We start from the raw sequence: 54,925 nt of genomic DNA, 5'->3' as shown, positions 1-54,925 counted from the left end.
AGCGCTCGGGCGTGACCAAGCTGGGCATCATGGGTTCGGAGCAGTTCATCCCATGAGCCGCGCCAACGACTTCGACCCCAAGTCCCGCTTCGGCCCCGTGGGCATCGGCGTGATGATTCTGTTCCACCTGCTGGTCGGCTACGCGCTGGTGTCGGGCCTGGCCCGCAAGGCGGTCGAGATGATCAAGAAGCCGATGGACGCGACGATCATCGCGGAGATCAAGGTGCCTCCGCCGCCCCCACCTCCACCGCCGCCACCGCCCAAGAAGATCGTCAAGCTGGAGACGCCGAAGGCCCCGCCACCGCCGCGCCCGGCCTACGTGCCGCCACCGGCCGTGACGCCACCCGTGAGCACCGCACCGGCGATCACGGCGGTGCAGAGCGTCGAGCCGGTGGCACCGCCGCCCGCCGCGCCACCTGCGCCGCCTGCGCCACCGGCGCCGCCGAAGGCCGTCTCTTCAGACATCGCAGTGGCGTGTCCGAAGCAGGTCAAGCCGGAGATGCCGCGCAAGGCGCTGGACGAAGGTACCAGCGGTGTTGTGAAGGCGGAGGTGCGCATCAAGGGCAGCCATGTGACCGACGTGCGCTTCCTGTCGGGGCCGCGCGTGTACTACGGTGCCGTGCGCTCGGCCATGATGCGCTACGAGTGCCAGACCACGGGCGATGCGGAGATCCTGGCCACGCAGGAGTTCGTCTTCAAGATCGAGTGAGGCGAGGGGCAGAGGAGGCAGGCCCCGACGACCTCATTCAGTGCGGATGCGCGTGGTGCGCATCCGGCACATGCGGATGCGTGTGACGCAGCGGCGTGTGCCGATGCGCGTGGCTGTGCTCGCCAACAGGCATCGGCGTGTGCACATGGTCATGGTGCCCGTCGTCGTGCCGGTGTGCATGTTCATGATCAAGCGGCTCGTGGTCATGCGCATGCCCGTGCGATTCCGCCAGGTGCAGGACGACGCCCGCGAGCATCAGCACGCCGCCGGTGGCCGTGCCCCAGCTCAGGGTCCGGTCGCCCAGCGCAATGGCGACCAGCGCGCCGATGAAAGGCGCGAACGCGAACACCGAGCCGGTGCGGGCCGCGCCGAAGGCCCGTTGCGCCAGAAGATAAAGCCGCAAGCTCAGGCCGTAGCCGCTGGCGCCGATGGCGAGCAATGCGAGGGCGGCGCTCCAGGCGGGCAGTGGTTCACCAGCCACGACCGCGAGCAGCACCGTGGCGCCGACGCCGAGCAGCGACTTGCCCAGCACCACCTGGCCCGGATCGCGCTCGGCCAGCGCGCGCGACAAGGTGTTGTCGATGCCCCAGGCCACCGTGGCAGCGAATACAGCGAGCAGGCCCAGCAACTGGGCACCGCCGTTCAGGCCGCGATCGACCACCAGCACCATGCCGCCCGCGAGCAGCAACAGCATCGCGGTCCACACGCGCCGGTCCATCACTTCGCGATACAGCATGCGGGCCAGCACCGCGGTGCACAGGGCTTCGAGCGCGAGCATGAGCGAGGCGCTGGTGCCGCTGGTGTGCTGCAGGCCCCAGGCCAGGCCCACCGGCCCGACGACGGCGCCGAAGAGCGCCATCCACGACAGCCGCTTCAGGTCGGTGCGGCGCAAGGCGGCTTCGCGCTCGGCCGGCTGGCGCAGCCACGCGCCCATGAGCGCGGCGCCGGCATAGAGCAGGGCGGCCGTGGTGAAGGCGCCCAGCCCGGCACCCGCCTGCTGGACCAGAGGGGTGCTGATGCCGAACAGGGCTGCGGCCAGAAGGGCCAGCAGGCCACCGCGCAGCGCGGGCAGATGGTGGAGGAAGTTCACTGCGTGGGTCTCGCCGGGTGGGAAGGAGATCGATTCTGCACGGCCCGGGTTGGCCGATGGATTTCAGTGTTGCTGCGGCACCGGCCGCGACCACAACCACGCCAGCACCGTGGCCATGCAGCCGATCGCCAATGCGGCGAGCCACCACTTGTGCGCCGTCAGAGACACGATCACGGCGCAGGCGGCCATGGTGATGGTCGCGCTCCACTTCGCGCGGCGGCTCACGGTGCGGCCGTTCTGCCAGTTGAGCAGCAGCGGCCCGAACAGGCGATGGTTGAGCAGCCAGCCGTGCAGGCGCGGCGAACTGCGCGCTGCTGCCCATGCGGCCAGCAGGATGAACACGGTCGTCGGCATGCCGGGCAGCACGACGCCGATCAGGCCCAGGATCAGGCACAGCACGGCGAAGCAGTACAGCAGGGCACGCATCAGCGCCGACGGGGGCTTGGGGGCGGGCTTCAACGCTGCATGCTCCGACTGATCGGAGCGTTGCGATGGCGTATCGGTTTCAGCGGGTGTTTTCGTCACGGGCCGATCCGCTCGCGAAACAACACGCCCTTGTCAGGCATATGCCACCCAACCGCGAAATGCCAGGCCTGCGTAGAACAGTTGTGTGTGCGTGAAGCCCGCTTCTTCGAGCATGGCCTCCTCGCCGTCGGGGCCAAGCAGCGGCAGCCTTGAACCGATGGCGGATGCCGCATTGCGCGCACCTTCGGGATCGACGCCCGAGGAAATGGCGAACGCCACATAGCGTGAGAGCCATAGCTCCCGCTCTGTCGGAGCCTGCGGAAAACTCAGATGGGCCATGACGAACGGCGCACCGGGCTTCAGGCGTTGACGGATTTCTTTCAACGTGCGCCTGCGTTCGTCGATGGCGATGAAGTGCATCGTCAGCAAGCAGGTCGCGGCGTCGAACGGTCCGGCCGGCGCTGTATCGACGTAGCCATGGTGAAGCTGGGCGCGTGCCATCAGCGGCCCGAGCGCCGCTTCCGCAAGATCGAGCATGGACTTCGCCGGATCGACACCGACGAAATGCCATTGCGGGTGCATCTGCGCAAAGGCCTTCAACTCGACACCGCCACCTGCGCCGACGACCAGCACGCCGGCGTTTTCTGGCACCCGCTCGGCCACCAGCAGGGCCGCCATTTTCTGCAGGTCGGACCAGCCCGGGACGATGCGGCTGGTCTTGTCGGCGTAGGTGGACACGGCCTGGGGATCATTGAAATGGGCGTGTGGGTCGACGGTTGATTGGGTCATGGGAGCAGTTTAGGTCCGCTCTGCGAATGAGGCGGGGCGGCACTGTGTGCATGGCGGATCGAGGCGTCGCTTACCGGCGGCGGGCGGCATCGCAGCGACTTTTCGCTTCCAAGGTGTCCGAGCCGTAGATGTCGAGTGACAGAACGATGCGTCGAGAGCCCAGCGCAACCATGGTCGAAGGGGAAATCGCAACACCTTCATTGCTGCTCCCCATGAACCAGCCGCAGAACAGGTCCACGCGAAAGCGGCGTGACAGATCGTGCCAGACCAGCAAGTCCGAAGTGGTCTGACTGAGCAACTCAGAAACCTGCTTGTCGAGATCCTCCGGCTCGGTGTCCTCGGCGCTCAGTTGCCACATGCCCGACCTTCGCGTGACAACGCCGCCCGGCGGGGTGTGGAACTGGTCCCCCTTTGCGTAGGCCGCCGTTGGGTCTTTCTTGAGCAGTCTTGTTATGTCTGCCGGGATAAGGTCGTCCCCGGCAATACGAAGGCTTGCCGAGGCGCGTTGAAGATGGGCCATTCAATGGAGTGTGTATGTTGCTTGGTACTGATTGTTCACTTTACCGATCCGTCTATTTACGCGACTGTTGCCAGCCGGTTGTGAGTTCGTCGTCGTGTCGCTGGGCCGCTGGCGCGGAACGCCGCGCGACCGCGACCAACAGCCGAAGTCGACCAGTGGCGTGCGCTCGACGGCGGCATCGAATTCGCCTACGCTGAGCTTCCGGGGCCGGTCACCGCCGCACGACGCCGCCGGGCAGAGCCCGTCATTTCTCTTTGAAAGGCACGCGCAATGAATCTCCAACTCACAGGCAGGCTCGCGCTGGTTTCCGGCAGCACGGCAGGTATCGGATTCGCCATCGCGCAGGCCCTGGCAGCGGAGGGTGCGCGCGTTATCGTCAATGGGCGTTCGCAGAACTCGGTGGACGCCGCGGTCGCTCAGATCGAGGCGGCGCAGGGCGGCGAAGTCATTGGCTTCGCCGGCGACCTGAGCACGGCCGCTGCCGCGCAAGCCTTGGTGGCGAAGTACCCCGACATCGAGATTCTGGTCAACAACCTCGGCATCTTCGAACCCAAGCCGTTCGAAGAAATTCCGGATGAGGACTGGACGCGCTTCTTCGATGTGAATGTCCTGAGCGGCGTTCGTCTGGCGCGCTTGGTATTGCCCGCGATGAGGCGCGCCAACTGGGGGCGCATCATCTTCATCTCCAGCGAGAGTGCCGTCCAGATTCCTGCGGAGATGATTCACTACGGCATGACGAAGACGGCGCAGTTGGCCGTCTCTCGCGGATTGGCTGAGGCCGTCGCCGGCTCTGGAATCACCGTCAACAGCATCCTGCCGGGTCCGACCAGGTCGCGGGGTGTGGGCGAATTCGTCGAGGCGCTCGCCAAGGCCGATGGCAAGTCCTTCGAGGCCTATGAGAGGGAGTTTTTCGAAAAGGTGCGACCGACATCCCTCATCAAGAGATTCGAAACGCCAGAGGAGATTGCCTCCATGGTGGCCTACATTGCCAGCCCGCTTTCATCGGGGACGACAGGGGCGGCGCTTCGCGTGGACGGCGGCTGTACGAAAAGCGCGTTCTAGAGGTGCGGCTCCCGGCCAATACCGATCGCTTGCCGCCTGGCTGGAACCAAATACCGTTGGCTCCCTGCGCGGCAAAGCCCCAAAATGCGTCGCACCGATCTGGTCCCTCCTTCACAGTGGAGCTTCGATATGAAGAATCGCTTTGCGTTGGTATTGGTGCTGTTGACTGCTGTGCTGTGCATCGGCAATGCCGCAGCAGAACCAGCATTCCCCAGCAGCTTCAAGACCCGGACCGTCACCATGGCGGATGGCGCGAGCATCTTCGTTCGCTCCGGTGGTGCCGGCCCTGCCGTGGTGCTCATTCATGGGTTCGGTGACACGGGCGACATGTGGGCCCCGCTGGCGAAAGAGCTCGCGAAGACGCACCTGGTGATCGTGCCGGACCTGCGCGGCATGGGGAAATCGTCAAAGGCCGCCAGTGGCTACGACAAGAAGTCGCAGGCTATCGACATACGCGCGGTCGTGACTGCGTTGAAGCAGGACCAGACCGCCGTCGTCGGCCATGACATCGGCACGATGGTCGCCTATGCGTATGCGGCGAGCTACCCCGACAAAGTCGACAAGCTCGTCGTGATGGACGCACCCGTGCCGGGCATTGCGCCGTGGGACCAGATCATTCTGTGGCCCGCGCTGTGGCACTTCAATGCCGGCGGCCGCGATTTCGAGCGGCTGGTCGCCGGAAGGGAGCGCATCTATCTCGACCGGTTCTGGAACGAGTTTGCCGGCACCCCTTCGAAGATCGACGAGGCGACGCGGCGCCACTACGCCAAGCTCTACGCGCAGCCGGGTGCGATGCGCGCCGCCTTCGCGCAGTTCAACACCATCGCCAAGAGCGACGTCGCCGACAACATCGCGTTCTCCAAAACCAAGCTCGCCATGCCGGTGCTTGCCATTGGCGGAGAGAAATCCTTCGGCGGCAACATGGCGATCGTCATGCGCAATGCGGCAACCAATGTGCGCGGAGAAGTCGTGCCAGGCGCGGGACACTGGTTGATGGAAGAGAGCACCGACGCGACGGTCGGGTTGATCGGAAAATTTTTGGCGGCTTCGCAGTAGCGCTATCGGTGCAGGTCTGTTGGCGAACGTCGGCTTCAGAGAAGTGTGAAGGACCGCGACGGGCCCGAAGCGGCTATACAGGATTCTCTGAAGCAGACGCAAAGAGGTGCGTGGGCACAGCATGACCATGAACAGCGCCTCAAGCTTGTGGTAGGTGATTTCTATGATTTATTACCACAACCGGCGCAATTGAGCGAACTCTTCGTACCGTAGCAAGCCATCGAAAACTACCTCATATGTCGCTTGGATGTTGTCTGTCGTGTGACCCCAATATTGACCGAAGTCAAAAGCCGTAGCTTGTGCTGATTCAAGCTGCTCTGCTGCGAGCGAAAGCCACTCTGGGCACGGCGGAAACGAACCCAACATTTGTTCGTCATCTGCCCAGGCTGTACCAACGTAGTGGTCAGCCAGGGCCAAGCGCCAAAAACTGATGGGTCCAACGTTCTCATCGATACAGCGCAGAAATTCGGTAGCTATGCTGCCCGGTCCGGCCAGCCATCCAAGCGCTGCGTCACGGTGCCAACGCAGCATATGCGCATCGTCCGGAAATTTTCGAGTTGCTACCAAAGCTGTCGTGAAAGCTTCTTCGCGTGCTCCAACTGCGTTGTAACTTCGAAACAGGCTCAAGAACTCGGCTTGAGTGAGTTCCTCAAGGGTACGGCTTTCAAGCAAGTGGAGCTCCACTCGAGAAATAAAGTGCTTATGTCGGGAATTCATTCGGCTGGTCAGTCAGTACCACTCTTCGGCCGCATGACGACCCGAGCGGAGCCATTGTTTCGAACGTCGGCTCGTGGCCGCATTTTGCCGTTGTCCTGCACCTCCGGCGATCGATCCAGAGGAGCCCGCGCCTTCGGAACCAGGCCGGCGTGAACTCCGACGGGAAAAATGGCCGTGGCGATCTTGATGATCTGAAGGCGCGTGTGATACCGGATGTTCCGATGACCGTCTTGAAGATGGCTCTCACTGAACGAGGCTCGCACATGACTCCTAAGAGCTAGACATTCCCAATCACCTCTCAATCGGCCTGCGATGATGCGACCATGAGCGTTCCGAAGTCACCCACGAATGAGCAAGTGCCGGCCGACTTGGTAGTCCGCCCCTGAGCCGAACGGTCAGGCCGACTTGCGTGGATGGCAAGGCCAAAGCTCGTCGCCAAAGCGAACGAACTTCTTGAAACCTGCGATGGATCAGACGCGTCCTTTGGCGCCTTCACCAACACGCATAATCGATTCGTCCTCGCCGTACGGCGACAGAAGCCGGTCGGCGAGCCGCTTGGCATCTCGTTTGTGACTTGCGTATACCTCGCCGGCCCTACCGCCTGGACAAACACGCAGCTTCGGTGCACGTCTCTCGAGGATGCGGACGGCGCGCTCTTGGCCGAGCTGCGCTCGAGGCCTCTACATCGGAAGGAAATTCATGAAAAAATTCGAAAGTGGTCGAGCGCGCGTACTTCGTCTGTGTGCGGTCGTTTCCACGCTCGCCTTCGCTGCATCAACCTCCTTCTCGGGAACGCTGCGTGGCGGCGAACTGGATCAATCGCTTCAACAGGGTGCTTGGTGCACTGATTCGCACGACGGCAAGAAGTGCCAAACGTATGAGGTGTACCGGGAGGGCCTTATTTTCGGCTGCGCAAACCCTGAAAAGCCGGCCATAAACGAGCAAGTGAACTTCGCGTCGGTAATGAGCTACAAGGTCGAAGGCGATCGCATCTGCATCGCTTTCCTTGCAGCGGCAAAGGCTCCGCCACCTATGGTGTTGAGCACCGAACCCGCCTGCGGGACTGTGTTCGAAATCAACGCCGAATTCATGCGCTACAAGCTCGACCTTGTGGATGAGGTCTCCACAGACTTTCGAATCCCGCGAGATGGCCTGACTTGTCCAGGCCCACCTGTTGCTCCTTCGAATTGAGTACTCAGATGCGGTTGGATGCCTCCCAGGATCAGTTGCCCGACGATGGCGGCCAAGGCGGCCCGGAAATGAGGCCGAGTGCGACCGCGCCCTCAATCAAGTGAAGAACTGCGTCTAGCTTTGTGCCTAGATAGAACTTGGCCATCTTTTTGGGTGAGTACTGTCAATGACTGGTCATGGCCGACTGCTACCTGTCGCGTCGCCCTTTGAACTAGGCGCCGGACGCATGGCTACGCCGGTTCCACGATGCTCAATTCCCCGTCCAACCATCCCGACAGTTGTCCTTTCCATCAAGGTAGGGTTCTTTGCGCCGAGGGCCCTCCGCCTTAAGGTAGACCTCCGCACGCCCCGACCAAGACGGGAGATTTACCTGCCCCTCAGGCCTTGGCCATGGGGAATATGGCTGCGCTGCCCCCTTCCCCTCGCCATGAATGCGGCTCTTCGGGACGCCAAGTTTTCCCAGTAGCTGACGGACATATGCAGAGCGAGCTTCTGACAGTTCAACCAGAGAGCGGGAGGATTCGCCCTCGGACGGGTCCGCATGTCCCGTGACAAAAGCGAGCTCAAAGCCACACCAAGAGCGAGCTAGGTCGACAGCGGCCGCGAGTCGAGTTCGAGACTCCGCATCCAGAGCGACAGAGTGCTTCTTGAATTCGAACTGAAGGTCGGTGTCGACATAAGTCGACATTGAAGCGCATGTCAAATGGTGCGTCGCGCTTAAAAAGGCGACTACAGCCCAATGGGTATGCCCCCGACGGGGCACTTTGGACGTTGCCGCCCGGCATCTTGAAAGCATCGTATTCACCGTGGTGAGATTCCCTTCAACTGACAGACGAGATTCTGTTGCAACAGTCCAGCGAAAACCAAGGTCCGGTTGTGGCCGGTCTCGGTCCGTCAGCATTCTCCGCGCTGAACCGCGAGCGCAATGCCATATGCTGCCTTCTCTGCTTGGCCCTCGCCAGGGTAGTCATCCGGAACCACCTCGATAGCTTCGACTTCGAGGCTGCCGCCGGTCTCTGCGTTCGCTCGTGCCACGCCCGCTAGGACCTCCGACACTTGTTCAGGTAAGTCGAACTTGATAACACTGTCCCTGAAGATCAACACGAGTAGACTGCGCGGCCTTTCTTTTGTGCAGAGGAGCGACCCACGATGACTGTCCTGGACACCGGCCCCTACTTCCACGGCACGCGGGTGGACCTCCAGGTAGGCGACCTGCTCACCGCAGGTTTCCATTCAAACTACGACAGCCGCGTCGTCATGAACCACATCTACTTCACCGCCTGGCCAAAGGGCGCCGGGCTGGCCGCCGAAATGGCGAAGGGCGACGGTCGTGGCCGCGTCTACATCGTCGAACCCACGGGCGCCTTCGAGGATGACCCCAACGTCACCGACAAGAAGTTTCCGGGCAATCCCACACGCTCGTATCGCAGCCGGGAGCCGCTTCGGATCGTCGGCGAACTGCAGACCTGGGAGCTCTTCGATGCGGAGTACATCCGGCAGCTCAGGGAGCGCGTACGCATAGGCATGGGAGAGATCATCAACTGATTGCAAGATGTCCAACTTCGGATCCATCCAGACCATGAACGTCAAGACCATCTCCGCTACGACTTGCGCATTCCTCGTTGGGCTCCTTCTTGCCTGCGCGACCAACGCTGAGCCTGCGCAAGTGTTTGTGGAAAAGTCAGTCGGTACCGCCCTTGTGAAGATGCCGGTGCTGCCGGGTTTTTCCAGAGCGTGTGATGAGAACCAGCAGTTTGCTCAACGCGCTGCCGCGTTGACACCCAAGACTTCGGAGTTCATCACGTGTTTTGTGCCGACAAGCAAGTGGCTCGACTTTCAGGCAGGCAGGGCGACCGATCTTTATCCCTTGATAGGGGTGTCGGTCGCGCGTCCTCCGGCGGTTGGCTTCACGCCTGAAAAGTTCAAGGAGATGATGGAAGCTGCCCGAAAGCAGCTTGGCGACATGCTGGGCGATGGAAGCGCCGAAAAGCGCCTCGCTGAGCAGGATGCCGCACTTGCCCGCAGCGGCAATGGCATTCAACGCGACAACTTCAGGCAAGCCTACGGCGGGCTGTTTCCTACTCCACAGGGCAAGCCAAGCTTCGCCTATCTCACAGCTCGCACCGTAGACGTCACGGAGCAGGGCGCCGAATTGCAGCTCAAGGAAGTGGTGGCGACGGGCGTGGTGTTGCAGGGCGGGCGGTTGATCATGTTGTCGGTCGTCGATGGGACCGCGACCGGCGTGAAGGTTGCTCCCGTGCAAGACATCATGCGCCAATGGATTCACGCGTTCGCTAGTCTGAACTGATCCGCGATGGTCTCTTTGCTGTTCTCGGAACGAGGCAGTTCGCCCTGCAGAGGCGAAAGGGCGGAAGGCGCATCCAATTCAGGTTCAGTCAAAGAAAAGGAAGCCTGAAGCGAGGGATCGGTCTTGGCCGTGAGCCGCTATGACACCTGGGAGGGCGGACGGACTTTCAATCCACCACTGTCAGATGGTGGCTGTGAGTGTCCCGACCTTGGTGCTCGACGATTTCCGTGTGAACTTCGGCGAATTCCGGAACGGTGAGCAAGTCTCGGATGACGGCGGCAATCGCCGTGTTCGATCGGGCTTGCTGAACCAGGGGCTCGGCAGCGTAGAACACCGCCTCATAGCGCAGCTTGGGGATCAACGTCAGCAGGTCCTGAATCGTCGCCTCGCGCTCCACATCATCGGCGGCGAGCCGACAGAGAATTTCAATCGCGTTGCCCTGCGTCCAATCGTAGGCACCGTGAGCGACGCTCTTCAGCAGCGGCAAAGCCGGCAGACCGATGAAATAGAGAATCTCAAAGATGGCGAATTGGCGCGCCGCCATCCATTGGCCTAGCCCAGGGAACTGGTCAGCAAGTTCCGGCGGCGGCATCGACCCGTCATGGAAATAGTGGGGCAGTTCTGACAGGTGGGCCTCGTCGAACGTGCCCGCCACCGTTTGTGCGCGTCGTTGGAATTCCATGCGATCACCGATGACTGCGGCGACCCATGTGATGGCCGTTTGCTCGAGCGGGTCAATGGGTTCCGCGGCGCGCGGGGCAGGTCGCTTTTCTTTCTTGAACCAACCAAACAACATGGCCTATCGCTTCCTACTGTGAATGACGCTTTTTGGTCGCCAACTGCCCTATTTGGGGTTGACCGACATCGACTTTACAGAGCCATCATCCCCAACGACGATAGCTAGCTGCTCGCGTTGCCCTCGTGAACGGGCCCTTCGCCGGCTGTCGCTCTTCTTCGAAGCAGTCGCCTGGCGCTGCGTTATTGCGCTCAGAAGTACGCGTGCAAACCCTCATCATCCTCGACCACCATTCGCAAAAACTCGTCGAAGGATTCTGCTATCTGAACGGTGCGTGTCGCGCCGGGCGCAAATACCTGTCCAAAGCATGAAGAGGATGGCTCAAGTTCGATAACGTAGTACACGCATTCATATCCGAAGTCCGCGAACACGAACGGCTTGCATGGGAGAGAAGGCATGTCGTGCGGAAGAGGAAGCGCCGCCGAAGGTTGGAACTCTTGCATTCGCCAAAACCGTATCCAAGATCGCCTCGCGTCGGTGCTGTGTTCCGAGCCGTCCATCAGCGCGTATGCAACCCGCATTTCGTCGGGGAGTTTCACGGAGAAAGAATCCTCGAATCGAGTGGCTTCCTCCATGTCGATTCCGGGAGGGACGGCCGCGTACAGCGTCAATAGTTCATCTCGAATCGCAGTGAATGTCCCAGTCATGATCAATTGTCGCTGAGGCAGGTCGACTCAATTCCGGTAGCCGGTGCGGTCTCGGCGGTCCGGTGCTGGTCGAGTGCTGCTAAATTTCAATGGCGGAGATGTGCCTACGAGTGGACATGGCAACTGCTCAAAAGCAGTCGTACCAACTACGCATTCAGTTCACGCAGGATCCTGAGAGCTAACGCTCCGCGCCCAATCCCTGTGCCTCGATTGTGTTCGTTGAAGTTCTGAGCGTGCGTGACATCCTCCCACTGTTCCACTTGCACTTCGAGCGTCGTGTCGATCTCAAATGCTATGAAGCGCTGGTCTTGCGTGACTAGCTCACCAAATATGCTGGGCATGCCCGGGAAGTCAATGCCAAGTTCAACGACGATGGATTTTTCCCAGCGAACACCTCGCTCTGCTCCCACGCCGGCCAAGATTGGCGGCACGCCATGCCGTTTCCAATAACTCGCTGTAGCGCGCAGCGAACGCTCGACGCGGGCGTTCTGCTGCTGTACGTTCAATTGCCGCGGCTCGCGCTCTTTCATCAGGCGAGCTTGCTGCGGTCGAGCCGCTCTGAACCACCAGCCGCGATTTCTTCAAACACGGAGTCAAGCGTTTCGAATACTTCCCAGCGGTCAACACCCAGACGTTGCGCGGCTTGATCGATCACCAGGAGTTCGAGGTCCTCTTCGCGTTTTCCCTTCCAGAGTTTGTCGGCAAGCGCAACGGAGAGCTCTTCGAGAGAAAGGCCCTGCGTTCTCCATGCGGCGTGGGAAACGCAGCACTCGGCGAACTTGGGTTGAACATCGTTCTGCAGCAGCAGCGCCTTGCCCGCGGGCTCGTGGAGGGCCCCCGACTCCATGAGCTCCTTGGGATACGTGATCTTTCCGGCGTCGTGGACTGCTACGCCCAACTCAATCCATTGCGCGTCGAAGTCGAGCCCAACGTCTGCATATCCGCGCATCAGCAGATCGGCTGCCTCGCCAACGAGTTGGAGATGAAGCAGCAGGCGAGCAGGTGCGCCAAGTCTCTTGAGGAGTTGATAAGCATCTGCACGGTTATCTAGCATTGGAGATCACGCAATTTTTGGGGATGCTTCTGGCGATGCATCGATAGAGGTACGCAAATCTGTGCCGCGCCGATCAACGACTGGTTCTGGTCGAGTTCTCGCGACCATTCAAAGAGAGGTCCCGAAGGTAGCTTCTGGTCGACCGATGACAGGCTCTATCAATTGCTCTCCTTCAGAGACCTGAGAACGGCGTTGACGGAGGCATATTCTTGCTGGCTTTCGCATGACCGGCCTCTGAAGCCATGCAGTGCGTCCACAACCAAACCTAGAGGCATGCCTCGCAGAGATTCTCGGGCCGTCATTTGTACTTCGTCCGAAGCGAGGCAACACATGGCGAGCAGGAGGCTCGCTTCCCTCGTGTTCTCTCCCAGGACGTACGCCAAGCGAGCTTGCCATTCGTCGCTTTGTGCTTGCCAGTGCTGGTTCAGCTCACCCCACTGTCGGTCATCAAATTCCACAATGCGCTTTTGGGCATCGAGAAAACCCACGTCGTACCAATAGTCGACGGTCGACGTATCAATGAAGGACGGGTCAAACATGATGAATACACATGACGTACGAGATGCTTGCTATTGGCAGACTGAAGACCGTCATTGAAGAATGACATCACACCGTTCTTCGGCAGAGGCCACCAGAGCCTCCTCGAGGAGGCTGAACACGTCACGGCCGGTGCTCGATACGAAGTAGTTTCCAAGGCTCATGATGTGCGATGCGATGTTGTCGCCCCAAGGCGGTTTGGACTGGCGGTTTTCGATGTCCCACACCACAGACGTGGGAGGCAATTTGCTCAGGGTCGCCTTTGCCTGCTGCAGCTCCGCGAGCGCCAGCAAGGCGTTCACGTGAGGCAGACGTCCTTGGTAGAGCTCGTTCATCAGGTGAGGGAAGCGGCTGCCCCAGCCCGCGAGTTCGCAATGCGCGCTGATGGTCGAGAAGAACGAGTGCACGAACGACGGCGCACCGAGTTCGTCCGTGATTGAACCCACCGTCACTCCGACTGCCATCAGCGCTCCTCGTGAACTGGCGTCGCCCAACGCGTCGCCTTGTATGACTGCCATCGAGTGAATTCTGCCTCGACGCCGACCGGGAAATCTCGGTCGATCACAGTCCTGGATCAGGCCCGACCCATTTCCTCATACGAAGCATCGATTGCCGTGACGTGCTCACCCCAAGCAGCTTCAGCGACATCGTGGATGATTCTGGCCAGCGTCTCGACATCCGGATCAAGGGTCTGGATACAGGCCAAGCGGCCTGGCGACCAATCGATGACGGTGCACTCTGGGTACTGTCCCAGCAGCACGGAAAGGGCCTCCTGAGGCGGCTCTGTTCGGGTGTACATGAAGTCGAAGTACGGCCCATCCTCCCTCTGAAGTGGGTACACCACAACCCAGGCATTCGACGGGCCGGGAATCCACAAGGTGACGTAGCGATGAGCCCACTCCGCCCCGCCATGTTTGATGAGGCGAAGTACTTCAATGATCGACTGGCAATCGGGTATCCGGACCATGCAATCGGCGTCGAACTTCCGGCCAGGCTCAGACTGAGCGGCGAGGGCGCTGGCCAGAAGTGCAGCCCTTCTTGCTTTCTTATTCATGGCGTTGCCTTGGCTTCGGTCGTCCGCTCATGGCGGCCGATGTCCATTGCGTTGCCTTTGGCTCATGGACCGAGATCGTGCAGATCCCAGCCATCACCTCTTGCAGCACTTCACCACCACCACGCACGACCATCAGGCAGACGCACCGTTCCGCTTTCGCTCCTGAACAAATCCCGCTACCAGCAGAACCACACCAAGGCCCATCAGAAACATCGCAAGGGAATTGCCGCCAATCTCGCTGTTGTTGGCCGCGCTGATCGCCTGTGCTGCGGCGGTGGCGTCCGTGGCCGTCATGGCGGTTGCGAATGCAACGTCCTTGCACTGCACCACCAGGGAGGCATCGGCGTTGCGGGCGGCCATGTTCGCCTGGCACCGTGCCACCAGTGCCGCATCGGCCTGCGGCGGTCCGCCGGCAAACCAGAGAACGCCACCGATCAGCAGTGCGATCACGCCAGCAAGCATGAGCAGTCGGGCTTTGTTCTTCATAGGTCTCCCATGTGTTGCGAAGCATGATAGTCGGCGAGTGGGGGCAAGCGACGGCTCCTGACCGCGTCTGGGCGCATTGCTTTTTGGCAGCGGCCCAAGAGAGATAGAAGGCCTCACGAATCGTCGCGTCCCTGACGCCTCGCCTAATTCCCCTCACGGACAATGCGGCCATGCCGACCAGCCGCCGCATCGTTCCCCTCATCGTCGCCTCGCCCCTGTTCCTTCAGAACCTGGACACCTCGGTGATGGCCACGGCGCTGCCGACCATCGCGCATGCGCTCGATGTCAGCGTGCTGCACCTGAACCTTGCGATCACTTCGTACCTGCTGAGCCTGGCGGTGTTCCTGCCGGTGAGTGGCTGGCTGGCCGAGCGCTTCGGGCCCAAGCGGGTGTTCTGCGTGGCGGTGGCTTTCTTCTCGCTGGGCTCGACCTTGTGCGGCGCGGCGCAGACGCTGCCGCAACTGGTGGCGTTCCGCGTGCTGCAGGGGCTGGGCGGCGCGATGATGCTGCCGGTCGGCCGGCTCATCCTGTTGCGCAGCGTGCCGCCGGCGGAGATGGTGTCGGCGATGGTGTGGTTCACGGTGCCGCCCGCGTTCGGCCGGCTGGCCGGGCCGCTGTTTGGTGGAGCCATCGTCACGCTGGCCTCGTGGCGGTGGATCTTCCTCATCAACATTCCCTTCGGCCTGCTTGCGATTGCGGGTGCGATGCGCTTCATCAAGGACCTGCCCGAAGACAGCTCGCCCGCGCCCTTCGACATCGAAGGCTTCGTGCTGTTGGCCGTGGGGCTGACGGCGCTGCTCGGCAGCCTGGAGATGGTGGGCAAGTCGCTGCTGCCGGTGCCGGCCATCTGGGCCATGGCGGGCTTCGGTGCGTTGGCCTCGCTGGTGTATCACCTGCGCAGCCGGGGCAAGGCCAACCCGCTGATCGACCTGGGCATCCTGCGCTTTTCGACCTATCGCGCGTCGATCATCGGCGGCACGCCGCTGCGCATTGCGATCGGGGCCTCGCCGTTTTTGCTGCCGCTGATGTTGCAGTTGGGGTTCGGCCTTTCTCCGCTGGCCTCGGGCAGCCTGACGATGGCCACGGCGCTGGGCTCGCTGGCCACGCGCACGGTCATGGCCAAGGCGATTCGCACGGTGGGGTTTCGCTCGCTGCTGGTCGGTGCAACCTGCCTGACCAGCGTGTTCTATGTGAGCTGCGGCTACTTCCAGCCGACCACGCCGCATGTGCAGATCTTCATCACGCTGCTGTTCGGCGGGTTGGTGAATTCAATGGCGATGGTGTCGCTGCAGACGCTGGGCTTCTCGCAGATTCCCAAGCCCCGCATGAGCCATGCGGCCACGTTGAACAGCATGGCGCAGCAACTGTCGCTGAGCCTGGGCGTGACGCTCGGTGCCACGCTGGTCACGCTGGCGGCGTGGTGGCACGGCAGCGGTGCCAACCGGCTGACGGCCGAAGATTTTTCTCCGGCCTTCGGCGTGGTGGGCGCGATGACGTTGCTGTCGCTGTTGTCGTTCACCAAGCTCTCGAAAAACGAAGGCGCGGGGCTGCGCTGAACAGGCCCTAGACGATCCGCACCGACAGCTCGGGCAGCCCGTCGATGTGGATCTGGATCAGGTCGCCGCGCACCACCGGGCCGACGTTCTCCGGCGTGCCCGAATAGATGATGTCGCCGGGCATCAGCTCGAAGGCCTGCGACAGGCGGCTGATCTGCTCGGCGACCGACCAGATCATGTACTTGAGCGTCGCGCTCTGCTTGGTCTGCCCGTTCACCTTGAGCCAGATCGCGCCATCGGTGAAATGGCCGACCTTCGCCACCGGATGGATCGGGCCGACCGGCGCGGCGTGGTCGAAGCTCTTGCCGATTTCCCAGGGCTTCTTCTGGTCGCCCATCTCGCGCTGCAGGTCGCGGCGCGTCATGTCCAGGCCGAGCGAGTAGCCGTACACGTGGTCGAGCGCATTGGCCGCGGCGATGTCGCGCCCGCCCTTGGCCAGCGCCACAACCAGCTCCACTTCGTAGTGATAGTTCTTCGTGAGCGAAGGGTAGGGGTGGTCGGCCACCACGCCGGGCATGACGACCTGGATGGCATCGGCCGGCTTCTGGAAGAAGAAGGGCGGCTCGCGGGTCGGGTCCGAGCCCATCTCGCGTGCGTGCGCGGCGTAGTTGCGGCCGATGCAATAGATGCGGCGCACCGGGTACACCTGCTCGCTGCCGACGATGGGGATGGTCGACGCGGCAACGTCGAAGGGCGTGGACGGCTGCGCGCGTGCGGCCCCTGCGGGCAATGCGCAACCGGCGATGGCGCCCGTGGCCATGGCGGCCGAACCGGCCAGCAGGCCGCGACGTGAACTGGACATGATCTGTTCTCCTTGGGTTTCTTTCTCGAAGGCGCTGCCGTGGCCGGCACCGCCTGTCGATTCTGGGACGGTGTACGGCCGCGCGGCCGCACGCATCTACGCAAAAACAGGACACAACCACCACGCCGGGGCCGGCCTTACCATCGCGCGATGCCCTCGGCCCGTCCTCCCAGCTCCCGCCTCTACGGCATGCAGGAGCGTGCGAACCATCTCGACTTCGACATCCGCTTCGAGGGCGCGCGGGACGTGCTCGCGCGCCCGCACCGGCACGAGTACTTCCAGATCCAGGTGAGCATCGAGGGCGGCGCGCAGCAGCTCATCGGCGGCGCGGTGCGGCCGTTTCATGCGGGGCACCTGAGCTTCGTGCTGCCGTACCGCGTGCATGTGGTGCCGCATCCCGAAGGCGCGCGCTATGCCATCGTGAACTTCGACCAAAGCTTTCTCTGGCCGGAGCTGGCGGTCGAGCCACTGGATCTTGAAGAAGTGCCGGTGGCCCGCGTGCCCGAGCTGGCGCCGTTCCTGTTCCAGGAGTACGTCGACTTCGGTTTCGATGAAGCTGATTTCGCGCGCATCCTCGGCTGGCTCGACGAACTCTCGGCGCTGAACCGCGCACGCGGCTTCGCGGCGGCGGGCGCGATCCGCGGCATCCTGCTGCAGATGATTGCGTTTGCATGCCAGCGGCATGAAGCGCAACTGATCGAACAGGCCGAGCGCCACAGCAGCGGACGCAGCTCGCGGCGCGACGCCTTGCAGCGCGTGATGCGCTATGTGCGCGACCACCTGAGCGAAGAGATGTCGCTGAACGAAGCGGCTGCGGCGGCCATGTTGTCGCCCAACTACCTCGCACACCTGCTGAAGAAGCAGACCGACCGCACCTTCACCGAACTGGTCACCGAGCGCCGGCTCGACCGCGCGAAAGAACTGCTGCTGACATCGAACGTGCGCATCGGCGACATCGCGCGGCAGTGCGGCTTCAGCGATGCCGACTATTTCAGCCGCCGCTTCAGGCAGCAGATCGGCGTCACGCCTCGGCAGTTTCGCGAAAGCGTTGCCGCACCCGACGCCGGCGCCTGAACAGCGCACCCGAGTTCAGCCGGGCGGCCCGCTGGGCGTGGCGCGTGCCAGGTGGCGGATGTGCTCGAAGTCCAGCGCGTCCAGCGCCTGCCGCACGGCCGCGACCAGCGCCGCATGGTGCGCGTCGTGCGCGATCCGGTCGGCCCATTCGTGAAGGTCGGTCCAGCGGCCTTCGCGCGCGAGCGTTTCGAGTTCGGCGCGCATCGCATCGGGCAGTGGCGCGATGCCGGCGATGGGGCGCGTGCGCCGCCGCGAGCCCGCCGTTGCCGATGGGGCCAGGGCGGGCAACGGCGCGCACCTGAAGGCGGCGGGCACCTCGGCCTCGGGGGCCGCGTCGACCACCACTGAAAAGCGCAGGCGCGTGCCCTGGTGGCGCTGGCTGTCGAGCTGCAATTCGCCCCCCATCCGCGTGACGATGCGCCGCGCGATGGCCAGGCCGAGCCCATGGCCGTCGGTCTTGGCGCCGGCCCGCTCGAAGGCCTGGAACACGCGCTGATGGTTCTCGGGGTCGATGCCGACGCCGCTGTCCCAGACCTCGACCTCCAGCCGCCATTGCGACGACACCGTGGGGTGGGCCTCCACGCGCAGGCCCATCTGCCCGTTGCGCGTGAACTTGGCGGCGTTCGACAGCAGGTTCAGCAGCAGTTGCTGAAAGCGCTTGCTGTCGAGGGCCACCACCGGCGGCAGCGTGCCGGGGCGTTCGAGCACGAAGCGGTTGTCCTGGCGCTGCGCGAGCGCGGCGGCGTACTGCGCGATGTCTTCGATCAGCGCCGGCAGCCGCACCGGCCGGGGCTGGAAGCTGAAGGGCAGCAACTCGCCCTTGGCGTATTCGAGCAGGTCGTCGATCAGCGAGAGCTGGTAGCCGGCGCTGCGCTCGATGGCCTGCAACTGTTCGGGCTTCGATCCGGCTTCGCCGCGCAGCATCCGCGCCTGGCCGACGATGGTGGCCAGCGGCGCGCGCAGGTCGTGGCCGATGTAGGCCATGAGCCGGCTCTGCTCGCGTGCATGGTGTTCGGCCTGTTCGAGCGCGGCATTCAGCGCATGCGTCCTGCGCGTCATTTCTTCGTGCAGGCGCTGCTGCTCGTGCGTCTGCCAGTGCATCAGCGTGCGTTGCGCGTCGCTGCGCTGGTGCGACAAGCGATGGGTCCACGAGGCCAGTGCCACCAGCCCGACCAGCAGGCCCGGAAAGGCGAGCGCGTAGGCATCGAGGCCCGGCAGCGCGCTGGCCGGCAGCGACAGCTCGGCCAGCCGCAGGCAGACGCCGAAGGTGACGACGGCCATCACCGGAAAAGCCAGCTTGCCGCCCGGTCCCGCGCGCCGCATGTAGAGAAAGCTGCTCACGGTGAGCGCAAACACCAGCAGCAGCGCGTTCAGCACGCCGATGCGCGCGAACGGCGCATAGGTGCCGAGCCATGTGCCGAACACCACCACGCACTGCACGCCGGTCAGCAGGGCCAGCACGCGCAGGCCGGGCGGGCGCACGGGGCCGCGCCGCGTGAGGGCGTACAGGTACACCACCATGGTCAGCACGCAGCAGCCGGCCAGCACGCCCGCCGCGCGGTAGCTCCACTCGGGGCTGTGGGGCCACAGCGCCAGGTGCGTGTGGCCGCGGTAGGTGCCTTCGTAGAGCGCGACCAGCGTGAAGCCCAGGCTCTGCGCCGCCATCGAGAAGGTGCGGGTCTGGCACCACAGCGCGAGCGAATAGACGGCGAGCACCAGCAGCCCGCCGATCAGCAGGCCGTCGAGCAGCGCATGGCGGCCTTCGGATGCGCGCCAGCTGTCGGCCGTGTGCAGCCAGGGGCTGAGCTTCGCGCTGCTGAGGCTTTGCACGCGCACCAGCACGCGCGCGCTTTCTCCGGGCTGCAGGTCGAGGTCGAGCGTGGGCACGCGGTCGGGTGGGGCGTCCTGCGGCACGGCCAGGCCGGCCGCCGTGTGGGTCCAGGCCTGCGGCTGCCCGCCGTCCGTGCTGGGCCCTTGCCGCAGCACGTGGAAGTCGACGCGCTGCAGCCAGGTGGTGTCCAGCACGAAGCGCATCGCCCGGATCGCGCGGCTGTCGTTGGCAAGCGTGAAGCGCAGCCAGAAGGCCGAGTTCGAGAAACCGGGCCGCATGTGCGCGGGCGTGCCGGGCACGAAGCCGCCGGGGCCGTCGCCTGCGAGCGCGTCGGCCGATTCGCGCGTCAGCCGCGTCGTCGGGTCTTCGAGCCATTCGACATCGCTGTCGAGCATCGCCGGCAGGGTCTGCATGGCGCCCAGACGCAGGGTGCTGGCCTGTGCGGCGGGCAGCAGGCACCACCCGCACGCGGCGCACAGCAGCGCCGCGACCCAGCGTCGCGTGGCCATCGCGGCGTTCAGGCGCGGGGTGCCGCGTCGGTCTCCGCGACGCGAAAACGCGCGTTGCGGAAAGCGGCAGGCGTGGCGTCGAAGCGCTCGCGGAAGGCGGTCGAGAAATTGGCGGCGCCCGAGAAGCCGACCTCGACCGCCACTTCGTCGATGCTCAGCGCGGACGACAGCAGCAGGCGCTGCGCCTGCTGCAGCCGGGCTTCGCGCAGGAACTCGAAGACGGTCTGGCCGGTGCGTTCGCGGAACGCGCGCGACAGCCGCTTTTCATGCGTGCCCACGCGCACCGCGATCTCGGCCAGCGACGGCGCGCGCGACAGGTTCGACAGCAGCACGCGCTCGGCCGCCTGCGCGATCACGCGGTCGGCCTTGTCCCGGCCGGCACTGCTGGCATTGCCGGACTCGGCCGCTTCGGCATCCACATAGACCACCTCGCTCTCGTCCGCCGTGTCGATCGTTCGCTTGCTATCGGCCAGGCTCAGGTGAATCGCCACGCGCGCCAGCACCTCGGTGGCTTCGTAGGGCTTGAGGATGTAGTCGACCGCGCCTTCGCGCAGGCCGGTCAGCCGCTCTTCGACCGAGCCGGAGGCGGTCACGAAGATCACCGGGATGCGCGCCGTCGCACGGTCGGCCTTGAGCAGCCGGCAGGTGGCGTAGCCGTCGATGGCGCCCATGCGCACGTCGAGCAGGATCAGGTCGGGCAGCAGCGCGGTGGCACGGCGGTAGCCCTGCATCGCATCGAACGCGAAGCTGATCCGGTGATCCGCGCCCCGCAAGGTTCCCAGCAGCACCTGCAACTCGTCGATGTTGTCGTCGATGAGCAGGATGTGCGCGCGCTTGGTGGGAGTGGACGACCAGTAAGAGGACATGCGACCGAGCGTAGGCGTGTTCCACGGAAACGCGATGTGACTAAGTTCACATTTGTTTGCAATAGTGAATAAGTGTCATCTGGGGCAAAAGTTTCACACCGGCGCGCAAAAACCGGGCAGGCACCCCCTTTCAAGAATCCCCCCTTTCTCCGGACGGCCACCCCGCGCACAGCGGTGTTTTGGAACGCATCCGGCCGGTCGACGCATCACGAGGGACGGGGATGTTCAGGAATCCAAAAAGCTTGTCGGGCGCGCGCGCACAGCGTCGTGCCTTTTCATTGGCGCGGGTGGCGATGTCGCTTGCGGGGCTGCTGTTCGCGGTGGCGGCGCATGCGGCGCCGCAGATATCCGGCCTGGTCCACGTGCCGGACATCCTGCCCGCCGGCGGCACGGTGACCAGCACCGTGACCGTCGCCGAAACCGACAGCCTGCCGATCGACGCGCCGGGCATGTCGTTCACCTACACGATCCCCGCGAACGCCATCTATATGGGCACCGGCGCGGTCCCGGTGGGCAGTTGCACGGCCGACGTGCCGGTGGGCAGTGCCGGCCCCGGCACGCTGACCTGCTCGGGCATCACGCTCGCGGCAAACCAGTTGCGTGACTTCGAGGTGCTGCTGCGCACGCGCACGCAGGGCACGCTGAGCGTGACCGCCACGCCCAGCGGCGGCGGCTCCAGCGAGACCAAGACCATCACCGTGAACCAGGGCGCCGACGTGGCGGTGACCATCAACGCGCCGGTCAACGCGGCGAGCGGCGCGACGGTGCCGATCGTCTTCACGCTCACCAACAATGGCCCCGACACCAGCACCGGATCGACGCTGACCTATCCCATTCCCACGGGCCTGACGGTCTCGGGCACGGGCCTGCCCTCGGGCTGCGCGATCAGCGGCAGCCTGCTGACCTGCGGCGTGTTGCCCATGCCGGCCACCGCGGGCAACAACACGCGCACCTTCAGCATCAACGGCACGGTCACCGCGGGCGCGGGCTCGACCATCACGCACCAGCCGGCCGTGGCGCCGGCGGGTGCGATCGGCGACGGCGTTTCCTCCAACAACACCGTCACCGCCAACACCACCGTGACGGCCGGCTACGTGCTCGCACTCGCGAAGAGCCACAACGGCGGCCAGTTGCTGGTGGGCCAGCACTTCGATTTCCGACTGAGCCCGAGTTTCAGCGGCAGCCCGCCCACCGGCGTGACGCTGAGCGACACCATCCCCGCCAACTTCGCGATCCAGTCGCCGATCAATCCGCCCACCGGCTGGAACTGCTCCGTCAGCGGCCAGACGGTGAGCTGCACGCGCAGCGACATCGGCGGCAACAACGGCGCCAGCGTGGCGCTCGGCGACATCGTGGTGCCGGTCATCGCGATGACCGCCGGCACCGGCGTCGTCAACGAAGCCACCGTGAGCGCGACCGGCCCTGTCGCCAACTCGGCCACCGGCAGCGTGCCGGCCGATGTGGCGGCTTCGGTCTCGGACTTTCGCGCCGACAAGCGCCGCAGCTGGCCGCAGAACAACGTGCCGCTGGGCCAGGCCTTCGACTACCAGGTCGGCAGCACCAACCTCGGCGGCACGCGCCTGCTGGCGGGCAGCACCATCCAACTGGTGGACGACCTGCCGGCCGGCGTGCAGATCAACAGCGTCACGCAGCGCGACGGCTACACCTGCACCGTGACCGCGGGCGGCGCCACCGTCGTCCCGACGCCCGCCGTGCCGGTGCCCGGCCCCGCGAACGTGACCTGCACGCGCACGCTCACGGCCGACATCCCCGTGGATGTGTCCGGCGGCAACAGCGCACGCAACGGCGGCTACATCATCATCAACGCCACCATCCCGGCGCTGCCCCCGGGCGGCGGCCAGATCGTCAACAGGATGTGCGTGAACGTGGCGCTGCCCGCCGCGGCACCCACGCTCGGCGCCGACCCCGACGGCAACACCGGCAACGACTGCGTGAACCTGGGCACCGGCGTGAACGACAACGCCACCGCCGCCGACGTGAAGGTGCTCAAGCGCGTGGTGGGCACCGGCGACAGCGCGGGCAACCGCCAGGTCGCGGGCCAGAACATCACGTGGCAGATCGAGGTGGTCAACGATGGGCCCTCCGAAGCGCAGAACGTCGTCGTCACCGATACCTTCGCACAGGTGATGGGCGCAGGCACCGTTTCGCAGACGGCCAACGGCGGCACCTTCACCGGCACCTGCGCGCTGCCGGCCAACGGCGGCGGCTTCGGCAGCGCCTCGCTCTCCAGCTGCACGCTGTCGACCCTGCCGGTCTGCCGCGCGAGCACCGACGCGCCGAGCGCCTTGCCGCTGTGCCCGGTCATTCAGGTCGTCGCGAAGCACTACGGTGACGGCGCCTCGGCCACCGATCACGGTTTCCAGATCAACAACAAGGCCAACGCCCTTGCCGCCACGCCGGCCGATCCGAACCTTGCCAACAACGACGGCCGCGCCACCGCCTACCTGACCGCGCGCAGCGACGTGACGGTCACCAAGTCGGCCAGCCCGCCGACTTCGGTGCCGGTCGGACAGCAGCTCACCTACACGTTGACCGTCATCAACCGGAACGTGCCGCAGAGCCTGAGCCGCGCCTATGCCGTGAGCCTGACGGACACGCTGCCGGCGAACCTGATGTTCCTTGATGCAGTCCCCTCGGGTGGCGGCACCTGTGGCACGACGCCGGTGAAGACGAGTCCCACCGACGCCACCAACAACCAGCTCGTGTGCACCTGGAGCTCGCTCGACCGCAACGTGCAGCAGACCGTCACGGTGCGCGTGCGGCCGCTGTACGCGCTGCTGGGACAACCGGCCGTGACCAACAACGTGGTCGTGAAGACGGAAACACCCGAACTCGACACCACCAACAACGCCGCCAGCGCCTCGACCTCGATCACCGCGCCCGCGTACGACCTCGTGGTCACCAAGCGCGACGACGCCGACCCGGTGAACGTGGGCGACGACGTGGGCTACACCATCACGGTGTCGAACAACGCCGCATCGACGGCGGAAGGCGTGCGTCTGGTCGACATCCTGCCGCAGGCCCTGCCGACCGGCGAAGCCGCACCCACCTTCGTGTCAGCGAGCGCGCCGGCGGGCATCATCATCAGCAGCCCGGCGGTCGGCTCGTCCGGCGGGCAGGTCACCTTCACCATTCCGTCGCTCGGCGGCAAGCAGGGTGCGACCGGGGCGACCGGAGAGCCCGACTCGCTGCAGTTCCGCGTGGTGCTGCGCGGCGTGTCGCGCGGCACCTTCCAGAACAACGCCAAGGTCGATTTCTTCGACGCCGCGCGCAATGCCTTCGACACCGTGCAGGCCAACAACTCGGTGGCAGAGAACACCACCTTCCGCTTCAAGGCCGATGTGCAGGTGGTCTCCAAGACCGCCGTCATGACCAACACCAGCACGCCGGTGACCACCGCGTCGTCGGCCGTGCCTTTCGACTGGCTCGTGCAACTGCGCAACAACGGACCCGACAGCGCCGAGACCACCAGCTTCACCGACACGCTGCCCGCGCCGCTGGTGCTGGCCGGCACGCCGGTGTTCAGCGTGACCAGCGGCATCTTCACGCCCGTCGCGCCCACCTGCACCGGCGCGGCCGGCGGCAATGCCGTGAGCTGCGCCATCGCATCGATGCCCGCCAACGGCACGGCCACCGTGCGCATTCCGGTGCGCTTCAGCGGCGCGGCGCCGGCCAACGGCACGGTGCTGACCAACCGCGCGCACATCGTCACCACCGGCTCGGGCGACACCAACGGCGGCACCGACCCGAACGGCGGCAACAACTTCAACGACGGCAGCGTGACGGTGCAGAACAGCGCGCTCTCGGGCCGCGTGTACGAGGACCTCGACGGCAACGGCCTGATCGACAACGGCGAGCCCGGCATCGCCGGTGTGACCATTCGCCTGAGCGGCACCGACAGCGCGGGCAACGCCATCAGCCTCACGACCACCACCGATGCCGGCGGCAACTGGAGCTTCAGCGTGCCCGCTGGCACCTACAACGTGGCCGAAGACCAGCCACCGGCCTACCTGCCCGGCATCACGAAGGCAGGCACCGTCAGCGGCGTGGGCAGCGCGCCTGGCACCGTGCCACTGGGCACATCGAACGGGCCGAACGGCTCCAACGCCAACAACATCAACAACATCGTGCTCGGCACGGGCGGCGCCTCCACGGCCAACAACTTCGGCGAAGTGCGCGCATCGAGCCTGGCCGGGCGCGTCTACCAGGACGCCGACTACAACAACGCTTCCAGCGCGGGCGACCCCGGCATTGCGAACGTGACCGTCACCCTGACGGGCACCGACATGTTCGGCAATTCGGTGTCGCTGACCGCCACGACGGCGGCGAGCACCGGCGCGTATGCCTTCAACAACCTCACGCCCGGCAACTACACGCTGACCGAAACGCAGCCCGTGGGCTTCGCCGATGGCAGCGATGCGGCCGGCACGGCCGGCGGCACCGTGGGCAACGATGTCGTGAGCGCCATCGCCTTGCGCTCGAACGTCAACGGCACCGGTTACGACTTCGGCGAACTGCTCACCCGCGTTTCGGTGCGCGTGTTCGTGGACGCCAACAACGACGGCATTCCGCAGGCCGGCGACACCGGCATTCCGAATGTGGAGCTGCGCCTGACGGGCACCGACGCCGCAGGCAATGCGGTCAGCATCCTGGCCGTGTCCTCGGGTGCCGCGGGCAGCTATGAATTCCGCAACGTGCCGCCTTCGGCAGCGGGCGGCTACACCATCACCGAGACACAACCGGCCAACTACGCGCCGGGCAAGGCCAACCCCAACGGCCACCCCGGCACGGCGCAGGGCGGCGGCAACGCCATCACCGGCGTGACCGTGGCCGGCGGCAGCAACGTGCCGCTGACGCAGGGCGACTATTACTTCGGCGAGCTGCTGCCCGGCGGCATCTCGGGCCGCGTGTACTACGACCGCGACGGCAACGGCGCGCAAGGCGCGCCCGCCACCGAACCGGGCATCGCGGGCGTGACCGTCACGCTCACGGGCACGGACGTCAACGGCCAGTCCGTCTCGCGTACCACCACCACCGACAGCAGCGGCGACTACAGCTTTCCGAACCTCGCGCCCGGCAGCTACACCGTGACCGAGACGCGACCGCAGGGCTATCTGCCCGGCATCACGCATGCCGGCAACGTCAGCGGCGCGGGCAGCGCCCCGGGCTCCGTGCCAACGGCCGGCAATGGCGTGACCAACGGGCCGAAGGGCTCGACCGCCAATGTCATCCAGAACATCGTGCTCGGCGCCGTCGGCGCGGGCTCGGCCGGCAACAACTTCTCGGCCGTCAAGCCCGCCAGCCTTTCGGGCTACGTGTATGCCGACGTGGCACCGTCCAACGGCGTGCGCGACAGCGGCGAGCCCGGCATCGGCGGCACCACCATCCGCGTGACCGGCACCGACTTTCTGGGCAACGCCGTCGACCGCACCGTGCAGACCGCCGCCGACGGCCGCTACCTGGTCGATGCGCTGACGCCCGGCACCTACCAGATCGACGAGACCCAACCCGCCGGCATGGCCGACGGCCCCGAGTCGCTCGGCACCGTGGGTGGCGCGCCGCGCGGCGCCGCCAACCCGGGCAACGTGAACGACCGTTTCGGCGGGCTCGCGCTGGTGTCGGAAGACGTGGGCATCGACTACAACTTCGGCGAGCGCGGCGGCCAGATCGGCGGCTGGGTCTACGTCGACAGCAACAACGACGGCATCCGCCAGGCGGGCGAGCCGGGCATTGCGGGCGTCGCGCTCACGCTCACCGGCCGCACCTCGGGCGGCCTGCCGGTCAACGCCACGGTGGTCACCGACGCCAACGGCCGCTACGCCTTCACCGGCCTGCTGCCGGCCGACGCAGCGGGCTACACCGTGCGCGAGACCCAACCCGTGACCTATGCCGACGGCCTCGATGCGGTCGGCACGCTCGACGGTGTGCCCAGCGGCACGCTGGGCAACGACGTCATCAGCGCCATCGCCTACCGCGGCGGCAACGGCGACAACTACAACTTCGGCGAGCGCGGCGCATCGCTGGCGGGCACCGTCTACAACGACGCCAACCGCAACGGCACGCGCGAGCCGCAGGACTTGCCGATTGCCGGCGTGACCATCACGCTGACCGGCACCGATGCCGCGGGCCAGCCGGTCACGCGCACCGCAGTCACCGGCGCCGACGGCCGCTACGAGCTGCCCGGCCTGCCGCTGCCCGGCCCCGGCGGCTACATCGTCACCGAGACGCAGCCCGCGGGCTACGACGAAGGCATCGCCGTGCCGGGCACGCTGGGCGGCACCGCGCAGGGGCCGAACCAGATCCGCGTGAGCTTCACCTCGCTGAACGCCAACGGCACCGGCTACGACTTCACCGAGCACAGCAACCAGCCCGCTTCGCTCACCGGCAACGTGTGGTTCGACCAGAACCACAACCGCAACCGCGACAGCGGCGAGGGCGGCGGCGAAGGCTGGACGGTCGAGCTGATGCGCTGCGGCGACGGCGGCAACGCCTGCGCCGAAACCGCGGCCACCGTGCTGTACAGCGTGACCACCGCCGCCGATGGCGGCTACCGCTTCGGCGACCTCACGCCCGGTGAATACCGCGTGCGCTTCCGCTCGCCCGACGGCCGTGTCGTCGGCGGCGTGTGGCCCACCGACGCGGCGCAGAACGGCGCCAACGGCCCGTACCCGACGCCGCCAGCGAGCGACCCGCGCTTCACCATCAAGGTGCGCGTGAACCCCGGCGCCAACGTGCAGAAACAGGACCTGCCGTACGACCCGGGTGGCGTGGTGTACGACAGCATCAGCGGCACGCCCGTGCCCGGCGCCGTGGTGCGACTGGTGGGCCCGCCCGGCTTCGATCCGGCGCAACACCTGTTCGACGGCCGCGACAGCTACACCACCGGCCCCGGTGGCTACTACGACTTCTTCGTGCTGCCGGGCGCACCGGCCGGCGAATACAAGCTGGCGATCACGCCGCCGGGCAACTACCTGCCGTCGTCGATCTACCCGGCCGCCGTGGGCGCGCTCGGCACGCAGTCGTGCTCGGCACCGGCCAACGGACCCGTGCCCGCGCAGACCAACCCCTGCGTGGTGAGCCCCGGCGCGGCGCTGGTGCCCGGCGCCGGCTACTACCTGCTGTTCATGCGGCCGGCCGGCGGCGGCCAGCACGTGGTGGCCAACAACATTCCGCTCGACCCGTCGGACGCCACGCTCATCGAGCTGCGCAAGACCACCTCGAAGCTCACCGTGAAGAAGGGCGAGCTGCTGCCCTACCGCATCACGGCGCGCAACACGCGCGGCAACCCTGTGCCGGGCGTGGCCGTGGTCGACACGCTGCCACCGGGCTTCCGCTACATCCAGGGCTCGATGAGCGTGCGCATCCTGCCGGGCGGCGTCGCGCTGCCGGTGGTGCCGCAGGTCAACGGGCGCCAGCTCATCGTGCCGGGCCAGAACTTCGCGCCCAACGAAACGCGCGAATACCTGATGGTCGCGGGCGTGGGGGTCGGCGTGGGCGAGGGCGAGTTCGTCAACCAGGTCGTCGCCACGCAGGGCGTGGGCGGCCGCGTGCTGTCGAACCTGGCCACCGCCACCGTGCGCGTGGTGCCCGATGCGCTGTTCGACTGCACCGACGTGATCGGCAAGGTCTACGACGACAAGAACGCCAACGGCTACCAGGACGAAGGCGAGCCGGGCATTGCCAACGTGCGCATCGCCACCGTCAACGGCGTGCTGGCGACGACCGATGCGCAGGGCCGCTACCACATCGCCTGCGCCGCCATTCCGAAGGAAGGCACCGGCAGCAACCTGGTGCTGAAGCTGGACGAACGCACGCTGCCCTCGGGTTTCCGCACCACCAGCGAGAACCCGGCCGCCGAGCGTGCCACGCGCGGCAAGGTGCTGAAGGTCAACTTCGGCGCCACGGTGCACCGCGTCGTGCGGCTCGCGCTGCAGGGCACGGCCTTCGACGACGGCGGCAGCGCCGAACTGCGCGCCGGCTTCGTGCCCGAACTCGACCGCACGGTGAACGTGCTGGCCGAGAAGACCTCGGTGCTGCGCCTGGCCTACAAGGCCGCGCCCGGCGAGGCGGAAGCCCTGGGCCGCCAGCGCGTCGATGCGGTGAAGGCCGCCGTGCTCGCGCGCTGGAAGCAGTTGGGCGAGCAACGCGCGCAGCGCAAGGAAGAGCCGCTCTTCAACCTGGACGTCGAGGTCGAGCTGACGCCCGCCACCCCGGAGGCGGCCAAGCCATGACCCGCCCCTTCACACCGAACATGTTCCAGCGAGCCGACATGAGAAGAAGACAGCTTCCGAAGCGCGTGGCCCTCGCGGGCGCCGTCACCGCCGCCTGCATGAGCATGGGGCTCGCCCTGGCGCAAGAGAGCGCCGTGCGCGGCCGCATGCTCGACCACGCTGCCGCCGACCCGCGTGCCGTGGACATCGACGGCACGCGGCACCTGCCGCGCAGCAGCGAACGCGAGTTGCCCAAGGCCACCTTCGTGCTCGGCGACGCGCGCGAAGCCGCAGTGCCCGCTGCAGCGACAGTTGCTGCGGCCACATCGCCCGTCGAACGCAGCGACACCGGCACGCCGCACTTCGAGTCCGGCGCGGACGGCCTCGCTCCGGCCGACCGCGCACAGCTCGACCGCATCGCCGATCAGGTCAAGGGCCGCGAGGGCCTGCGCTTCGAGATCGTCGGCCACACCGACACGCAGGCCCTGAGCGCCCGTTCGCGCGAGCGATTCGCCGACAACCACGCGCTGGGCCTGGCCCGCGCGCAGCAGGTCGGGCGCTACCTCACGCAGCGCCTCGGCCTGCCCGATGGTGCGGCCGACGCCACCTCGCGCGGCCCCGACGTGCCCGTGGCCACGCCCGCCACCGACCCCGCCAATTGGGCGGCCAACCGGCGCGTCGAAGTGCGCGTGTACTGGCGCGATGCGCCCGTGGCGGTGGCCGCGCCCGCACCGGTGGCCGACCCCGGCGTATGCCGCACCTTCACGGCCGTCGGCACCGACGATGCGCCGCTGCGCCTGAGCGTCGATGGCCAGTTGCTCACGCCCGATGGCAAGGGCCCGTCCACCGCAGCGGGAGAGGGCGCCACCAGCGCCGACCGCCAGCGCTGTGTCGACGTGCAGCTCGAACGCAACCAGCTTCGCCTGCAGTACGACAACCTTTCGCAGCCGCGCCGCCTGAGCGCCACCGCATGGCCCACCACCGTGGTGGCCGGCGACACCGTGCGCTTTGCCGGCTACAGCAACTACCTGCTGTTCACCAGCAAGGCCGAGCTGCGCATCTTCACCGCCAACGACGTGATGCAGCGCCGCCTGCTGGCCACCGTGCCGCTCGACGCCACGCTGCGCGGCGAATGGCAGGTGCCCGAAGGGCTGCGCGACCGGCTGGCCGCCGGCACGGCCGGCAAGCTGTTCTACCGCGTGCGCGTGTACGACCGGCAGGGCCGCTTCGACGAAACCGACGACCTCTCGCTCTCGGTGGCCGAGCGCCACCTGCCCGACGCGGTCACGCCCGACGTGGCGCGCGAGCTGCTGCGCGCCTACGGCCAGAACAACATCGCCATCGCCAACATTCCGCTGAGCGCGGGCACGGTCACCGCCAGCGGTGCCGCCATCCGCCCCGGTGAGACGGTGCGCGCGCTCGGCTTCGCCGTGCCGGTGGACGAAAGCGGGCGCTTCGTGTTCCAGCAACTGGTGCCGCGCCGCGTGCAGACCGGCGAGATCGCCGTCACCGATGCGCAGGGCGCCACGCGCGCCTATCGCCGCGACTTCGACCTGCCCAAAAGCGACTGGTTCTTCGTGGGCCAGGCCGACCTGACCGTGGGCACCAACAGCGTGAGTGGCCCCGCCGCGATCATGACCAACGACAAGAACCGCTACGGCGGTGGCGGCTGGAGCGAAGGCCGCATCGCGGGCTATGCCAAGGGTCAGCTCAACGACCGCTGGACGCTCACGGCCAGCGTCGACACCGAGGAGCGGCCGCTCAAGGAGCTGTTCCGCAACCTCGACCGCAAGGACCCGACCTCGCTGTTCCGCCGCTTCGACCCCGAGGACTCGTGGAGCACCTTCGGCGACGACTCCACCACCATCGAGGACGCGCCCACGCAGGGCCGCTTCTACCTGCGCGTGGACGACGGCCGCTCGCAGGCCATGTGGGGCAACTTCAAGCTCAACTTCGGCGACACCGAGCTGACCCGCGTGAGCCGTGGCCTGTACGGCTTCTACGGCCGCTACCTGGGCGAAGAGTCGACGTCGTTCGGCGAAGCGCGCCTGAAGGTCGACGCCTATGCGGCCGAGCCCGGCACGCTCGCTGCGCGCGAGGAGTTCCGCGGCACCGGCGGCTCGCTCTACTACCTTCGCAACCAGGACATCACGCGCGGCGCCGAGCGCGTGACGCTGGAGATCCGCGACAAGGACTCGGGCTTCGTGCTCAAGCGCACGCAGCTCGTGCCGAGTTCGGACTACGAGATCGACTACCTGCAGGGCCGCGTGCTGCTGTCGGCGCCGCTGCCCAGCCTGTCGGACGACGGCTCGCTGGTGCGCGCCGGCGGCTTCACCGGCATGCCGACCTACCTGGTGGTGGACTACGAATACACGCCGCTCACCACCTCGCTGAGCACGCTCGCCGTGGGCGGCCGCGTGTCGTGGTGGGCCAACGACCACGTGGGCGTGGGCGTGACCGCATCGCGCCAGGACCAGATCGGCGCCGACCAGCGGCTGGCCGGTGTCGACGTCACGGTGCGCAAGACCGAGACCACCTACGTCAAGGGCGAGTTCGCGCGCAGCAAGGGGCCGGGCACCGGCCAGCTCGACTCGCTCGACGGCGGCTTCAACTTCAGCGGGCGCAACGGCGCCGTGGGCACCGGCAACACCCGCCTGGGCAACGGCCCCACCGGCAACGCGAGCGCCTGGCGGCTGGAAGGGCAGGCCGACCTGGCCGACTTCGACATCCGGGGCGGCGGACGCATCAGCGCCTATGCGCAGTCGCGCGATGCCGGCTTTTCGGCACCGGGCCAGTACGCGAGCAACGCCACGCGGCAGGTCGGGCTGTCGGGCACCGTGCCCTTCGGCGAAAAGGGCGAGAACGGCGAGCTGCGCCTGAAGGTCGACCGCCGCGACGAACGCGACGGCTACAACAGCAGCGTGGTCGACGCGCAGTACGGCCTGGCCCTGTCGCCCGAATGGAAGCTGGGCCTGGGCCTGCGCTACGACGACAAGACCGGCGACGCGCTCATCACCAGCCCGTCGCTGCCCAGCACGCAGGCCGTGTCGGGCGAGCGCGCCGATACGGCCGTGCAGCTCGAATACACAGGCAGCGACCGCTGGAGCGCCTACGGCTTCGCGCAGAAGACGCTGCGGCGCACCGGCACGCGGCTGGACAACGACCGCCTGGGCCTGGGCGGGCGCTACCGCCTCACCGACAAGCTGGCGTTGCGCGGCGAACTCTCGACCGGCGACGGCGGGCTCGCGGGCAAGGCCGGTGTCGACTACCAGTACGACGACCGCTCCAGCGTCTACATGACCTACGTGGCCGACACCGGCCGCACCGACGAGAACCTCATCGGCCGTGGTGGCAGCCTCGTGACCGGCGTGCGCTCGCGCGTGGGCGACGGCCTGACGATGTTCACCGAGCATCGCCATGCCACCGGCGCGCAGCCGGGCCTCACGCATGCCTACGGCGTGCAGTACGCGCCCGACACGCGCTGGACCTTCGGCGTCAACTTCGAGAACGGCTGGGTCGGTGCCGAAACGCTCGGCGCCACCCGCCGCCAGGCCATCGCTTTCACCACGGGCTATTCGAGCGAGCGCCTGAAGTACAGCGGCGGCCTTGAATACCGCAGGGACCGCACCTCGGCCGAGTCGCGCACGAGCTGGCTGCTGAAGAACTCCTTTACCTGGAAGATGGACGACGACGCGCGCTGGATCGGCAAGCTCAACTGGGCCGACAGCGACAGCACCACCGGCAACCTGGCCGCGGCCAAGTACACCGAAGCCATGCTCGGCTACGCACTGCGCCCCGCGCTGGACGACCGGCTGAACCTGCTCTTCAAGTACACCTACCTGTACGACCTGTCGTCGCCGGGCCAGGTGGTGTCGGGCGGCGGGCTCGATGCGAACCTGGGCACCACCGTGTCGACCACCGGCATCGACTACCAGCAGCGCAGCCACGTCTTTGCCATCGATGCCACCTACGACATCGACCCGCGCTGGACCATCGGCGGCAAGTACGCCTGGCGGCTCGGCGAGCTGCGCGCCAGCCGCGACAGCTCGGCGCCGTGGTTCAAGAGCTCGGCGCAGCTGACCGTGCTGCGCGTCGACTGGAAGCTGGTGCGCAACTGGGACTGGATGCTCGAATGGCGCTCGCTGCGCGCCAAGGAACTGAAGGACCGCAAGAACGGCTGGGTCACGGCCGCGTACTACCACGTCAACGAGAACCTGAAGGTGGGCGTGGGCTACAACTTCACCGACTACTCCGACAACCTCACCGACATGAGCTATCGCAGCAAGGGGTGGTTCCTCAACGTGCTGGGCAAGTTCTGATCCGGCGGCACGGATGCCCGAGGCGCGACACATGGACCTCACGCTGCCCCTGGTCGATATTGCACAGGCCCTTGCGTGCGCCAGCTATCCCGGCGACGACCGGGACCGCTACCGGCTCTACCAGGAGTGGGCGCAGGACTTCCAGGCCGACTTCATGGCGCGCGTGCTGGCCGGCCGCCGGCCTGACGAAACCTACCGCGAGGACGTCGCCGCCTTCGCCCGCAGCAAGGCCGCCGCCTACGGGTTCATGCCCGGCGAGGCCAGCGTGATCGGTGGCCGCTTCTACAGTCAGGCGCAGCTCGCCGCCGCCGTGCGTTGCTGCGAGGCGCTGTTCGAGGCGATGGTGCGCGCACAGGGCTGCTGCGATGGCGACGCCTGCGAGGACGGCGCCTCATGGGCGCTGCTGGATTCGATGCTCGGCGCGTTGCCCGACGCACTGCCCGAGGCGTTGAAGGCGCAGATCAGGGAACGCATCTGAGGCTCCGCATCCAGCCGGGGAGGCCGCCGCAACTGCAGCGCAATCAACCCCACGCCCCAGGCGCCCAGGCAGGCATAGCAGGAAACGAGGGATTGCATCGCAGGGAACCTCCGTGTCAGTGGCACTTGCGCGCCGGTGAAGGGGCGGGAAGGGCACTGTAGGTTGGCCAGGAAAGAAGGGCAATTGGCCAGTCGGCCTAGGCGCATGGGCGGATGCGGCCCGGGATTCCACCAAGGTGCAGGCGCCCTATCTGGTGCAACAATGTTGCATTAGATACGGCAAAGGTATGCACCGCCCGGCCGGTGGATGGCGCGATGGGGGCGAAGGCAGGCAAAGGTGTGCCTTTGGGCACGCGAATTTGCGGGCCATGCGCTCCGGGGTTGGCACAGCCGTTGCTACAAGCTGCATTGCGTGGGTTTCCGGAAACAGCCGCATCCGGTCAGGCGATCTCGCGCAATTCAAAAAATGAAAAGAGCAGGGAGAGTCCGTGAAAGAACCAACCGGCGAGGGCGTCAGGCCCTGGCAAGACATCGTCGTGGTCGACGACCTGTTGCCCCTTGAGGAACAGCGAGACCTTCACACCTTTCTTTCTTCGGGCAACTGGTCGCACGGCTGGCGCTCGCACGCCGGCGATGCCATCCAGACCTTCTGGCACAGGCACTTCGCGGGCAGTCTCGATGCCGCCGAGGCCAGCGCGTCGCCGGATGTCGAGGCCGAGCTTGCGCGCAACGCGCCCCCGGTCCATGGGCTCTGGCAGCGGCTGAAGCACTCGCACTTCGCGGGCCATGCACTGGAGCGTTGCTACGCCAACGGGCTGCCCTACGGCTGCGACGGCGCCACGCACACCGACTCGGTGGAGCGGGGCGCATGCACCGCCGTGTATTACCCGCACGCGCACTGGGACCCGGACTGGGGCGGCGAGACCTTGATCTTCAACAAGGACAAGAGCGACATCCTCGCCGCGATCTACCCGAAGCCGAACCGGCTGCTGGTCTTTCCCGGCTTTGTGTTCCACGTGGCCCGCGGCGTTTCGCGCGCCTGCCCCGTGATGCGCATCACCCTGATGTTCAAGACACGTCTCGTCCTTTGAGCGGACGGGCGAAACGGTAATCGGGCGCCCGCAGTGGATCGCCGTTTCATTTTTTACCGCCATCCGACGGGCGGCTTGTCGTCGGCCTCCAACTTCAACAGGGAACAAAAAATGAAAGTGCCTCCGTTTCGCAGGAATGTCTTTGGCTCGTGCCTCGTGCTGCTGTCGATCTCGTGTGCCAACGCGCAGCCGGCGAGCTACCAGGACCCGGGGAAGACCGGGGACCCCGAAAGCTGGCGCACCAGCGAGTTCAATGCGGAATGGGGGCTTGCCGCGATGAAGGCGCAGTACGCCTATGCGGCGGGGTATACGGGCAAGAACATCACCATCGGGGTTCTTGATTCGGGCTACTACGACAAGCATCCGGGGTTGCCGGCGAGCCGCTTCATTCCGGTCACGAGCAACGGGATCTCGGGTGTGCTGAATGCGAAGAACAACACGCACGGCACGCTGGTCAGCGGCACCATCGGCGCAGCGCGCGACGGGAAGGACATGCACGGCGTGGCATTCAACGCGACCGTCTACGAGGCCAACACCAACGCCACGGACGGGTTCCTGTTCGGCGTTTCCGATCCCAAGTTCCCAGCTTCCGACGCCAAGTATTTTTCCGCCGCCTATGACGCGCTGGCTGCCACGGGCGTGCGCATCATCAGCAACAGTTGGGGCTCCCAGCCCGGCGCTGAGAAATACAACACCCTGAAAGACATCACGAATGCCTATTGGCAGCACAGCGTGGCCAATAACGGGCAGGGCACCTGGTTGAATGCGGCAACGAAAGTCTCGAGGAACGGCGTCATCAACAACTTCAGCGCCGGCAACACCGGCTACGACAACGCCAGCCTGCGTGGCTCGCTGCCGTACTTCCAGCCCGAACTGGAGGGCAACTGGATGACGACCACCGGCTACGCCAGGCAGCAGGGGCAGGTCTACAACAAGTGCGGCATCGCAAAGTACTGGTGCGTGGCCGCGCCCACGGGAACATCGTCCACCAGCTACTCCGGCAGTGCGACCAAGCCGAATCCCACCTACGCGAGTTTCAACGGCACGTCGGCTGCGGCACCGCATGCGTCGGCCGCATTGGCGCTGATCATGGAGCGCTACCCCTTCATGACGAACGAACAGGCGCTGACGGTGCTGTTCACCACGGCCCAGAACATGGAGGTGGACACGAGCAGGCCGATCATCAAGGGCGACCCCGTGGTGTTCAGCGACATCACGCCGCTGAAGATCAGCAGCAGCAAGGTGCCCAACGCAATCGTCGGCTGGGGCCTCGTCGATCTGCAAAAGGCAATGGACGGCCCGGCCCAGTTTCTCGGCCGCTTCGACTACAACCTGCCGGGTGGGCAGAAGGACGTCTGGCGCAACGATATTTCCCAGGAAGCCATCGTCCAGAGAAAGGCGGAGGAGCAGGCCGAGGTCGACGCCTGGCAGGCGGGCAACACTCCGGCGCCGGCAGCCACGGCGGACGACCAGACCAGGTTCGCCTACAAGGTCGCTGCCGACCGCGTGGCCTACCTCACGAAAAAGCTGGCCGACCCCACCGCCTACGAGGCAGGCCTCACCAAGAGCGGCGCCGGCCAGCTCACGCTGCAGGGCAACAACACCTACACGGGCGAGACGCGCGTCAATGGCGGCGAACTGGTGATCGACAAGGCGGCCTCCATCGTCTCGGCATCGGTCGTCAACAACACGGGCCTGCTCACGGTGAACGGCACGGCGGGCGACGCCACCGTCAATGCCGGCGGCGCATTGCGCGGCACGGGCTCGGTGGGCACGGCCACCATCGCCGCCGGCGGCACCGTGGCGCCGGGCAACTCCATCGGCACGCTGACGGTGCGCGGCGACTTCCTGCAGGCGGCCGGATCGTTCTATCAGGCCGAAGTGGCGCCCGGCGGTGCCAGCGACCGCATCGTGGTGGGCGGCAAGGCCATCCTGCAAGGCGGCACTATCCAGATCGTGCGCACCAGCGACGCGCCCTTCGTTTTCGGCCAGCGCTACAACCTGCTGACGGCCACGGGCGGCATCGTCGGCACCTATGCCGGCCTGTCGGGCGACGCGGCGCCCATCTCGCTGTTCGTCGGCCCGAAGCTCAGCTACGACACAGCCGGTGCCTACCTGGACATCGCCCAGGTGGCACCATTCGCCGCAGCGGCCACCACGCGCAACCAGGCCGCCGCCGCGATGGGCGCGGACACGCTGTCCGATGCCAGCAGCCTCAAGCTGGCGGTGCTGAACCTGCAGACCGGGCCGCAGGCACGCGCGGCCTTCGACCAGCTCGGCGGCGAGCTGCATGCCTCGGCCAAGACCGCGTTGATCGAGGACAGCCGCTTCGTGCGCGACGCCGTGCTGCGCCGCCTGCGTTCCGCATCCGATGTGGCGAACGGCGACGCGGCGCAGGCGCGCAGCAAGGATGCGCAGACCCTCGCGAGCGTTCCCGGCCGCTACGGCGTGTGGGGCCAGGCCTTCGGCTCCTGGGGGCATGCGGGCGGTGACGGCAATGCCGGCAGGCTCTCGCGTTCCGCGAGCGGCTTCATGGGCGGCGTGGATGGCCCTCTGTTCGACGAAGGGCGCATCGGCGTCGTGGCCGGCGTGAGCCACACCAGCTTCGACGTGCAGGATCGGCAGGCCTCGGGTTCGAGCGACAACTACCACCTGGGCGTGTACGGCGGCACCGAGCAGGGTCCGCTGGCCGTGCGCACCGGCCTTGCCCTCACGTGGAACGAGTTGTCGACCCGCCGCTCGGTGTCGTTCCCGGGCTTTGCCGACAGCCTGCAGGGCAGCTCGCACGCGCGCACGGCGCAAGTGTTCGGAGAGCTGGCCTACAAGCTGAAGGCCGGCGGCGTGGATGTCGAGCCCTTCGCCAATCTTGCGCATGTGAACCTGTCGAGCAGCAAGCTGCGCGAGCGCGGTGGCCTCGCGGCGCTGTACGGTCAGGGCGGCGACACCAACGTGACCTTCAGCACGCTCGGCGCGCGCACGTCGATGGACTTCGATCTCGGCGGAATGAGTGCAACGGCCCGGGCTTCGCTGGGCTGGCGGCGCGGCTTCGGCGACCTCACGCCGCAGATGACGTCGGCGTTGATGGGCAGCGCACCGTTCACGGTGACCGGCGTGCCGGTGGCGAAAAACGCGACGCTCGCCGAAGTGGAGCTCGACCTGCGCGTGGCGCCGCGTGCGACGCTTCGCGTGGCCTACAGCGGGCAGTTCGCCTCGAAGATGAAAGACCAGTCCGTCCGCGCCAGCCTCGACTGGAAGTTCTGACGGGCCGGGGCGTGCGCGCCGTCGGCGTCACGCCCCGAACGACATGAGCGGCACGCCTGCGTAGGCGAGCCTGAACGCAAGAAGGATCAACGGGACGTAGACACTCGTCACCAGCCATACGGCGACGCGGCCGAACGGCAGGCGCAGCATGGCGATCAGCGCGCCGGCCAATGGCAGCATCTGCTGCGCGTGCACGCCCAGGAAATGCGCCACGCGCAGATCGCCGCCGGTGGCCGACCAGCCCACCAGGGGCAGCACCGCGCCGCCAGCGATCGCGCCGATGGTCGAGCCGCCGTGCAGGCTGATGGCAATGCCGCCACCGGCACCGCCCAAGAAGGTCAGCAGCAGGCCCAGCACGATCGCCAGCTTGTAGGCCGGTGCGAGCGTGTCACCGTGCCGCGCCACCAGCCATGCGAGCGGCAAAGCCGTGGCGCTGAGCGACAGCGCACCCACGCCCATCAGGGTGTACATGACGGCATGGAAGGTCGAGTCTTCGTTGAAGTGCGAGGCCTGCCCCAGCGCGCCCTGCAGCGTGATGTAGGCGATCTCGAAGAGGCCTGTCGCGATCACGACCGCAACAATCGCGCGTTCGGTGCGCGATCCGCGATGCATGCGCGGCAGGTCGCCGAGCAGCCATGCCGTCGTCAGCGCATAGAGGCTCACCGACGCCATGAATTTCAGCGGCTTGACCCACACGCCCACGCCGACACCCACGCCGGGGAGCGTGCGCGGATCGAGCCAGGCCGCCAGCAGCGCCGGCACCATCGCCGCCAGCAGGAGGCCGCCGAACCACGCCAGTTGCGGTTGTCGCCGGTGCAGCTCGCGCGCCAGCCACGCGCACCAGGGTGCCACCCGCAGCGCCAGGAAGGCCAGCAGGCCCACCGGGCCGAACAGAAAGGTCAGCGCGAAGCAGGGAATGAGAAGAAGCGGCGCGATGCCCGCGCGCTCGCCTTCGCGCGCGATCCAGGTGCCCACGAACAGGTCGAAGGCAAGGTAGTGGAACCATCCCGCCGTGAGCAGTGCCGGCTGCTGGAACAGCGCGTGCACCGCCGACAGCGAGCCGTAGCCGCCGCCCGGCGCGGAAGACCAGTAGGTGGCCATGAGCCACCAGTACGCCAGCCCCAGTCCCACGGGAATGACGATGCCGGTCAGCGCCCAGATGGCGGGCTTGGCGCGGCCGAGCCAGGGCGCGGCGCCAAGGGCGGCCCAGGCGGGGAGGGCGACGGTGCTGCCCACGCTGAAAAGTGAATCGAACATGGTGGCCTCGCGTGCGGAAAGGAAGATCGGGTCGGATGAAACTGGCGATATCTTGACGGTGTTTAGATGAAAAATCCAGAAGAATTTGAACGGTGTAAAGTTCCACCGATGAAGACCCCCGGAAACCAGCAGTCATGACGGCACGAAAAACGGCGAGCGCTCCGGCGCCCTATCACCACGGCGATCTGCGCGCGGCGCTGATCGCGGCCACCGAAGTCCTGCTGGCCGAGCGCGGTGTCGAGGGCTTCACGCTGCGCGAGGTGGCGCGCCGCGCGGGCGTGTCGCCGGCCGCGCCGCTGCATCACTTCGGCAGCGCGGCGGGCCTGCTGACCGAGGTGTCCATCCTGGGTTTCGAGGAACTCACGCGCTGCCTGCGCGAGGGCACCGCCACGGGCGGAGACGACCCCGCCGCAAGGCTGCGCGGGCAGGGCATGGGCTATGTGCATTTCGCGTTGACCTACCCCGGGCGCTTTCACCTGATGTTCCGCAAGGACCGGTTGGTACAGGACGAAAGGCTCAGGGTGGCCGGCGACGCGGCCCTCGGCGAACTCGAACTGGCGGTGCGCGACTACACCGGCTGGGGCCACAAGAAGCCGCTGAACCGCGCGACGCAGGCCACGCTGCTGGCGGCGTGGTCGTCGGTGCATGGCTTCGCGCATCTGGCGCTGGACGAGAAGTTCGGCGAGCTGGCCGGCTCGGAATGCACGAAGGATTTCGTGGGCGGGATGCTGCCGGAGATATTGCGGCAGCTCTGGCCCTAGATCTGCATCGTCCCCAACGGCGGCAGCCTTCGCATGATGGTCTGCGCCTTCACGATCGAGGTGTTCGTCTCGGCCTTGCTGGCGATGCGGTCAAGAATCCGGTCGAGCTGTTCGAGCGATTGCAGATACAGCCGCGCCACAAAACAGTCTTCGCCCGTGACCTTGTCGCACTCGCAGAACTCCGGCGTGTTCTCGATCAGCTTCTGTACCGCCTGCAACTGGCCCGGCAGGGGCCGGATGCGCACGATGGCCTGGAACTGGTAGCCCAGCGCCTGGGGATTGATCTGCACGGTGTAGCCGCGGATCACGTCGCGCTCTTCGAGGCGCCGCAGCCGCTCTGCGACGCTGGGCGAAGACAGGCCCACCTGCAGCGCGAGTTCCTTGAGCGACATGCGGGCGTTGGCGCCGAGCGCCTTCAAGATGTCCTGATCGATCGCGTCCAGCATGGCTTGGGTCCTGGGTGATATGTCGGTGCGCCTGATTTTCCATGGCAATCGGCCGGTTTCGCCTTTCTAAAAGCATGTCCATTTGCCGCAAAAGCTGGCACGCTCGGTGTTCCCTTCACACATCGGGTTCTCATGCAGATGAAGCTTCGCGGCGCGCTCGAAATGAGCGCGGCCATGGTGATCTCCGGAACCATCGGATGGTTCGTCGTGCGCGCCGCGCAACCGCTGGTCGACCTGCTCTTCTGGCGCTGCGTGTTCGGTGCGGCCACGCTGTGGATCGCCTGCGTGTTCCTGGGCGTGCTGCGCCGGGGCCTCACGCCTCGCACCTTCGCCCTGGCCGCGCTGGGCGGCGTGGCTCTGATCGTCAACTGGCTGCTGATCTTCGCGTCGTTCTCGCATGCGTCCATTTCCATCGCCACGGCGGTCTACAACACGCAGCCCTTCATGCTCGTCGCGCTCGGTGCGTTGTTGCTGTCGGAGCGGCTGACCGCCATGAAGGTGGGCTGGCTCTGCATCGCGTTCGCCGGCGTGGTGCTGGTGGCGCAAGCCAAGCGGGGCGGTGGCGCCGACGACGGCGCCTATTTCATCGGCGTGCTGATGGCACTGGGCGCGGCCTTCTGCTACGCGGTGGCGGCCATCGTGGCGAAGAAGCTCGACGGCATGGCACCGCACCTGATTGCGCTGATCCAGTTCTGCGTCGGCATCGTCATGCTGGCGCCCTTCGCGCACCTGAAGACATTGCCGAGCGATGCGGGAACCTGGGGCATTCACCTGACCATGGGCGTGATCTACACCGGGCTGGTGTTCATCCTGCTGTACGGCGCAATCCAGAAGCTGCCGACCACGGTGGCCGGTGCGCTGTCGTTCATCTATCCGCTGGTGGCGATCGGCATCGACTACATCGCCTTCGGCCAGCGCCTGGCACCGGCCCAGATTGCCGGCGCGGCGGCCATCCTGATCGCGGCGGCGGGCATGACCTTCGGCTGGAGCTTGCCCGGCTTGTCGCGCAGACGGCCCGCGGCGGAAAAGGGCTGAGCAAGGGCATCGATTGACACGCATCGGGGATGATCCTACATTTACTGGAACGATCATTCCAGAAGTGACATTTTCATGCGCCCCAAGCTGTTCGAACCCGACGCCATTGCCGACGCCGCCATGCAGGTGTTCTGGCGCCGTGGCTACGCAGGCGCCTCGATGCAGGACCTGATCGATGGCACCGGTCTGGCGCGCAGCAGCCTGTACAACGCCTTCGAGAGCAAGCACGGTCTGTACGAGCACGCGCTGCGGCGCTATCACGAACTCACGGTCTCCAACATCGAACTGCTGTCCGAACCCGGGCCGGTCAAGGCGCTGGTGCGCCAGTTGATGATGCGGATCGTCGAAGACGAACTCGGCGACACCGAGCGGCGCGGCTGCCTCGTGGCCAATGCCACGCTGGAGCTGGGCGGGCAGGACGAGGTGGTGGCCGAGATCGTGTCGCAGAATTTCCTGCGGCTTGAAAAAGCACTGGAACGCGCCCTCGTGCGTGCGCAGGAAAGTGGCGAGATCGATGCGCACAACAGCGCCCGCGCCGTCGCGCGTTTCGTGGTCGCCACCATCCAGGGCCTGCGCGTGCTGAGCAAGGGCAGCAGCCGGCAGGGCCGGCGACAGCGCCTGCTGGATGTGGTCGACGTGGCCATCGACGCGATCTAGAAACCGCCTGCCGCGCGGCCGGCTTCCGAACGGGAGCCCGGCGGCGAGCAAAAAAATTTCCCCAGTTCTGTACTGATTGTTCCAGTACTTCCTGTGCGGCATCGCTGCCGCTTTTCTTCGACCTTTTCAGGAGATTTCCCAATGACAAATAGCACCACCACCGTCGCCGTTCTCGGAACGGGCATCATCGGCGCGGCCGTGGCCAGGAACCTGCGCAAGCACGGCTTCGTGGTCCGGGCCTGGAACCGGACGCCGCAGAAGGCGCAGGCGCTCGCGGCATCGGACGTCGAGGTTTTCGGCACTGCGCAAGAGGCCGTCAAGGGCGCGGACATCGTGCTGACTTCGCTCAAGGACGGGCCGTCCGTGTCGGACGCGTTGCATGCAGCGGCACCGGCCCTGTCCAAAGGCGCGGCCTGGATTCAACTGAGCACGGTCGGCATCGAGGCCAACGAAGGGCTCGCCGCACTGGCCCGCCAGCACGGGCTGAGCTTCTACGACGCGCCCGTGCAAGGCACGCGCCAGCCGGCGGAGCAGGGCCAGCTCATCGTCATCGCGTCGGGTCCGCTCGAAGGGCGCGCGGTGGTGCAGCCGGTCTTCGATGCCATCGGCAAGCGCACGCTGTGGGTGTCCGAGCAGGCGGGCGACAGCAGCCGCCTGAAGCTGGCGCTCAACAGCTGGGCCTTTGCGCTCACGCACGGCATTGCCGAAAGCCTGGCGATCGCCAAGGGGCTCGGCGTCGATCCGGCGCTGGTGGTGGATGTCGTCAAGGGCGGACCGATGGACAGCGGCTACTTCCAGCTCAAGGCCGCGGCCATCCTGGCGGGTGACTACACGACCAGCTTCTCCGTCGCCAACGCGGTGAAGGACTCGCAACTGGTCGTCGATGCCGCACGCGATGCGGGCGTCAAGGTCGATGCCGCATCGGCGGGCCTCGAAAGATTCCGCCGTGCCCGCGACGCAGGCCATGGCGACAAGGACATGGCCGCGTCCTACCTCGCCTAGCGGACCGGCGCGATGCAGACAACATCCCAAGCGCGCGGCGCCTCGATGGCACCGGGCGCCGATGAAGCGCGGCTCCCCGTTTGGCGGTTGCTGGCGTTCACGATGGCGGGCTTCCTGGCCATCATGACGGAGACCATGCCCGCCGGCCTGCTGCCGCAGATCGGCGCGGGCCTCGGCGTGTCCGAAGGACTGGCCGGCCAGTTGGTGACGCTCTATGCGCTGGGCTCGGTGGTGGCGGCGATTCCGGTCATTGCCATCACGCGCAGTTGGCGCCGCCGGCCGCTGTTCCTGCTTGCCATCGGCGGCCTGCTGGTGTTCAACACGCTGACGGCGCTGTCGACCCACTACGCGCTGACGCTGGCGGCGCGCTTCGTCGCGGGCATGGCGGCGGGCCTGATCTGGGGGCTGCTGGCCGGCTATGCGCGGCGCATGGTGCCGCATCACCTGCAGGGGCGGGCGCTGGCAGTGGTCGGCGTGGGGCAGCCGATTGCCTTGTCGCTCGGCGTGCCGCTGGGGGCGTGGCTCGGTGCGCTGTCCGATTGGCGCGGCGTGTTCTGGATCATGTCGGCCCTGGCGTTGGCGCTGCTCGTGTGGGTGCGCTTCGGCGTGCCGGACTTCGCCGGGCAGGAGGCGCACCAGCGCCAGCCGGTCGCGCGGATCTTCACCACGCCGGGGATCCGGCCGGTGCTGTTCGTGATCCTGGCGTGGATCCTCGCGCACAACATCCTGTACACGTACATCGCACCGTTCCTTGCCTCGGTGGGGCTCGGTGATCGCGTGGGAACGGTGCTGCTGGTGTTCGGCGTCTCGTCGATCGTCGGCATCTGGATCACCGGGCTGTGGGTCGATCGCTGGTTGCGGGCGCTCACGTTGCTCAGCCTCGCGGCGTTTGCGATTGCCGCGCTGGTGCTGGGCATCGGCAGCGGTTCCGCGGCCGTCGTGTTCGCCGGGGTGGTTGCCTGGGGCCTGACATTCGGCGGCGCGCCCACGCTGCTGCAGACGGCCACGGCCGATGCAGCGGGCGACGGCGCCGATGTCGCGCAGTCGATGCTGGTCACGGTTTTCAATCTCGCGGTGGCCGGTGGTGGCGTGGTGGGCGGCGTGCTGCTCGAAGTCGCCGGGCCTGCGTCGTTTTCTTGGGCGATGGCGGGGCTGGCGTTGCTGGCCCTTGCGGTGGCGTGGCAGGCCAGGGCGCATGGCTTCAGGACGGGGAGCCGGTCGGCGGTCGGACGCACCTGAAAAGCCCCATCGAACGGCGGCTCTAGAATGCGAGCAATTCTCATTTGGGCGGCAACGACCGCCGCGCTCCGTTCGCCATGGCCGTCGATTCCGCTCTTCATCACCCGCACATCCACGCGCTCTACAGCGACCACCACGGCTGGCTGCAAGGCTGGCTGCGCAAGAAGCTGGGCAATGCCTTCGATGCGGCGGACCTCGCACAAGACACCTTCCTGCGCATCCTCACCGCGCCCGAGCACACGCCCGAAAAACAGGGCGACTGGCAACTGCGCGAGCCGCGCGCCTACCTCACGGTGGTCGCCAAGCGGCTGCTGGCCAACCTGTACCGCCGGCGTTCGCTGGAGCAGGCCTACCTGGAAGCACTGGGCGCCTTGCCCGAGCCGCAGGCGCCGTCGCCCGAGCAGCAAGCGATCATTCTGGAAACCCTGCAGGAGATCGACGCCATGCTCGACGGGCTGGCGCCACCGGTGCGGCAAGCCTTTCTGATGGCGCAGCTCGAAGGCCTGGGCTATGCGCAGATCGCCACCACGCTGTCGGTGAGCGAGCGCACCGTCAAGCGCTACATGGCCGAGGCCATGGCGCGCTGCATCCTGCTGGTGGCATGAGCGCACAGCGAGCCGGGGCGGTGGACGAAGGCGTCGCCATGCAGGCGGCGCAATGGTTCTTTCTTCTGCAGTCGGGCGAGGCCACGGCGGCGGACCATGCGCGCTGGACGCATTGGCGCCAGGCCGATCCGGTGCACGAAGCGGCCTGGCAACGCGCCGAGCTGGTGAGCCGCAAATTCGGTATGTTGCCGGGCGCGCTGTCGATGCCGGCGCTGGGCCGCAAGGTGCGCACCGACCGCCGCACGGCCATCAAGACCCTGGCCGTCTTGCTGACAGCAGCACCGGCCGGCTGGCTGGCGTGGCGGGCCTCGCCAGCGCGCGAGTGGATGGCCGACCACCGCACCGCCACCGGCGAGCGCCGCGAACTGCGGCTGCCTGACAGCACGCGCATCCAGCTCAACACTGCGACCGCCATCGACGTGGCATACGACGCGAAGCAGCGCCTCGTGCGGCTGCGCGCGGGTGAAATACTGATCGACACCGCGCCCGATGCGGTGGCCTCCGGCGACCCGATGTACCGGCCCTTCATCGTCGAAACGGCGCAAGGGCGCTTGCGCGCACTGGGCACGCGCTTCGTGGTGCGGCAGTACGAAGACCGCCGCAGCCATGTCGCGGTGCTCGATGGCGCGGTGGAGGTGCTGCCCGACGATGCGCGCGGCCTCGCCGTGGTGCTGCAGGCGGGCGAGCAGGCCGGGTTCTCGGCGGCGGCGGTCGGCGCCGTCTCGGCCACCGGCCCGGAGACGGACGACTGGTCGCGTGGCGTGCTGCGCGCGAAGAACATGCGGCTGCAGGACTTCATTGCCGAACTCGCCCGCTACCGGCCGGGCGTTCTGCGTTGCGACCCGGCGGTGGCGGACCTGCGCGTGTCCGGCGTCTTCCAGTTGCGCGACACCGGCCCGGTGCTCGACAGCCTGCCGCAGGCGTTGCCGGTGGACGTGCTCTTTCGCACGCGCTACTGGGTGACGGTGGTTGCGCCGGGCGGTTGAAGCGTCGGCTCCCGTGCCGGCCGGTCCGGCGCGGCGGAAATTTTTTTGCCACCGCGTGTCCCCTTTCCTTTTCTCGCGTGTGAAGCCTTGAGGAACAGCAACTTCACACCTTTCGCGAGAGATCACTTCATGGCCCGTCGCCAACCGCTTCCCTTCGATTCCCATGTCTCGCGCGCGGTGCATGGCGCATTGCTCGCCATGGCCTGCGCTGCTGCAGGCAACGCTGCCGCGCAGAACCCGCCCGCCGTTGGCGCATCGGCCATGCCGGCCGCACAGGCCGAGCCGCGCAAGGCCTACAGCATCGCGGCTGGCGCGCTCGACGAGGCGCTGTCCAGCTTCGCCGCGGCCGCGGGCGTCAGCATCACGATGCCGCCCGCGCTCGTGCAGGGCAAGCGATCGGCCGGCCTGCAGGGCAGCCATGCCGTGCGCGAAGGCTTCGCACGCCTGCTGGCCGGCTCGGGGCTCGAAGCGGCGGGCGGCGCGGGCGGGTCCTATGCGCTGCGCCCGTCGACCATCGGCGCTCCGGCCGAGGGCGAAGCTGGCGGCTCCACGCTCGCGCCCGTCACCGTCGTGGCACAGGCCGAGCGCAGCGCCACCACCGAAGGCACGCGCTCGTACACCGCGCGCGCCCTGACCATCGGCAAGGGCGAACAGGCGCTGAAGGACATTCCGCAATCGGTCAGCGTGATCACGCGCCAGCGCATGGACGACCAGGGCCTGGTCGACCTTCGCGATGCGGCCAACAGCGTCACCGGCATCGTCGGCGTCAAGGGCGTGGGGCCCGGCATGATCCTGTCGTCGCGCGGCTTCCAGATCGACGCCTGGCAATACGACGGCGTGCCGGTGCCGCGCAACATGTATTCGCTGGGCAACTGGGCCAGCGAAGACACGGTGATCTTCGACCGCCTCGAAGTGCTGCGCGGCGCCTCGGGCCTGCTGCAGGGCACGGGCAGCCCGGGTGGCGCGGTCAACCTCGTGCGCAAGCGCGGCCAGGCCGAGAAAACGCTCACGCTGACCGGCAAGGCCGGCTCGTGGGACCACTACGGCGCGCAGCTCGATGCCGGTGGCCCGCTCAATGCCGAAGGCACGGTGCGCGGCCGCGTGGTGATCGACGAAGACCGCAGCCACTCGTTCACCGACTCGGTGTGGAGCAACACCCGCACGGTCTACGCCGCGCTCGATTACGACCTCTCGCCCGACACCACCGTGGGCGTCGGCGTGAGCAATGTGCAGATGAAGGGCCGGCCCATGCTGCGCGGCTTTCCGCGCTACCCCGACGGGCGCGACATCGGCCTGCCGCGCTCGGTGTTCACGGGTGCGGTGTGGAACCACGCCGAAGTCGACCAGACCACCCTCTATGCCGACCTGGAGCATCGCTTCAACGACAACTGGAAGCTGAAGTTTTCCGCGCTGGGCATGAACGAGAAGAACACTTCGCAGCACCAGCGCATGCACGGCGACGTGCAGGCCGATGGCAGCGGCCTGAACTTCGCCGACTGGGACACGGCCTTCAAGTCCCGCAAGATCGGTTTCGACGCCTACCTGAACGGACGCTTCGAAGCGCTGGGCATGCAGAACGAAGTGACCATCGGCGCGAGTTCCATGAGGTTTTTGTCGAACGACAGGTATGCGCGCCGCTTCAGCGGCGGCGGCAACATCTTTGCCATCGACCACTACCGTGCGCCGCAAAGCTACCAGACCATCATCGCGGCCGGCGGACGCGGCAGCGACCCGCACTACGAGGTGCGGCAAAAGGGCGTCTACGGCACCTGGCGCGCCAAGCTCGCCGAGCCGCTCACGGCGATCGTCGGCGCGCGCGTGAGCTGGTACGACTACCTCTACACCGTGCGCTCGGACAACATCCGCAGCACCGTCACCACGTCCGGCGAAGTCACGCCTTACGTCGGCCTCGTGTATGCGCTCAACAAGCAATGGTCGGCCTATGCGAGCTATACCGATGTGTTCGAGCCGCAGACCGAACGCACCGCCTCGGGCAACGGGCTCAAGCCGATCATCGGCAGCAACTACGAAGTGGGCATCAAGGGCGAGCTGATGGACGGCCGCCTGAACACCTCGCTGGCCGTGTTCCGCTATGACCACAAGAACCGCGCCGTGACCGATTACGACGGCGGCTACGAATGCGACGGCTGGTACTGCTCCAAGTCGTCAGGCAAGGTGCGCAGCCAGGGCATCGAGGCCGAGGTGAGCGGCGAGATCACACCGCGCCTGCAGCTCACGGCCGGCTACACCTTCAACACCACGAAGTTTTTGGAAGACCCCGACAACAAGGGCAAGGTGTTCAGCCAGTGGACCCCCAAGCACATGCTGCGCGTGTGGACCAGCTACCAGTTGCCCGGTGCGTGGAGCAAGCTCAGTGTGGGCGGCGGCTTCAGCCTGCAGAGCCACACGCTGGGCTACGACCGCACGTACAAGGTGCCGGGCTTCGCGGTGTGGAGCGCGCGGCTGGCCTACCAGGCCACGCCCGAAGTCACGCTGGCCGTGAACGTCAACAACATCTTCGACAAGCGCTACTACATCCCGGCCTTCAACGAGACCAACGGCAACAACAACTACGGCGATCCGCGCAACGTGATGTTCACGGTGAAGTACACGCCGAAGCTGTGATCCGGCCGGCGGCCCTAAAATGAGAACAATTCTTATCTAGGAGCGGCGACCCGGCCGCCGTGCCGCCCGCCATGTCCGCCGCCGAAGCTGCTTTCCAGCAAGTCCACACCCTCTACAGCGACCACCACGGCTGGCTCCAGTCGTGGCTGCGCAAGAAGCTGGGCAACTCGTTCGACGCGGCCGACCTGGCACAGGACACCTTCACGCGGCTGCTCACCGCGCGCAACCCCGAGGCCATCGCCCAGCCGCGTGCCTACCTGACGAGCGTGGCGAAGAACATCCTGGTGAACTGGTATCAGCGCCAGGCGCTGGAGCGTGCCTACCTCGAAGCGCTGGCCGTGCTGCCCGAGCCCGAGGCGCCGTCGCCCGAGCAGCGCCTGGTGATCCTGCAGACGCTGCACGAGATCGACACGATGCTCGATGCGCTCAAGCCGTTGGCGCGGCGCGCCTTCCTGCTGTCGCAGATCGAAGGCATGAAGTACGAGGACATCGCGCGCGAGATCGGCGTGTCGCTGGTCACGGTCAAGCGCTACATGCAGCAGGGCTTTCGCGGCTGCCTGGCGCTGATGGATTGATTGACCGCGCGATGAAGCAGCTGGCCTTCGAGGCGCCTTCGGTGGCGCCCCCATCCCGCGCGCTCGACGAGGCCGCCGACTGGCTGGTGCGCCTGAACGACAGCGCCGCCACCGACGACGACCGCCGCGCCTGCGAGCGCTGGCGCCAGAGCCATCCCGACAACGCGCGCGCCTGGGCGCGCGCCGAACTGCTGATGAACAAGCTCGGCGGCCTGCCGTCGGCATTGGCGATGCCTTCGCTCTCGCGGCCCACGCAGGCCGGCCGTCGCGCGGCGGTGGCCCGGCTGGCCGCGCTGCTGGCGGCCTTGCCCGCCGGCTGGGTCGCATGGCAGCTCGCCAGCGAACGCGGCTGGACGGCCGAACACCGCACCGCCACCGGCGAGCGGCGCGAGCTGCGGCTGGCCGATGGCAGCCGCCTCACGCTCAACACCGCCAGCGCCGTCGACGTGCGCTTCGACGCCGCGCAGCGCCTCGTGGTGCTGCACGCGGGCGAGATCCTGATCGCCACCGCGCCCGACACGGCAGCCGCGCATCGGCCGTTCCGCGTGACGACCGAAAGCGGCGTGATGCAGGCGCTCGGCACCCGCTTCAGCGTGCGCCGCGAAGGGGCGGCCACGCACATCGCCGTGCTCGAAGGCGCGGTGCGCATCTCGCCCGGCGGCCGTGGCGCGCCCGCGCCGCGCGTGCTGCCGGCGGGGCAGCAGGGCCGCTTCACGGCCGAGAACATCGGCAACTTCACGCCGGCCGATGAAGCCGACGTGGCGTGGACGCAAGGCATGCTGCTGGCCGATCGGATGCGGCTGGCCGACTTCGCGGCCGAGCTGTCGCGCTACCGGCCCGGCGCGCTGCATTGCGACGCGGCCATCGGCGACCTGCGCATCTCCGGTGCCTTTCCCATTGCCGACACCGACCGCGTGCTCGGCATGCTGGTCTCGACCTATCCGGTGGACGCGGTGACGCGGCTGCGCGGCTACTGGGTCACGCTGGTGCCCAGAAGCGCCGCTGCAAATATTTCGCCAAATATTTCGACCAAGGGGTGAGACTTTTTTTCGTTTCGGCTGGCAAGGAAGGTGAAGAACTCACCGTTGCCCAACCGAAAGGCCCGTTTCCATGTCCGCATCCCGTCCGTCCGCTTCGCAGCATCCGCATGCCGAGCGTCGCCTGAACACCGCCCTTCGCCATGCCCTGTTGATGCTGGCCCTGGGAGGCCTTGCCGGCGCAGCGGCGCCCGTGGCCTTCGCGGCCGAGGCGCTGTCGCTGGACGCCGCGGCCGCCCGGTCCTATGACATTCCCGCCGGCCCGCTCGGGCGCACGCTGGCCGCGTTCGCGGCCGGCAGCGGCATTGCGCTGTCGTTCGATCCGGCGCTGACGGAAGGGCTTGCAAGCCCCGCGCTGTCGGGCCGCTTCACCGCCCGCGACGCCATCACCCGGCTGCTTGTGGGCAGCGGCCTGCAGGTCGTGGCGCGTACCGATGGCAGCTACACGCTGGGCCGTCGTGCGGCCAACGTGCAGAGTGGTGTCGACACGCTGGCACCGGTCACCGTGACGGCCGATGCCGACCGCAGCGGCACCACCGAGGGCACGGGCTCGTACACCACGCCGGCCACGGCCGCGGCCACGGGGCTTGCGCTGTCGCTGCGCGACACGCCGCAGTCGGTCACGGTGCTCACGCGCCAGCAGATCGAAGACCAGAACCTGCTGTCGCTGGGCCAGGCCATGAAGAGCGTCACCGGCGTCTTCGCGGTCAGCTCCGACACCGACCGCACCGACCTCTATTCGCGCGGCTTCTACATCGACAACTACCAGTACGACGGCGTGCCGACGACTGTCACCACCGACTTCTTCGGTGCCTCCAACAATGACCCGACCCTGTACGACCGCATCGAGGTCGTGCGCGGCTCGACGGGCCTGCTCAGCGGCGCGGGCAATCCGTCCGCATCGATCAACCTCGTGCGCAAGCATGCCGACAGCAAGGTGTTCGCCGGCTCGGTGTCGCTGGGCCTGGGCTCATGGAACCAGCGACGCGCCACGGTGGACCTGTCGACGCCGCTGACCGAAGACGGCCGCGTGCGCGCCCGCTTCATCGGCATGGCGGAGGCACGCGATTCCAGCATGGACATGTACCACGGCCGCAAGCGGGTGTTCTATGGCGTGGTCGATGCGGACCTGTCGCCCGACACCACGCTGAGCGTCGGCGTCGAGTACCAGGCCAACCGCCCGACCGGCTCGACCTGGGGCGGCCTGCCGGTGGTGTTCAGCGACGGCTCGCCCACGCACTGGGACGCCTCGAAGACCGTGGGCACGCCATGGACGCGCTGGGACGCGACCAACACCACCGTGTTCGCCAACCTCACGCACCGCTTCGCCAACGACTGGAAGCTCAAGGCCAACCTGTCGCACCGCAAGAGCGAGCAGGACGCCAAGCTGCTCTACCTCTACGGCGACATGGACCGCTTCACCGGCACCGGCCTGGGCGCGCTGACCGGCCATTTCGAGCATGCGTTCCGCCAGAACAACGTCGACCTGCAGCTCACCGGCCCGTTCGAGCTGCTGGGCCGCAAGCACGAGGTGGTGGTGGGCATGAGCAACGCGCAGTCGCGCTATGTGCAGGCCAAGCATGCGCCGGTTGGCGAGGTGGCCGACCCCGGCAATTTCTACCTGTGGAACGGTTCGTTCCCCGAGCCCGCGTGGGGCCCGCTCAAGGTGTCCGGGATCGACAAGACGCGCCAGACCGGCTACTACGGCGCCGTGCGCTTTTCGCTCGCCGACCCGCTCAAGCTGATCGTGGGCGGACGCCAGAACAGCTGGCGCACGCGCAACGCGACGGACACGCGGCGCCACGAGGTGTTCACGCCCTATGCCGGGCTGGTGTACGACATCAACGACACCTATTCGGCGTACGCGAGCTACACCGACATCTTCCAGCCGCAGAACTACCGCGACGCCACCGGCGCCTACCTCGACCCGGTGACCGGCAAGAGCTATGAAGTGGGCATCAAGGGCGAGCACTTCGGCGGCAAGCTCAACACCTCGTTCGCGCTCTTCCGTGCCCAGCAGGACAACGTGGCGCAGCGCGACGGCGGCCGGCTGGTGCCGGACTCGACGAACGAGGCCTACCGCGGCGCCAAGGGCGTGCTCAGCAAGGGCTTCGAGATGCAGGTGTCGGGCGAGCTGGCCAGCGGCTGGAACCTGAGCGCCGGCATCGCGCGCACGCTCGGGCGGGAAGCCAACGGCGACCCCATCAACACCGCGATGCCCTCGACGCTGGTGAACGTGTTCACCACCTACCGGCTGCCGGGCGCGTGGCAGCAACTGACCATCGGCGGCGGCGTCAACTGGCAGAACCGCACCTACTACCGGTTCAGCGTGGACGACGTGGCGATGCGCTACACGCAGAAGTCGCTGGCCGTGGTGAGCCTGATGGCGCGCTATGCGTTCACGCCCAGGCTGTCGCTGCAGATCAACGTCGAGAACCTCTTCAACAGGAAGTACTACAACAACATCGACGGGCAGGCCTACGTCGGCACGCCGCGCAACGTCACGGCCACGCTGAACTACAAGTTCTGACAAGAAAAGGCAGTGCGGGGTGGTTATTTCGCGTCCGGCCTGACCCTTTTTCGGTTCTCGTTGGTCATGTAGGGAAGGGGCGCATTTCTGCGCCCCGTTTTCCTTGTGCGTCCCATGAACTCCCGTCTTTCTTCCGCTCCCGCGAGCCTGTTGCTGTTGGGCCGCGTCGCGGCCGCCGTTTTCGGCGGCTATGCGCTGGCCGCCGCCGTCGCGATCTTTCTTGCCGCCGTGCTGCCGGGCAGCCGCGCGGCGGGCGTGATCGCGGGCATGCAGCTCAGCTTCGTGGTCTACACCGCCGCGGTGATCTGGGCCTTCTCGCCGATCTCGCTGGTGCGTGCATGGGCCGGGCTGTTGCTGCCCGCTGTGGTGCTGGCGGGGTTGGGCTGGGGCTTGCGCGGGATGGGGGGCTGAACATGGCGACCGACAAGAAAACGAAGACAGTGGCGCAGGGCGGCTTTCGGCAGGCCCAGGCCTGGCTGCACACCTGGTGCGGGCTGTGGTTCTCGTGGCTGCTGTTCGCGGTTTTTCTCACCGGCACGCTGGCCGTGTTCGACGAACCCATCACCCATTGGATGACGCCGGAGCACCACGCCGAAGAAGAAGCCGCAGCCGCCGCCTCGAAGGGCGCCGTGACCGCCAGTCGCGCGCAGCGCCTGGCCTGGGGCATTGCCTACATGGCCGAGCACCACCCGGCCGCGCAGATGTGGGAGCTGTGGCCGTCCGATGCGAACGGCGGCGGTGAGCTCAAGGTGTACTGGTTCGACGCCAACGGCCTGTATGTCGAAGCCGGCCTCGATCCGTCGACCGGCCAGCCCATCGCCCGGAAGACCGGCAACGCCGTGCGCGCCACGCTCGGCGGCCACCACTTCGTCGACTTCCACTACGAGCTGCATGCCGGCACGGTCGGCCTGTGGATCGTCGGCATTGCCGCGATGGCGATGCTGGTGGCGCTGGTGTCGGGCGTGATCACGCACAAGCGCATCTTCAAGGACTTCTTCACCTTCCGCCCGAAGAAGGGCCAGCGAAGCTGGCTCGACGCGCACAACGCGGTGGCGGTGCTGACGCTGCCCTTTCAATTCATGATCGCCTACACCGGCATCGCGATCTCGGGCATGACCTTCATGCCGGCCGGCAAGCTGGTGCAGTACGGCGCGGGCGCCGCCGGGCAGTCGCAGTTCGCCGTCGAGCTGAGCGGTGAAGAAAAGCCGGCGCGCACCGGCCGCGCGATGGCGGTGCCCGATCTGGAGCCTTTCGCCGCGCGCGGCCAGCAGCTCATGGGCCAGGCCGTGCGCGCCGTCGTCATCGACCACCCGGGCGACGCGGGTGCGCGCATCGGCATCTACGGCTGGAACAGCGAAGACGAATCGCTGCGCCGCCTGAGCAGCACCAGCGGCATGGCGCTGTTCTCGGCCGCCACCGGCGAGGTGCAGCGCGTGCGCGTGGCGGGCGGGGCCGATGGCGGCGCCGCGATGCTTGCGCAGTCGGCCATGGGCGGCCTGCACATGGTCAGCTCCGGCGGCTGGGGCATGAAGTGGCTGTACTTTCTTTGCGGGCTGGCCGGCACCGCGATGATGGGCACCGGCGCCATCCTCTTCATCGTCAAGCGGCGCCACAAGCACGCGGGCGAATTCGGCGGCGCGACCGCACGGGTCTACCGGCTGGTCGAGGCGCT

General features: G+C 66.7%; 45 protein-coding genes (1 of these 45 cut by a window edge). 26 read left to right on the top strand and 19 right to left on the bottom strand.

All coding sequences use genetic code 11. The features are described from left to right. The first annotated feature begins 52 nt into the window (after positions 1-52). Complete coding sequence (locus tag ACSFB7_RS28560; RefSeq protein ID WP_435475693.1) at positions 53-709, top strand: energy transducer TonB; 657 nt, start codon at positions 53-55, stop codon at positions 707-709. 37 nt (positions 710-746) lie between these two features. Here ACSFB7_RS28560 and ACSFB7_RS28555 read toward each other — a convergent pair whose 3' ends face one another. The 4 genes from ACSFB7_RS28555 to ACSFB7_RS28540 all read right to left on the bottom strand — a co-directional run bounded on the left by ACSFB7_RS28555 (position 747) and on the right by ACSFB7_RS28540 (position 3,573). Next, positions 747-1,799 (bottom strand): DMT family transporter, encoded by a 1,053-nt coding sequence (locus ACSFB7_RS28555; RefSeq protein WP_435475692.1) that lies wholly within the window; start codon positions 1,797-1,799, stop codon positions 747-749. 63 nt (positions 1,800-1,862) lie between these two features. After that, on the bottom strand, positions 1,863-2,225 hold the full coding sequence (locus ACSFB7_RS28550; RefSeq protein ID WP_435475702.1) for a YbaN family protein: 363 nt from the start codon (positions 2,223-2,225) through the stop codon (positions 1,863-1,865). A 132-nt stretch (positions 2,226-2,357) separates the two neighbouring features. Continuing rightward, a complete protein-coding gene (locus tag ACSFB7_RS28545) occupies positions 2,358-3,053 on the bottom strand; it encodes a class I SAM-dependent methyltransferase (protein WP_435475691.1) in 696 nt (231 codons plus the stop codon). Between the two features lie 70 nt (positions 3,054-3,123). Beyond that, positions 3,124-3,573: a DUF4279 domain-containing protein gene (locus tag ACSFB7_RS28540; protein WP_435475690.1), complete on the bottom strand. Its 450-nt coding sequence runs from the start codon at positions 3,571-3,573 to the stop codon at positions 3,124-3,126. 270 nt (positions 3,574-3,843) lie between these two features. On the opposite strand from ACSFB7_RS28540, the gene ACSFB7_RS28535 reads away from it, so the two are divergent. After that, positions 3,844-4,635, top strand: coding sequence for an SDR family NAD(P)-dependent oxidoreductase (locus ACSFB7_RS28535; protein ID WP_435475689.1), 792 nt, complete (start codon positions 3,844-3,846; stop codon positions 4,633-4,635). A gap of 129 nt (positions 4,636-4,764) precedes the next feature. Continuing rightward, on the top strand, positions 4,765-5,691 hold the full coding sequence (locus ACSFB7_RS28530; protein WP_435475701.1) for an alpha/beta fold hydrolase: 927 nt from the start codon (positions 4,765-4,767) through the stop codon (positions 5,689-5,691). 171 nt (positions 5,692-5,862) lie between these two features. On the opposite strand, the gene ACSFB7_RS28525 is transcribed toward ACSFB7_RS28530, so the two are convergent. Beyond that, positions 5,863-6,408, bottom strand: coding sequence for a hypothetical protein (locus tag ACSFB7_RS28525; RefSeq protein WP_435475688.1), 546 nt, complete (start codon positions 6,406-6,408; stop codon positions 5,863-5,865). Positions 6,409-7,107: 699 nt separating this feature from the next. On the opposite strand from ACSFB7_RS28525, the gene ACSFB7_RS28520 reads away from it, so the two are divergent. Continuing rightward, the gene (locus ACSFB7_RS28520) at positions 7,108-7,599 is read left to right on the top strand and encodes a hypothetical protein (RefSeq protein ID WP_435475687.1); all 492 of its coding nucleotides are present in this window, start codon (positions 7,108-7,110) and stop codon (positions 7,597-7,599) included. A 250-nt stretch (positions 7,600-7,849) separates the two neighbouring features. Here the strand turns inward: ACSFB7_RS28520 and ACSFB7_RS28515 are convergent, their stop codons facing one another. Next, positions 7,850-8,287 carry an OmpA family protein gene (locus tag ACSFB7_RS28515; protein WP_435475686.1) on the bottom strand — a complete coding sequence of 146 codons (438 nt, stop codon included), beginning with the start codon at positions 8,285-8,287 and terminating at the stop codon, positions 7,850-7,852. A gap of 461 nt (positions 8,288-8,748) precedes the next feature. Between ACSFB7_RS28515 and arr the strand changes: the two genes are divergently transcribed. Both arr and ACSFB7_RS28505 read left to right on the top strand, forming a co-directional pair. Then, complete coding sequence (gene arr / locus ACSFB7_RS28510) at positions 8,749-9,144, top strand: NAD(+)--rifampin ADP-ribosyltransferase (RefSeq protein ID WP_435475685.1); 396 nt, start codon at positions 8,749-8,751, stop codon at positions 9,142-9,144. A 34-nt stretch (positions 9,145-9,178) separates the two neighbouring features. Beyond that, complete coding sequence (locus ACSFB7_RS28505; protein ID WP_435475684.1) at positions 9,179-9,907, top strand: hypothetical protein; 729 nt, start codon at positions 9,179-9,181, stop codon at positions 9,905-9,907. Positions 9,908-10,073: 166 nt separating this feature from the next. Here the strand turns inward: ACSFB7_RS28505 and ACSFB7_RS28500 are convergent, their stop codons facing one another. From ACSFB7_RS28500 to ACSFB7_RS28465, 8 genes are all read right to left on the bottom strand, one after another. Beyond that, positions 10,074-10,703 (bottom strand): hypothetical protein, encoded by a 630-nt coding sequence (locus ACSFB7_RS28500; protein ID WP_435475683.1) that lies wholly within the window; start codon positions 10,701-10,703, stop codon positions 10,074-10,076. A 191-nt stretch (positions 10,704-10,894) separates the two neighbouring features. Beyond that, a complete protein-coding gene (locus ACSFB7_RS28495; RefSeq protein ID WP_435475682.1) occupies positions 10,895-11,278 on the bottom strand; it encodes an SMI1/KNR4 family protein in 384 nt (127 codons plus the stop codon). A 218-nt stretch (positions 11,279-11,496) separates the two neighbouring features. Continuing rightward, a complete protein-coding gene (locus tag ACSFB7_RS28490) occupies positions 11,497-11,880 on the bottom strand; it encodes a hypothetical protein (protein ID WP_435475681.1) in 384 nt (127 codons plus the stop codon). Beyond that, positions 11,880-12,404, bottom strand: a complete 525-nt coding sequence (locus ACSFB7_RS28485) for a hypothetical protein (RefSeq protein WP_435475680.1) — start codon at positions 12,402-12,404, stop codon at positions 11,880-11,882. Before ACSFB7_RS28485 ends, ACSFB7_RS28490 begins: the two co-directional genes overlap by 1 nt. 158 nt (positions 12,405-12,562) lie before the next feature. Further along, positions 12,563-12,943: a hypothetical protein gene (locus ACSFB7_RS28480; RefSeq protein WP_435475679.1), complete on the bottom strand. Its 381-nt coding sequence runs from the start codon at positions 12,941-12,943 to the stop codon at positions 12,563-12,565. A 51-nt stretch (positions 12,944-12,994) separates the two neighbouring features. Beyond that, positions 12,995-13,459: an immunity 70 family protein gene (locus ACSFB7_RS28475; protein ID WP_435475678.1), complete on the bottom strand. Its 465-nt coding sequence runs from the start codon at positions 13,457-13,459 to the stop codon at positions 12,995-12,997. Between the two features lie 56 nt (positions 13,460-13,515). Then, positions 13,516-13,995 (bottom strand): hypothetical protein, encoded by a 480-nt coding sequence (locus tag ACSFB7_RS28470; protein ID WP_435475677.1) that lies wholly within the window; start codon positions 13,993-13,995, stop codon positions 13,516-13,518. A gap of 132 nt (positions 13,996-14,127) precedes the next feature. Continuing rightward, positions 14,128-14,481: a hypothetical protein gene (locus ACSFB7_RS28465; protein WP_435475676.1), complete on the bottom strand. Its 354-nt coding sequence runs from the start codon at positions 14,479-14,481 to the stop codon at positions 14,128-14,130. A 170-nt stretch (positions 14,482-14,651) separates the two neighbouring features. Between ACSFB7_RS28465 and ACSFB7_RS28460 the strand changes: the two genes are divergently transcribed. Continuing rightward, positions 14,652-16,037 (top strand): MFS transporter, encoded by a 1,386-nt coding sequence (locus tag ACSFB7_RS28460; protein ID WP_435475675.1) that lies wholly within the window; start codon positions 14,652-14,654, stop codon positions 16,035-16,037. Between the two features lie 7 nt (positions 16,038-16,044). Here ACSFB7_RS28460 and ACSFB7_RS28455 read toward each other — a convergent pair whose 3' ends face one another. After that, a complete protein-coding gene (locus ACSFB7_RS28455; RefSeq protein ID WP_435475674.1) occupies positions 16,045-16,839 on the bottom strand; it encodes a fumarylacetoacetate hydrolase family protein in 795 nt (264 codons plus the stop codon). Positions 16,840-16,989: 150 nt separating this feature from the next. Here ACSFB7_RS28455 and ACSFB7_RS28450 point away from each other — a divergent pair, with 150 nt between their 5' ends. Further along, positions 16,990-17,913 carry a helix-turn-helix transcriptional regulator gene (locus tag ACSFB7_RS28450; protein ID WP_435475673.1) on the top strand — a complete coding sequence of 308 codons (924 nt, stop codon included), beginning with the start codon at positions 16,990-16,992 and terminating at the stop codon, positions 17,911-17,913. Between the two features lie 15 nt (positions 17,914-17,928). Here ACSFB7_RS28450 and ACSFB7_RS28445 read toward each other — a convergent pair whose 3' ends face one another. Further along, positions 17,929-20,253: a sensor histidine kinase gene (locus tag ACSFB7_RS28445; protein WP_435475672.1), complete on the bottom strand. Its 2,325-nt coding sequence runs from the start codon at positions 20,251-20,253 to the stop codon at positions 17,929-17,931. An 8-nt stretch (positions 20,254-20,261) separates the two neighbouring features. Further along, entirely contained in the window at positions 20,262-21,119 is an 858-nt protein-coding gene (locus ACSFB7_RS28440; RefSeq protein WP_435475671.1) for a helix-turn-helix domain-containing protein, read from the bottom strand. 242 nt (positions 21,120-21,361) lie between these two features. Here ACSFB7_RS28440 and ACSFB7_RS28435 point away from each other — a divergent pair, with 242 nt between their 5' ends. The 5 genes from ACSFB7_RS28435 to ACSFB7_RS28415 all read left to right on the top strand — a co-directional run bounded on the left by ACSFB7_RS28435 (position 21,362) and on the right by ACSFB7_RS28415 (position 38,498). Further along, entirely contained in the window at positions 21,362-29,371 is an 8,010-nt protein-coding gene (locus ACSFB7_RS28435; RefSeq protein ID WP_435475670.1) for an SdrD B-like domain-containing protein, read from the top strand. Continuing rightward, a complete protein-coding gene (locus ACSFB7_RS28430; protein ID WP_435475669.1) occupies positions 29,368-33,669 on the top strand; it encodes an OmpA family protein in 4,302 nt (1,433 codons plus the stop codon). Before ACSFB7_RS28435 ends, ACSFB7_RS28430 begins: the two co-directional genes overlap by 4 nt. Positions 33,670-33,682: 13 nt before the next feature. After that, entirely contained in the window at positions 33,683-34,147 is a 465-nt protein-coding gene (locus ACSFB7_RS28425; protein WP_435475668.1) for a hypothetical protein, read from the top strand. Positions 34,148-34,634: 487 nt separating this feature from the next. Next, the gene (locus ACSFB7_RS28420; protein WP_435475667.1) at positions 34,635-35,237 is read left to right on the top strand and encodes a 2OG-Fe(II) oxygenase; all 603 of its coding nucleotides are present in this window, start codon (positions 34,635-34,637) and stop codon (positions 35,235-35,237) included. Between the two features lie 111 nt (positions 35,238-35,348). Then, the gene (locus ACSFB7_RS28415) at positions 35,349-38,498 is read left to right on the top strand and encodes an autotransporter domain-containing protein (RefSeq protein ID WP_435475666.1); all 3,150 of its coding nucleotides are present in this window, start codon (positions 35,349-35,351) and stop codon (positions 38,496-38,498) included. A gap of 27 nt (positions 38,499-38,525) precedes the next feature. Here the strand turns inward: ACSFB7_RS28415 and ACSFB7_RS28410 are convergent, their stop codons facing one another. After that, a complete protein-coding gene (locus tag ACSFB7_RS28410; RefSeq protein WP_435475665.1) occupies positions 38,526-39,755 on the bottom strand; it encodes an ABA4-like family protein in 1,230 nt (409 codons plus the stop codon). A 134-nt stretch (positions 39,756-39,889) separates the two neighbouring features. On the opposite strand from ACSFB7_RS28410, the gene ACSFB7_RS28405 reads away from it, so the two are divergent. Next, complete coding sequence (locus ACSFB7_RS28405; RefSeq protein WP_435475664.1) at positions 39,890-40,516, top strand: TetR/AcrR family transcriptional regulator; 627 nt, start codon at positions 39,890-39,892, stop codon at positions 40,514-40,516. Here ACSFB7_RS28405 and ACSFB7_RS28400 read toward each other — a convergent pair. Next, complete coding sequence (locus tag ACSFB7_RS28400; RefSeq protein ID WP_435475663.1) at positions 40,513-40,962, bottom strand: Lrp/AsnC family transcriptional regulator; 450 nt, start codon at positions 40,960-40,962, stop codon at positions 40,513-40,515. The genes ACSFB7_RS28405 and ACSFB7_RS28400 overlap by 4 nt on opposite strands. A gap of 132 nt (positions 40,963-41,094) precedes the next feature. Between ACSFB7_RS28400 and ACSFB7_RS28395 the strand changes: the two genes are divergently transcribed. From ACSFB7_RS28395 to ACSFB7_RS28340, 12 genes are all read left to right on the top strand, one after another. Beyond that, positions 41,095-41,997, top strand: coding sequence for a DMT family transporter (locus tag ACSFB7_RS28395; protein ID WP_435475662.1), 903 nt, complete (start codon positions 41,095-41,097; stop codon positions 41,995-41,997). 75 nt (positions 41,998-42,072) lie between these two features. Further along, complete coding sequence (locus tag ACSFB7_RS28390; RefSeq protein WP_435475661.1) at positions 42,073-42,654, top strand: TetR/AcrR family transcriptional regulator; 582 nt, start codon at positions 42,073-42,075, stop codon at positions 42,652-42,654. Positions 42,655-42,795: 141 nt separating this feature from the next. Beyond that, positions 42,796-43,656, top strand: a complete 861-nt coding sequence (locus tag ACSFB7_RS28385; protein ID WP_435475660.1) for an NAD(P)-dependent oxidoreductase — start codon at positions 42,796-42,798, stop codon at positions 43,654-43,656. Between the two features lie 12 nt (positions 43,657-43,668). Further along, positions 43,669-44,895 carry an MFS transporter gene (locus ACSFB7_RS28380; protein ID WP_435475659.1) on the top strand — a complete coding sequence of 409 codons (1,227 nt, stop codon included), beginning with the start codon at positions 43,669-43,671 and terminating at the stop codon, positions 44,893-44,895. A 77-nt stretch (positions 44,896-44,972) separates the two neighbouring features. Further along, a complete protein-coding gene (locus tag ACSFB7_RS28375) occupies positions 44,973-45,500 on the top strand; it encodes a sigma-70 family RNA polymerase sigma factor (protein ID WP_435475658.1) in 528 nt (175 codons plus the stop codon). Next, positions 45,497-46,486 carry a FecR domain-containing protein gene (locus tag ACSFB7_RS28370; RefSeq protein ID WP_435475657.1) on the top strand — a complete coding sequence of 330 codons (990 nt, stop codon included), beginning with the start codon at positions 45,497-45,499 and terminating at the stop codon, positions 46,484-46,486. The genes ACSFB7_RS28375 and ACSFB7_RS28370 overlap by 4 nt, the downstream gene beginning before the upstream one ends. 129 nt (positions 46,487-46,615) lie before the next feature. Beyond that, a complete protein-coding gene (locus ACSFB7_RS28365; protein WP_435475656.1) occupies positions 46,616-49,111 on the top strand; it encodes a TonB-dependent siderophore receptor in 2,496 nt (831 codons plus the stop codon). A 71-nt stretch (positions 49,112-49,182) separates the two neighbouring features. Continuing rightward, complete coding sequence (locus ACSFB7_RS28360) at positions 49,183-49,686, top strand: sigma-70 family RNA polymerase sigma factor (protein ID WP_435475655.1); 504 nt, start codon at positions 49,183-49,185, stop codon at positions 49,684-49,686. An 11-nt stretch (positions 49,687-49,697) separates the two neighbouring features. Then, positions 49,698-50,726, top strand: a complete 1,029-nt coding sequence (locus tag ACSFB7_RS28355) for a FecR domain-containing protein (protein WP_435475654.1) — start codon at positions 49,698-49,700, stop codon at positions 50,724-50,726. 70 nt (positions 50,727-50,796) lie between these two features. Continuing rightward, positions 50,797-53,253, top strand: a complete 2,457-nt coding sequence (fhuE, locus tag ACSFB7_RS28350; RefSeq protein ID WP_435475653.1) for a ferric-rhodotorulic acid/ferric-coprogen receptor FhuE — start codon at positions 50,797-50,799, stop codon at positions 53,251-53,253. A 114-nt stretch (positions 53,254-53,367) separates the two neighbouring features. After that, positions 53,368-53,664, top strand: a complete 297-nt coding sequence (locus ACSFB7_RS28345; RefSeq protein WP_435475652.1) for a DUF3649 domain-containing protein — start codon at positions 53,368-53,370, stop codon at positions 53,662-53,664. Between the two features lie 2 nt (positions 53,665-53,666). Continuing rightward, positions 53,667-54,925: the 5' portion of a PepSY-associated TM helix domain-containing protein gene (locus ACSFB7_RS28340; RefSeq protein ID WP_435475651.1), read on the top strand. 430 nt of this gene lie beyond the right edge of the window; only the first 1,259 of its 1,689 coding nucleotides appear in the window; it begins with the start codon at positions 53,667-53,669; its stop codon lies off the right edge, out of view.

It is taken from the genome of Variovorax raffinosi, assembly GCF_051216615.1.
GTDB lineage: Bacteria > Pseudomonadota > Gammaproteobacteria > Burkholderiales > Burkholderiaceae_C > Variovorax.
This window is presented reverse-complemented; position numbering and strand designations above follow the sequence as displayed.

What these genes read in the sequence shown, in the direction of transcription:
- ACSFB7_RS28345 (WP_435475652.1), top strand. Translation starts at nt 53,368, where the DNA reads ATGAACTCCCGTCTTTCTTCCGCTCCCGCGAGCCTGTTGCTGTTGGGC.
- ACSFB7_RS28475 (WP_435475678.1), bottom strand. Translation starts at nt 13,459, where the DNA reads ATGGCAGTCATACAAGGCGACGCGTTGGGCGACGCCAGTTCACGAGGA.
- ACSFB7_RS28430 (WP_435475669.1), top strand. Translation starts at nt 29,368, where the DNA reads ATGACCCGCCCCTTCACACCGAACATGTTCCAGCGAGCCGACATGAGA.
- ACSFB7_RS28495 (WP_435475682.1), bottom strand. Translation starts at nt 11,278, where the DNA reads ATGGAGGAAGCCACTCGATTCGAGGATTCTTTCTCCGTGAAACTCCCC.
- ACSFB7_RS28515 (WP_435475686.1), bottom strand. Translation starts at nt 8,287, where the DNA reads ATGTCGACTTATGTCGACACCGACCTTCAGTTCGAATTCAAGAAGCAC.
- ACSFB7_RS28405 (WP_435475664.1), top strand. Translation starts at nt 39,890, where the DNA reads ATGACGGCACGAAAAACGGCGAGCGCTCCGGCGCCCTATCACCACGGC.
- ACSFB7_RS28530 (WP_435475701.1), top strand. Translation starts at nt 4,765, where the DNA reads ATGAAGAATCGCTTTGCGTTGGTATTGGTGCTGTTGACTGCTGTGCTG.
- ACSFB7_RS28400 (WP_435475663.1), bottom strand. Translation starts at nt 40,962, where the DNA reads ATGCTGGACGCGATCGATCAGGACATCTTGAAGGCGCTCGGCGCCAAC.
- ACSFB7_RS28550 (WP_435475702.1), bottom strand. Translation starts at nt 2,225, where the DNA reads ATGCGTGCCCTGCTGTACTGCTTCGCCGTGCTGTGCCTGATCCTGGGC.
- ACSFB7_RS28455 (WP_435475674.1), bottom strand. Translation starts at nt 16,839, where the DNA reads ATGTCCAGTTCACGTCGCGGCCTGCTGGCCGGTTCGGCCGCCATGGCC.
- ACSFB7_RS28390 (WP_435475661.1), top strand. Translation starts at nt 42,073, where the DNA reads ATGCGCCCCAAGCTGTTCGAACCCGACGCCATTGCCGACGCCGCCATG.
- ACSFB7_RS28370 (WP_435475657.1), top strand. Translation starts at nt 45,497, where the DNA reads ATGAGCGCACAGCGAGCCGGGGCGGTGGACGAAGGCGTCGCCATGCAG.
- ACSFB7_RS28365 (WP_435475656.1), top strand. Translation starts at nt 46,616, where the DNA reads ATGGCCCGTCGCCAACCGCTTCCCTTCGATTCCCATGTCTCGCGCGCG.
- ACSFB7_RS28425 (WP_435475668.1), top strand. Translation starts at nt 33,683, where the DNA reads ATGCCCGAGGCGCGACACATGGACCTCACGCTGCCCCTGGTCGATATT.
- ACSFB7_RS28540 (WP_435475690.1), bottom strand. Translation starts at nt 3,573, where the DNA reads ATGGCCCATCTTCAACGCGCCTCGGCAAGCCTTCGTATTGCCGGGGAC.
- ACSFB7_RS28505 (WP_435475684.1), top strand. Translation starts at nt 9,179, where the DNA reads ATGAACGTCAAGACCATCTCCGCTACGACTTGCGCATTCCTCGTTGGG.
- arr (WP_435475685.1), top strand. Translation starts at nt 8,749, where the DNA reads ATGACTGTCCTGGACACCGGCCCCTACTTCCACGGCACGCGGGTGGAC.
- fhuE (WP_435475653.1), top strand. Translation starts at nt 50,797, where the DNA reads ATGTCCGCATCCCGTCCGTCCGCTTCGCAGCATCCGCATGCCGAGCGT.
- ACSFB7_RS28385 (WP_435475660.1), top strand. Translation starts at nt 42,796, where the DNA reads ATGACAAATAGCACCACCACCGTCGCCGTTCTCGGAACGGGCATCATC.
- ACSFB7_RS28450 (WP_435475673.1), top strand. Translation starts at nt 16,990, where the DNA reads ATGCCCTCGGCCCGTCCTCCCAGCTCCCGCCTCTACGGCATGCAGGAG.
- ACSFB7_RS28485 (WP_435475680.1), bottom strand. Translation starts at nt 12,404, where the DNA reads ATGCTAGATAACCGTGCAGATGCTTATCAACTCCTCAAGAGACTTGGC.
- ACSFB7_RS28520 (WP_435475687.1), top strand. Translation starts at nt 7,108, where the DNA reads ATGAAAAAATTCGAAAGTGGTCGAGCGCGCGTACTTCGTCTGTGTGCG.
- ACSFB7_RS28460 (WP_435475675.1), top strand. Translation starts at nt 14,652, where the DNA reads ATGCCGACCAGCCGCCGCATCGTTCCCCTCATCGTCGCCTCGCCCCTG.
- ACSFB7_RS28465 (WP_435475676.1), bottom strand. Translation starts at nt 14,481, where the DNA reads ATGAAGAACAAAGCCCGACTGCTCATGCTTGCTGGCGTGATCGCACTG.
- ACSFB7_RS28380 (WP_435475659.1), top strand. Translation starts at nt 43,669, where the DNA reads ATGCAGACAACATCCCAAGCGCGCGGCGCCTCGATGGCACCGGGCGCC.
- ACSFB7_RS28410 (WP_435475665.1), bottom strand. Translation starts at nt 39,755, where the DNA reads ATGTTCGATTCACTTTTCAGCGTGGGCAGCACCGTCGCCCTCCCCGCC.
- ACSFB7_RS28360 (WP_435475655.1), top strand. Translation starts at nt 49,183, where the DNA reads ATGTCCGCCGCCGAAGCTGCTTTCCAGCAAGTCCACACCCTCTACAGC.
- ACSFB7_RS28415 (WP_435475666.1), top strand. Translation starts at nt 35,349, where the DNA reads ATGAAAGTGCCTCCGTTTCGCAGGAATGTCTTTGGCTCGTGCCTCGTG.
- ACSFB7_RS28545 (WP_435475691.1), bottom strand. Translation starts at nt 3,053, where the DNA reads ATGACCCAATCAACCGTCGACCCACACGCCCATTTCAATGATCCCCAG.
- ACSFB7_RS28480 (WP_435475679.1), bottom strand. Translation starts at nt 12,943, where the DNA reads ATGTTTGACCCGTCCTTCATTGATACGTCGACCGTCGACTATTGGTAC.
- ACSFB7_RS28535 (WP_435475689.1), top strand. Translation starts at nt 3,844, where the DNA reads ATGAATCTCCAACTCACAGGCAGGCTCGCGCTGGTTTCCGGCAGCACG.
- ACSFB7_RS28525 (WP_435475688.1), bottom strand. Translation starts at nt 6,408, where the DNA reads ATGAATTCCCGACATAAGCACTTTATTTCTCGAGTGGAGCTCCACTTG.
- ACSFB7_RS28395 (WP_435475662.1), top strand. Translation starts at nt 41,095, where the DNA reads ATGCAGATGAAGCTTCGCGGCGCGCTCGAAATGAGCGCGGCCATGGTG.
- ACSFB7_RS28355 (WP_435475654.1), top strand. Translation starts at nt 49,698, where the DNA reads ATGAAGCAGCTGGCCTTCGAGGCGCCTTCGGTGGCGCCCCCATCCCGC.
- ACSFB7_RS28470 (WP_435475677.1), bottom strand. Translation starts at nt 13,995, where the DNA reads ATGAATAAGAAAGCAAGAAGGGCTGCACTTCTGGCCAGCGCCCTCGCC.
- ACSFB7_RS28500 (WP_435475683.1), bottom strand. Translation starts at nt 10,703, where the DNA reads ATGTTGTTTGGTTGGTTCAAGAAAGAAAAGCGACCTGCCCCGCGCGCC.
- ACSFB7_RS28490 (WP_435475681.1), bottom strand. Translation starts at nt 11,880, where the DNA reads ATGAAAGAGCGCGAGCCGCGGCAATTGAACGTACAGCAGCAGAACGCC.
- ACSFB7_RS28445 (WP_435475672.1), bottom strand. Translation starts at nt 20,253, where the DNA reads ATGGCCACGCGACGCTGGGTCGCGGCGCTGCTGTGCGCCGCGTGCGGG.
- ACSFB7_RS28560 (WP_435475693.1), top strand. Translation starts at nt 53, where the DNA reads ATGAGCCGCGCCAACGACTTCGACCCCAAGTCCCGCTTCGGCCCCGTG.
- ACSFB7_RS28375 (WP_435475658.1), top strand. Translation starts at nt 44,973, where the DNA reads ATGGCCGTCGATTCCGCTCTTCATCACCCGCACATCCACGCGCTCTAC.
- ACSFB7_RS28440 (WP_435475671.1), bottom strand. Translation starts at nt 21,119, where the DNA reads ATGTCCTCTTACTGGTCGTCCACTCCCACCAAGCGCGCGCACATCCTG.